General features: G+C 61.3%; 47 protein-coding genes and 2 pseudogenes (1 of these 49 only partly in view). 19 read left to right on the top strand and 30 right to left on the bottom strand.

Annotation, left to right across the window (positions count from 1 at the left end):
• Nucleotides 1-202: 202 nt before the first annotated feature.
• The 3 genes from AC1DCM_RS12465 to AC1DCM_RS12455 form a co-directional block, all read right to left on the bottom strand.
• A complete protein-coding gene (locus tag AC1DCM_RS12465) occupies nt 203-985 on the bottom strand; it encodes a cytochrome b/b6 domain-containing protein (RefSeq protein WP_477518433.1) in 783 nt (260 codons plus the stop codon).
• A gap of 783 nt (nt 986-1,768) precedes the next feature.
• Nucleotides 1,769-2,737, bottom strand: coding sequence for an electron transfer flavoprotein subunit alpha/FixB family protein (locus tag AC1DCM_RS12460; protein WP_477518432.1), 969 nt, complete (start codon nt 2,735-2,737; stop codon nt 1,769-1,771).
• Between the two features lie 11 nt (nt 2,738-2,748).
• A complete protein-coding gene (locus AC1DCM_RS12455) occupies nt 2,749-3,525 on the bottom strand; it encodes an electron transfer flavoprotein subunit beta/FixA family protein (protein ID WP_477518431.1) in 777 nt (258 codons plus the stop codon).
• 271 nt (nt 3,526-3,796) lie between these two features.
• Here AC1DCM_RS12455 and AC1DCM_RS12450 point away from each other — a divergent pair, with 271 nt between their 5' ends.
• Entirely contained in the window at nt 3,797-4,537 is a 741-nt protein-coding gene (locus AC1DCM_RS12450) for an IclR family transcriptional regulator (protein WP_477518430.1), read from the top strand.
• Nucleotides 4,538-4,657: 120 nt separating this feature from the next.
• On the opposite strand, the gene AC1DCM_RS12445 is transcribed toward AC1DCM_RS12450, so the two are convergent.
• The 9 genes from AC1DCM_RS12445 to AC1DCM_RS12405 all read right to left on the bottom strand — a co-directional run bounded on the left by AC1DCM_RS12445 (nt 4,658) and on the right by AC1DCM_RS12405 (nt 16,439).
• Nucleotides 4,658-5,470 carry an enoyl-CoA hydratase-related protein gene (locus AC1DCM_RS12445; RefSeq protein ID WP_477518429.1) on the bottom strand — a complete coding sequence of 271 codons (813 nt, stop codon included), beginning with the start codon at nt 5,468-5,470 and terminating at the stop codon, nt 4,658-4,660.
• Nucleotides 5,471-5,515: 45 nt separating this feature from the next.
• On the bottom strand, nt 5,516-7,660 hold the full coding sequence (locus tag AC1DCM_RS12440) for an acetate--CoA ligase family protein (protein WP_477518428.1): 2,145 nt from the start codon (nt 7,658-7,660) through the stop codon (nt 5,516-5,518).
• A 2-nt stretch (nt 7,661-7,662) separates the two neighbouring features.
• Entirely contained in the window at nt 7,663-8,808 is a 1,146-nt protein-coding gene (locus AC1DCM_RS12435; protein ID WP_477518427.1) for an acyl-CoA dehydrogenase family protein, read from the bottom strand.
• 57 nt (nt 8,809-8,865) lie between these two features.
• On the bottom strand, nt 8,866-9,633 hold the full coding sequence (locus tag AC1DCM_RS12430) for an SDR family NAD(P)-dependent oxidoreductase (RefSeq protein ID WP_477518426.1): 768 nt from the start codon (nt 9,631-9,633) through the stop codon (nt 8,866-8,868).
• A gap of 19 nt (nt 9,634-9,652) precedes the next feature.
• Complete coding sequence (locus tag AC1DCM_RS12425) at nt 9,653-10,795, bottom strand: thiolase family protein (RefSeq protein WP_477518425.1); 1,143 nt, start codon at nt 10,793-10,795, stop codon at nt 9,653-9,655.
• Nucleotides 10,796-10,819: 24 nt separating this feature from the next.
• Nucleotides 10,820-12,280, bottom strand: a complete 1,461-nt coding sequence (locus tag AC1DCM_RS12420; RefSeq protein ID WP_477518424.1) for an NAD-dependent succinate-semialdehyde dehydrogenase — start codon at nt 12,278-12,280, stop codon at nt 10,820-10,822.
• A 3-nt stretch (nt 12,281-12,283) separates the two neighbouring features.
• Nucleotides 12,284-14,065 (bottom strand): thiamine pyrophosphate-binding protein, encoded by a 1,782-nt coding sequence (locus AC1DCM_RS12415; protein ID WP_477518423.1) that lies wholly within the window; start codon nt 14,063-14,065, stop codon nt 12,284-12,286.
• A 45-nt stretch (nt 14,066-14,110) separates the two neighbouring features.
• Nucleotides 14,111-15,499 (bottom strand): MmgE/PrpD family protein, encoded by a 1,389-nt coding sequence (locus AC1DCM_RS12410; protein ID WP_477518422.1) that lies wholly within the window; start codon nt 15,497-15,499, stop codon nt 14,111-14,113.
• Between the two features lie 130 nt (nt 15,500-15,629).
• Nucleotides 15,630-16,439 (bottom strand): carboxymuconolactone decarboxylase family protein, encoded by an 810-nt coding sequence (locus AC1DCM_RS12405; RefSeq protein WP_477518421.1) that lies wholly within the window; start codon nt 16,437-16,439, stop codon nt 15,630-15,632.
• A gap of 285 nt (nt 16,440-16,724) precedes the next feature.
• Here AC1DCM_RS12405 and AC1DCM_RS12400 point away from each other — a divergent pair, with 285 nt between their 5' ends.
• Complete coding sequence (locus AC1DCM_RS12400) at nt 16,725-17,543, top strand: sugar phosphate isomerase/epimerase family protein (protein ID WP_477518420.1); 819 nt, start codon at nt 16,725-16,727, stop codon at nt 17,541-17,543.
• A 455-nt stretch (nt 17,544-17,998) separates the two neighbouring features.
• The gene (locus AC1DCM_RS12395; protein WP_311215012.1) at nt 17,999-18,679 is read left to right on the top strand and encodes a TetR/AcrR family transcriptional regulator; all 681 of its coding nucleotides are present in this window, start codon (nt 17,999-18,001) and stop codon (nt 18,677-18,679) included.
• Between the two features lie 37 nt (nt 18,680-18,716).
• On the opposite strand, the gene AC1DCM_RS12390 is transcribed toward AC1DCM_RS12395, so the two are convergent.
• The 6 genes from AC1DCM_RS12390 to AC1DCM_RS12365 form a co-directional block, all read right to left on the bottom strand.
• A complete protein-coding gene (locus AC1DCM_RS12390) occupies nt 18,717-19,166 on the bottom strand; it encodes a cupin domain-containing protein (RefSeq protein WP_477518419.1) in 450 nt (149 codons plus the stop codon).
• 83 nt (nt 19,167-19,249) lie between these two features.
• Nucleotides 19,250-20,182: an NAD(P)-dependent oxidoreductase gene (locus tag AC1DCM_RS12385; RefSeq protein ID WP_477518418.1), complete on the bottom strand. Its 933-nt coding sequence runs from the start codon at nt 20,180-20,182 to the stop codon at nt 19,250-19,252.
• Nucleotides 20,183-20,311: 129 nt separating this feature from the next.
• Nucleotides 20,312-21,625: an MFS transporter gene (locus AC1DCM_RS12380; RefSeq protein ID WP_477518417.1), complete on the bottom strand. Its 1,314-nt coding sequence runs from the start codon at nt 21,623-21,625 to the stop codon at nt 20,312-20,314.
• A 209-nt stretch (nt 21,626-21,834) separates the two neighbouring features.
• On the bottom strand, nt 21,835-22,209 hold the full coding sequence (locus AC1DCM_RS12375) for a carboxymuconolactone decarboxylase family protein (protein ID WP_477518416.1): 375 nt from the start codon (nt 22,207-22,209) through the stop codon (nt 21,835-21,837).
• Complete coding sequence (locus AC1DCM_RS12370) at nt 22,206-23,681, bottom strand: aldehyde dehydrogenase (protein WP_477518415.1); 1,476 nt, start codon at nt 23,679-23,681, stop codon at nt 22,206-22,208. The genes AC1DCM_RS12375 and AC1DCM_RS12370 overlap by 4 nt, the downstream gene beginning before the upstream one ends.
• A 380-nt stretch (nt 23,682-24,061) precedes the next feature.
• Nucleotides 24,062-24,199, bottom strand: a complete 138-nt coding sequence (locus AC1DCM_RS12365; protein WP_477518414.1) for a hypothetical protein — start codon at nt 24,197-24,199, stop codon at nt 24,062-24,064.
• 1,305 nt (nt 24,200-25,504) lie between these two features.
• Here AC1DCM_RS12365 and AC1DCM_RS12360 point away from each other — a divergent pair.
• From AC1DCM_RS12360 to AC1DCM_RS12340, 5 genes and pseudogenes are all read left to right on the top strand, one after another.
• Nucleotides 25,505-26,251: pseudogene (locus AC1DCM_RS12360) on the top strand (MFS transporter); the annotation flags it as partial.
• Between the two features lie 34 nt (nt 26,252-26,285).
• Nucleotides 26,286-26,726 carry an MFS transporter gene (locus AC1DCM_RS12355; protein ID WP_477518413.1) on the top strand — a complete coding sequence of 147 codons (441 nt, stop codon included), beginning with the start codon at nt 26,286-26,288 and terminating at the stop codon, nt 26,724-26,726.
• 250 nt (nt 26,727-26,976) lie between these two features.
• On the top strand, nt 26,977-27,843 hold the full coding sequence (locus AC1DCM_RS12350; protein ID WP_477518412.1) for an MBL fold metallo-hydrolase: 867 nt from the start codon (nt 26,977-26,979) through the stop codon (nt 27,841-27,843).
• A gap of 14 nt (nt 27,844-27,857) precedes the next feature.
• Nucleotides 27,858-28,166, top strand: a complete 309-nt coding sequence (locus AC1DCM_RS12345) for a hypothetical protein (protein WP_477518411.1) — start codon at nt 27,858-27,860, stop codon at nt 28,164-28,166.
• A 434-nt stretch (nt 28,167-28,600) separates the two neighbouring features.
• Nucleotides 28,601-29,389 carry a hypothetical protein gene (locus AC1DCM_RS12340; RefSeq protein WP_477518410.1) on the top strand — a complete coding sequence of 263 codons (789 nt, stop codon included), beginning with the start codon at nt 28,601-28,603 and terminating at the stop codon, nt 29,387-29,389.
• A gap of 104 nt (nt 29,390-29,493) precedes the next feature.
• On the opposite strand, the gene AC1DCM_RS12335 is transcribed toward AC1DCM_RS12340, so the two are convergent.
• The 3 genes from AC1DCM_RS12335 to AC1DCM_RS12325 form a co-directional block, all read right to left on the bottom strand.
• Nucleotides 29,494-29,718 (bottom strand): helix-turn-helix domain-containing protein, encoded by a 225-nt coding sequence (locus AC1DCM_RS12335; protein ID WP_477518516.1) that lies wholly within the window; start codon nt 29,716-29,718, stop codon nt 29,494-29,496.
• Nucleotides 29,719-30,272: 554 nt separating this feature from the next.
• Nucleotides 30,273-31,022: an SDR family NAD(P)-dependent oxidoreductase gene (locus AC1DCM_RS12330; RefSeq protein ID WP_477518409.1), complete on the bottom strand. Its 750-nt coding sequence runs from the start codon at nt 31,020-31,022 to the stop codon at nt 30,273-30,275.
• A complete protein-coding gene (locus tag AC1DCM_RS12325) occupies nt 31,019-31,945 on the bottom strand; it encodes a fumarylacetoacetate hydrolase family protein (protein ID WP_477518515.1) in 927 nt (308 codons plus the stop codon). Before AC1DCM_RS12325 ends, AC1DCM_RS12330 begins: the two co-directional genes overlap by 4 nt.
• A 184-nt stretch (nt 31,946-32,129) precedes the next feature.
• Here AC1DCM_RS12325 and AC1DCM_RS12320 point away from each other — a divergent pair, with 184 nt between their 5' ends.
• The 5 genes from AC1DCM_RS12320 (at nt 32,130) to AC1DCM_RS12300 (ending at nt 35,839) form a co-directional block, all read left to right on the top strand.
• Nucleotides 32,130-33,461, top strand: coding sequence for an L-fuconate dehydratase (locus AC1DCM_RS12320; RefSeq protein ID WP_476983086.1), 1,332 nt, complete (start codon nt 32,130-32,132; stop codon nt 33,459-33,461).
• Nucleotides 33,462-33,538: 77 nt separating this feature from the next.
• A complete protein-coding gene (locus AC1DCM_RS12315) occupies nt 33,539-33,700 on the top strand; it encodes an alpha-L-fucosidase (RefSeq protein ID WP_476983087.1) in 162 nt (53 codons plus the stop codon).
• Nucleotides 33,697-34,020, top strand: coding sequence for an L-rhamnose mutarotase (locus AC1DCM_RS12310; RefSeq protein ID WP_476983088.1), 324 nt, complete (start codon nt 33,697-33,699; stop codon nt 34,018-34,020). The genes AC1DCM_RS12315 and AC1DCM_RS12310 overlap by 4 nt, the downstream gene beginning before the upstream one ends.
• Nucleotides 34,017-34,970, top strand: coding sequence for an aldo/keto reductase (locus AC1DCM_RS12305; protein WP_476983089.1), 954 nt, complete (start codon nt 34,017-34,019; stop codon nt 34,968-34,970). The genes AC1DCM_RS12310 and AC1DCM_RS12305 overlap by 4 nt, the downstream gene beginning before the upstream one ends.
• Nucleotides 34,931-35,839, top strand: a complete 909-nt coding sequence (locus AC1DCM_RS12300; RefSeq protein ID WP_477518408.1) for an amidohydrolase family protein — start codon at nt 34,931-34,933, stop codon at nt 35,837-35,839. The genes AC1DCM_RS12305 and AC1DCM_RS12300 overlap by 40 nt, the downstream gene beginning before the upstream one ends.
• Here AC1DCM_RS12300 and AC1DCM_RS12295 read toward each other — a convergent pair.
• The 6 genes and pseudogenes from AC1DCM_RS12295 to AC1DCM_RS12270 all read right to left on the bottom strand — a co-directional run bounded on the left by AC1DCM_RS12295 (nt 35,836) and on the right by AC1DCM_RS12270 (nt 45,972).
• Entirely contained in the window at nt 35,836-36,507 is a 672-nt protein-coding gene (locus AC1DCM_RS12295) for a FadR/GntR family transcriptional regulator (protein WP_476983091.1), read from the bottom strand. The genes AC1DCM_RS12300 and AC1DCM_RS12295 overlap by 4 nt on opposite strands.
• A 1,016-nt stretch (nt 36,508-37,523) precedes the next feature.
• Nucleotides 37,524-37,688 (bottom strand): annotated as a pseudogene (locus AC1DCM_RS12290) (phosphoenolpyruvate carboxykinase domain-containing protein); the annotation flags it as partial.
• 81 nt (nt 37,689-37,769) lie between these two features.
• On the bottom strand, nt 37,770-39,959 hold the full coding sequence (locus AC1DCM_RS12285; protein ID WP_477518407.1) for a glycoside hydrolase family 36 protein: 2,190 nt from the start codon (nt 39,957-39,959) through the stop codon (nt 37,770-37,772).
• An 18-nt stretch (nt 39,960-39,977) separates the two neighbouring features.
• Entirely contained in the window at nt 39,978-41,162 is a 1,185-nt protein-coding gene (locus AC1DCM_RS12280) for a serine hydrolase domain-containing protein (protein WP_477518406.1), read from the bottom strand.
• A gap of 137 nt (nt 41,163-41,299) precedes the next feature.
• Entirely contained in the window at nt 41,300-43,939 is a 2,640-nt protein-coding gene (locus AC1DCM_RS12275; RefSeq protein ID WP_477518405.1) for a BNR repeat-containing protein, read from the bottom strand.
• 1,190 nt (nt 43,940-45,129) lie between these two features.
• On the bottom strand, nt 45,130-45,972 hold the full coding sequence (locus tag AC1DCM_RS12270; protein ID WP_476983095.1) for a LacI family DNA-binding transcriptional regulator: 843 nt from the start codon (nt 45,970-45,972) through the stop codon (nt 45,130-45,132).
• Between the two features lie 361 nt (nt 45,973-46,333).
• On the opposite strand from AC1DCM_RS12270, the gene AC1DCM_RS12265 reads away from it, so the two are divergent.
• From AC1DCM_RS12265 to AC1DCM_RS12250, 4 genes are all read left to right on the top strand, one after another.
• Nucleotides 46,334-47,584, top strand: coding sequence for an alpha-L-fucosidase (locus AC1DCM_RS12265; RefSeq protein WP_476983096.1), 1,251 nt, complete (start codon nt 46,334-46,336; stop codon nt 47,582-47,584).
• A 415-nt stretch (nt 47,585-47,999) separates the two neighbouring features.
• On the top strand, nt 48,000-48,971 hold the full coding sequence (locus AC1DCM_RS12260) for a carbohydrate ABC transporter permease (RefSeq protein WP_476983097.1): 972 nt from the start codon (nt 48,000-48,002) through the stop codon (nt 48,969-48,971).
• Nucleotides 48,968-49,837 carry a carbohydrate ABC transporter permease gene (locus AC1DCM_RS12255; RefSeq protein ID WP_477518404.1) on the top strand — a complete coding sequence of 290 codons (870 nt, stop codon included), beginning with the start codon at nt 48,968-48,970 and terminating at the stop codon, nt 49,835-49,837. Before AC1DCM_RS12260 ends, AC1DCM_RS12255 begins: the two co-directional genes overlap by 4 nt.
• 116 nt (nt 49,838-49,953) lie before the next feature.
• Nucleotides 49,954-51,390 carry an ABC transporter substrate-binding protein gene (locus tag AC1DCM_RS12250; protein ID WP_476983099.1) on the top strand — a complete coding sequence of 479 codons (1,437 nt, stop codon included), beginning with the start codon at nt 49,954-49,956 and terminating at the stop codon, nt 51,388-51,390.
• Nucleotides 51,391-51,576: 186 nt separating this feature from the next.
• On the opposite strand, the gene AC1DCM_RS12245 is transcribed toward AC1DCM_RS12250, so the two are convergent.
• The gene (locus AC1DCM_RS12245) at nt 51,577-52,080 is read right to left on the bottom strand and encodes a hypothetical protein (protein ID WP_477518403.1); all 504 of its coding nucleotides are present in this window, start codon (nt 52,078-52,080) and stop codon (nt 51,577-51,579) included.
• Between AC1DCM_RS12245 and AC1DCM_RS12240 the strand changes: the two genes are divergently transcribed.
• Together AC1DCM_RS12240 and AC1DCM_RS12235 are read left to right on the top strand one after the other, a co-directional pair.
• Nucleotides 52,069-54,357, top strand: coding sequence for a glycoside hydrolase family 31 protein (locus tag AC1DCM_RS12240; RefSeq protein WP_477518402.1), 2,289 nt, complete (start codon nt 52,069-52,071; stop codon nt 54,355-54,357). The two genes, AC1DCM_RS12245 and AC1DCM_RS12240, sit on opposite strands and share 12 nt — an antisense overlap.
• Before the next feature lie 40 nt (nt 54,358-54,397).
• Entirely contained in the window at nt 54,398-54,847 is a 450-nt protein-coding gene (locus tag AC1DCM_RS12235; protein WP_477518401.1) for a LacI family DNA-binding transcriptional regulator, read from the top strand.
• A gap of 301 nt (nt 54,848-55,148) precedes the next feature.
• Here AC1DCM_RS12235 and AC1DCM_RS12230 read toward each other — a convergent pair whose 3' ends face one another.
• A complete protein-coding gene (locus AC1DCM_RS12230) occupies nt 55,149-55,388 on the bottom strand; it encodes a hypothetical protein (RefSeq protein ID WP_477518400.1) in 240 nt (79 codons plus the stop codon).
• 205 nt (nt 55,389-55,593) lie between these two features.
• Nucleotides 55,594-57,671: the 3' portion of a N,N-dimethylformamidase beta subunit family domain-containing protein gene (locus AC1DCM_RS12225; RefSeq protein ID WP_477518399.1), read on the bottom strand. The gene runs 283 nt beyond the window's last position; only the last 2,078 of its 2,361 coding nucleotides appear in the window; its start codon lies beyond the right edge, outside the window; its stop codon occupies nt 55,594-55,596.

The raw sequence follows: 57,671 nt of genomic DNA, 5'->3' as shown, positions 1-57,671 counted from the left end.
GATCACCATCAAGTATTCGGCTTCCCTGTTGCTCCAGATAGATGAAATTGACGCTGGCTTTGCAGGCGGCTGGCGAGCGCCCCGCCCATGTCGCCCAAGCCGATGTATCCGATCTTCTCGTCATTTCGATGGTGTGAGTGGAGCCTGTCCCACCATTCAGCGGGGTCTAAATGATGTCTGTCTGCTAGCCGGAGCGGAACCTCTACCCTCGGGACACCACGCCAAACAGCCTTGCTATGGCAGCAATGACGAGCGGCCGCGCGGCAAACCAAGCGCCCGTGATAACTGCCAGAGAACCGATAAAGAGCCAGAATCCGATCCAGCCGGCGCCATCAGTCGCCCCGTACATGTGATTCAGGTTTCGCAGGGCACCCGTGGCGAGAACCAAAGTGATGTGCACAACGGTAAAGCCCACGAAGTAGATCATGGTCGGAAAGTGAAGGGCACGGGCCAGCTCAATTGGATAAGCCTTGCTCAGCTTCTTGGCACTGGCCGGCCATACCCCCGACATGCGCACGCCGGTGATGGCCGCAAGGGGTGCCGCAACGAATACCGTCACAAAATAGCTGAGTTGCTGCAACGAATTGTAGTTAACCCAACCGTTTTCGGTCGGCCAGTTGAGTGATACGTACCTCAGGGCCGCAGTCAGCGCATTGGGAAAGATTTCCCAACTGGTGGGCACAATTCGCATCCACTGCCCGGTCGCAATGAGCAACACCACGAACACAAAGCCATTGACGAGCCAGAGCAGATCCAAGGACTGATGGAGCCAGAGTGCGAGGCTGATTTTTCTTGATTTATTACGCCGCGACGCCCAAACGGCAGGAGGGCGCTTTTGATAACGGACAGTCAGCCCGGTGCGCACAATCAGGACCAGGAAGAACATATTCAAGAAGTGCTGCCAGCCCAGCCAAGCCGGCAGTCCGATCGGGGCCTGCGCCGGCAGGTGATACTCGCCAGGATATTCAGTGACGAAGTCCCGCATGAACTGCAAGTCGAGGAGCCACCGGACAAAAAGCACCGCCAAAGCCGCGACAACAATTATCCCAAGCCCAACGGCGGTGGGCCTTGACCATTGGCCGGGAACTACTGGCTTGTCCCGTGCCGGTTCCGTCGCGGCTGTGCCGCTCGTCTCCGTCGCAGCCGGCTTTTCAGTAACGGCATCTTTGGGGCTGGACTCTGTGGCGGAATCCGCATATCCCGAACCTGATGCAAATTCGGATCTCTTCAGCTGCTGCGCGTGCACGGCGTTCGTTGGATTTCCCGGCTCTTGGAGCGGAACGGAGGCGGCGACAGTCCGCCGGGCTCCAAACCCCTCCGGTGGCCAAGGCTCGCCGTCGCTGCGCCTGGGAAGACCGCGCCGCAAAGAGACACCGGTAAGCGGCGGATCGGAAGCGGGACGTCTGTCAGCAAGGTGGCTGGGTGCGGTTGGCGCCCTTACACGGGTCACCTCTCCGGCGCCCGCGCGTTCAGTACCATCGACATAGCCACGTTCTTTTGCAGCGGGGTCGGCCACCGGGGATGACAAATTCGTGGGAGGCCACTGCTCGCCTCCGGAAACGCGGGGAAGACCACGTCGGAGCGGGGAGCCCTGCCCGATTATCGCAGTGGATTGGGGAGGTGCTGCAAGCCCAGCCGCCTGCGTTGTTTCCGGCTGGGGACTCACTATCCCGGACGTGGAGACAATTTCTCCGGCTGCGGGCCAGGATTCGCCACCCGAAATCCTGGGGAGCCCCCGCCGCAGGGTACGCGTACTAGACGCCATGGGCTAAGCCTTCTTCGCTTCCAAAGCCGAGATCAGCTGCGGCACAACGGTAAACAGATCACCGACGACTCCGTAGTCAGCAATCTCAAAGATCGGGGCCTCGGCGTCCTTATTGATGGCGACGATAGTTTTTGCTGTCTGCATCCCGGCTTTGTGCTGGACAGCCCCGGAAATTCCCACAGCCACATACAGTTGCGGCGATACGGACACGCCGGTCTGCCCGACCTGGTAGGACTGCGGCACGTATCCCGCGTCCACAGCCGCGCGGGAGGCACCCACCGCGGCCCCCAGAACATCCGCCAGCTGCTCAACCAGGGCAAACTCATCGCCGGAAGCGAAGCCCCGGCCGCCTGAGACGACCCTGGCAGCTCCACGCAACTCGGGACGGGATGAGTTTGTGGCCGCAGCCTCGAAGCCCTCTATGCTGGCTGCGCGCCCTCCAGAAGGAACGACGGTCAGTGCTTCTATCTTCTCAGGCCGACCCTCTGCCCGGGTTTCAATGGATCCCTGCCGAACTGTTACGACGGCTGCCCCGAAAGTAGCGGCAGAGTCAACTTGGTACGACCCTCCATAAACGGAATGATTCGCAAGGATGCCTTCGTCATCGCGTGAAACTCCAACTGCGTCCATTGCCAACACCGCTCCCGTCCGTGCAGCATAACGGCCAGCTATGTCCCTGCCATCCACCGAGTTCGCCAGAAGTATCGCCTCGGGTTTCACCAGCTCTGCAGCCGCGACCAAGGCGTCCACCAAAGGCACCGTGAGTCCCTGCCCGGGGACGGCTGTCAGGACTCGCTCGGCCCCCAGCGAGCTGGCGTCGGACGCACTGGCGGGCTTGTCTGACAGAACCAGCGCCACAGGGGTCCCGAGGGAAGATGCGGCGCCCAGGAGTTCGGCCGATGACTTGGCCAGATCTCCTGTCGGGGTCGTATCCAACAGAACCAAGATTGAATCAGCAGCAAATTCGGACATTTTCGGATCTCCTAGGCGAGACGGTTCTGCAAAAGGAAGTCAGCGAGCTTAGTGCCCGCATCGCCGTCGTCCACAATCTTTACGCCGGCGCCCCGCGGAGGCTTCTCATTCGCTGCGATCATGATGGATCGTGGCGTTTTCGTTGGGTCGATGTCTACATCTAGATCAGCCAGAGCGAGTGTCTCGTACGGCTTCTTCTTGGCTTCACGGATGCCTTTGAGTCCCGGGAAACGGGCCTCGGGCATCGACTCGGTGATCGAGATGACTGCGGGGAGTTCGGTCGATATTTTTGCGACGCCGAAGTCTGTTGCACGCTGGCCGGCAATCATGGACTCGTCAATCTTTACGCTGACCAACGCCGTTGCCTGGGGTACGCCCAAAAGCTCCGCGACCATCGCTGGAAGCACTCCCCCAGCACCATCAGTCGACTGGTTTCCGGCAACAACCAAATCAAAGCCGGCTCGTTGGATGGCTGCAGCGAGCACTTCGGCCGTTAGGCCAAGATCGGCTCCAACAAGGGCATCGTCCACAATATGCACAGCCGAGGTTGCTCCCATTGCGAGTGCCTTCCTCAGGGATGCCGACGCGGTCTCCGGCCCCATGGTCATTGCAACCACTTCGGAGCCAGCCCTTCGGTCGGCGTACCGCAGCGCCACCTCCAATGCGCGCTCCGAAATTTCATCCAGTACAGAGTCCGACGAGGAACGGTCGGTGAGGCCCGTTTCCAGAGACAGCTTTCGCTCCCCGTACGTGTCCGGGACTTCCTTGACCAGGACGATGATCTTCATGGGGGTTCCTTCCAACGCCAATGTCAGTATCGACGTAATTAGCTCAGGCCTTGCGCGAATCTCTAGCTAAGACTGTACCATATTAGGTATGGACGTACCACATTACGAATGCTGGCGGAGTAAAGGACTGGGTTGGAATCTGACGCCGCGCCACTCAGCTTCTGTCCTTGAGAACGGCCACGAAGCCGAAGCGGCTGCAGGATTCGGCTATCGGTCCGCGTATGCTTATATACGAGCTAGTAACAACTCAGCAGCTAAGGGAGGCATTAAAATGTCAGCAAGCCTCAACGGAGGAGCCGTAGCGGCCGAACATCGTACCGTCGGCCGCGTTATGACGATTCTGGAACTCGTCATAGCCAACGGTTCGCGCGCCATGAAGTTGGGCGATCTTTCAACGGCCCTCGACGCCCCCAAGTCATCGCTGCATGCCCTGACGAAGGGGCTTGTAGCAACCGGCTACCTCCGCGAAGCCGACGGTGGCTACGTTGTCGGGCCGGCCATAACGAGTCTGATCACTGCTGAGACCGTGACTGCGCAGTTTGCCTACCGACACATTCTTTCCGAACTGTCGGAGCGCTGGAGTGAGACGGCGATGCTCTCCACACTCGTTGGGGACTCCGTTGTCTACATCGACTCAGTGGAGCCGGAGATGTTCATCCGTGCTATTACCCCTCTTCATCGACGACTCGTGCTCTGGCCGCGTAGTTCGGGCAAAATTTTCTTGGCCTTCATGGATGAGAAACGCTTTGAGGGTTACCTGCGCCGTCATCATCCAGAGCCTTCCAATGCCGACTTTGTCCGGGCGGAGGTGGCCGCCACCAGGCAAACGCAGATCGGCATAAACATCGGACAATCAGGGCAGGACCACATTGGTCTTGCCGTTCCGGTCGCTGTTGGAAATTCCCCTATCACCACCGCCATTGCGATGGCCGGCCCACGGTCCCGTATTGAAGGCAAGATGGATGAGATGGCGGCTGACATGTTAAGGGCGGCCAAGTCCATCTCCGGCTGAAAGGCCGGCGGCATTTTATGGAGACCAGCCGAAAACGCTGCCCGAACCCGCAATTGCGGATTCGGGCAGCGTTTTCTTTGATGACAACCCGACCACGTCTGTCAGACGTCGCCCTACTTTTCAGCGACCCTGGTACTCGGGAGGGCGCTTCTCCAGGAAGGCTCGCATTCCTTCTTTCTGGTCTTGCGAGTCGAACAGAATCTGGAAGGCCTTCCGTTCCAGGAGCAGGGCCGTGTCCAAGGGCACGTCTGCACCAGCACGGACGACTTCCTTGATTGCTGCGACGGCCAAGGGGGGCATTTTGGCGATCAGCTTGGCCATCTCTGTGGCCTGGGCCAGCGCCTCGCCCTCGGGCGCGACCTCAGAAACCAGACCCATGCTGAGAGCCTCGCTCGCCACGACATGTTTGCCCGTGAGCAGCAACCGCATCGCCTGGTAGCGGCCCACAGCGCGCAGCAGTCGTTGGGTACCTCCCGCCCCGGGGATCACTCCCAACAGAATTTCCGGCTGGCCGAATCGGGCGCTTTCCGAGGCGATGATGATGTCGCAGCAAAGTGCCAATTCGCAGCCACCGCCCAGGGCATAACCCTCCACGGCAGCGATCAGGGGCTTCGGGCAAGCTCGCAACGCTGTAAACATCCGGTCGGTAACACGAAGGGTATGCTCAACTGGCGTCAGATTCTCCATTTCCGCCACGTCTGTACCGGCAACGAAGGCGCCACCCGCGCCCGTTATAACGATGGAACGAACTGCGCTGTCGCCGCCCAAGGCTTCCACGGCACGAGCCACGTCTTCCTTGACTTCGATATTGAGGGCATTGCGGCGCTCTGGCCTGCTGATGGTCAACAGGGCAACGCCGGGCGCTGCCCACTCGACGATGAGACTGCTGGTGCTCAGGTCAGACAGGACGTCTTCAGCCTGGATATTAGTCAATTGTTCACATCCTTTGATCGGGAATGGTCAGGGTGGCCGAGCCCTTTATCGGTCATGGGAACAGATGACCAGGCCGTCAACGGCGACCACGCCCTCGCCTGTCGGCAGGACAAGCAAGGGATTAATCTCGGCTTCGGAGATCAGGGCCTCGGAGTCGTGGGCAAGTTGTGAAATCGCAACTACCGCGTCGGCAAGTGCATCGGTGTCGCCTGTAGGAAGCCCACGGTAGCCGCGCACCACTGCCAGGCCTTTGACTTCGTTGATCATTGATCGCGCTTCCTCGAGACCAACCGGGGCAATCCGAACGGCAATGTCCTTGTAGACTTCCGCGAGAATGCCGCCTGCGCCGAGCACTACCACTGGGCCAACTTCAGGATCCCGCCGGAAACCGAGGATGACTTCCGCCAGTCCCGACTCCATTTTCTGAACCAGCACTCCGTCAATCTTGGCAGCGGGGTGGCGTTTGGCTACGTTGTCCCGGATGCGCGAAATGGCGTTCGCCAGTTCCTCACCACTGCGGATTCCGAGCACGACGCCGCCCGCATCTGTCTTATGCGGGACGTCCGCGGACAGTATTTTCGCAACCACCGGATACTCAATATCCAGAGAAGAAATGGCGGCACCGTCTTCCCCGTCCACGACGACCGAGGATGCCGTCGGGATGGCCAGCGAGGCGAAAATCGCTGCGGAGTCACGTTCATTCGGGCGACGGCCATTTAGTCCCGAAATTGTGTCCGCGATGGCAGCCAAAGCAGCGGTGTTGGCTGCTGGGGGCTCTGAGGGCTGCCTCCATTGGCTCCAGGCCCTGATCGCGTCGGCGCACGATTCCGGCGTCCGGAATCCAGCGACGCCGGCTTCACTCAATTGTTCCAGGGCCGCCGTGGCATGCGGGGCAAAAAAGGCGGCCAACGGCTTCCCTGGGCTCGCAGCGCGCACCAACGGACCCGCGGAAATTTCAGGCTGAAACTGTGCGGAGCTTCCTGCAATAGCCAGGACCAGGTCGCAATGGTCAGAAGCTACCAATTCATCAAGCACCGCACCGTAGACATCTGCGCGTGTGCCCGCATGTGTCAGATCGGTTAAGGGGCCACGTGGAATGTCGATTCCTTTCGCTGCCAGTGCGTCCACAACTTCATTGCTGGGAGAAACGACGTCAATGTTCATCGAGCCAAGACGGTCTACGACGGTTGCCGCGCCTCCACCCGTAGTAGACATGACTGCCACGCGATGCTGCGCTGCCGGATGCTTGCCGGCTACCAGCGCAGGAAGCTCAAACAGGGTCTCGAGGTTATCGACACGCAGAATTCCGTGGGCGCGAAAAAATGCGTCCCCCACTTCTGCTGACCCCGCCATCGCCCCCGTATGAGAAGCCGCAAGCCGCCGTCCGACGTCGGAACGCCCGAGTTTGTAGGCAATGACTTGCTTACCCGCCTCAACTGCACGTCGAGCTGCTGAAGCGAGACGAGGGGCATCACGAATGGTCTCCAAGAAGAGCAAGATCGTCCCGGTTTCCGGGTCATCCACGAGCCAGTCGGTGAGTTCGCCTACGGTGAGGTCGCTCTCGTTGCCGATGGAGACGACCTTCGAAAAGCCCACACCGCGGCCAAGACCGCGTGAAAGCAGTCCACCTGTCATGCTCCCTGATTGCGAGATAATGGCAAGCGGGCCAGGTGTGATTTCCAGCTGCTCAATGGCTGCATTGACTGAAAGCGCGCTGGAGGGCTTGGTGCTCAGAACGCCGCTGCAGTTAGGGCCGAGGATACGAACTCCTCCTTCTCGAGCACGGGCAACCAGTTCCTCCTGCCTGCGCAGGCCTTCGGGACCGGCCTCAGCAAATCCATCGGCATAGATTGTGGCTACGGGCACCTGACGTTCGATGCATTGTTCGATTGATTCAGCTACGGCTGCGGCCGGAACCATGATGAAGGCATGGTCGATGGTGTCCGGCACGTCAAGGAGGCGTGGATATGCCTTGTCGCCGAAGATCTCATCACGCTTCGGGTTGATCGGCACAATCTTACCTTCATAGCCGTGCCGCCTCAGAGATCTCTGCGGCCGTGAGGTGTGCTTTTTTTCGTCGCTGGAAGCACCTACCAGCGCTATGACCCGCGGCGAGAAGAGACCGTCAAAGACACGGCGGTCTTGCTCGCTCAGTCCTGCCCCTTCCAGGCTGCCTGTTAGTCGCGGCATCTCTATCGCCTCTGGGAGAATCGTCGACCGAATACAGATTCGGCGATGCGGTTCAGCAGCATCTCAATTGTGCCGCCGGCGATCATCCATCCACGCGTACGGCGCAGGCAGTATTCGACGAGCATCTCGTCGCTGTAGCCCATACCTCCAAGGACCTGCAGCGATTCGTTGGCGACCTCGAACCCAGTACGGTTGCACATGACCTTTGCGATCGCTGTTTCTTCGGCAGAAGGGAACCCTGTGTCTGCGTTGATCGCAGCGCGGTACAGCAGGAGCTGGGCCGCATCCAGCTTGATCTTCATATCCGAGAATTTCCATTGCAGGCCCTGGAACTCACACAGCGGGCGGCCGAACTGTTTACGCACGAGAGCGTGCTCCCTGGCCAGTTCGTAGGAGTAACGGCCGAGGGCAAGAGCTCGAGCGCTGTTGCCGATTCTCTCGACGTTGAAGCCACTGATCTGCTGCTTAAAGCCGCCTTCGCCCAACAGTACATTCTCAGCAGGAACGTAGACGTTGTCGAAGTACAGGGGGTTCCAGTCTTCTCCGCCCATGAAGCTTGCTGCCGCTCCGAAGCTCAGGCCCTCGGTGTCACGCTCGATGAGAACAGATCCGATGCCATCTGCCCCGGGGCCAAACCTGACATACACCAGGAACAAGGAGGAGTGGAGCCCGTGAGTGGTGAAGATCTTCGTGCCGTTGATCCGGAAGCCGTCACCATCGGGAGTAGCCGTAGTCGTCAGTTCGGTCACCGCGGAACCGGCGTCGGGCTCCGTCATGGCAACGCAGATCAGTCCCGTACCGTCGAGCAGCGGGGCAAGGAAGCGCTTCTTCTGGTCCGGGGTTGCGAAGTTCGCGAGGACGCGCAGCGCACCAAAGTTGCCGGCCTGGACAACGTCGGCGCTGCGGGGGCAAACAGCCGCGATTTGCTCGATGGCGATGACTGCGTCCATGAGCGAACCCCCGCCGCCCCCGTCCTCCTCATCGACGGTAATGCCAATGAGGCCGTTGTCAGCCATCTTCTTGGCAACGTCCCATGGGTAATCACTGCTGTGGGCGCGCTCGACAGCGCCAGACGCGAGTTCGCGTTGCGCGAAGGCACGGACCGAATCGCGGAAGTCCTTCTGCTCGGTTGTGAGTTCAAAGTCCATTGCGTTTCCTTTTTCAGGGCTTGAAGTGGTGGATAGATCGATGTGGGTGAATGAATGTCACCTGGGTGGCATCCTGATGGCGCCGTCCAGGCGGATGGTCTCGCCGTTGATGTATTCGTTCTCCAGCACGGAGACTGCCATATGGGCAAAATCTTCGGGATTTCCCAACCGTGACGGGTGGGGAACAGCTGCGGCGAGGCCCTCGCGAATATCGCTGCGGAGTCGCGCCAGCATCGGGGTGTCGAAGGTACCGGGTGCGATGGTGTTGACGCGGATGCCGCGGCTTGCCAAGTCGCGTGCCGCCACCAGGGTGAGTCCGTGGACAGCTGCTTTGGATGAGGTATAGGCCGCCTGTCCTATCTGTCCGTCGAAAGCCGCAATTGATGCAGTAAGCACGATCGCACCGCGGTCGCCGTTGGCTACGTCGTTAGCGGCCATTCGTGCAGCGCTGAGCCGCAGCACGTTGTAGGTGCCGAACAGGTTGATCTTGACGACATTCTGGAAGCTGTCGAAGTCGCCCGGATTGCCATCACGGTCCACAATGCGAAGGCGATCCCCTCCCCGGCCGGCGCAGTGGACGACTCCTCGAAGCGGGCCATTCTGCTCGGCCACATCCAATGCTGCCGAAACCTCGTTTTCCTCCAGCATGTCGGTCCCAACAAACGTGGCTCTGTCGCCCAGCTTCGCGGCGGCCTCCTCGCCTGGAGACCCCGGCAAGTCCAGCAGTACGACACTGGCCCCTTTACTGATGAGGCGTTCCGCTGTAGCGAAACCAAGACCGGACGCCCCACCGGTTATCAGCGTTGATGTTCCCTCAAGTTGCAAAGGATCGGTCCTTTCAGATTCAGCTCGCGAGTTCCACGAGCGTGGCGTTGGCAGTGCCGCCAGCCTCGCAGATGGCTTGGAGTCCGTAACGGATGCCGTTATCGCGCATATGGTTGATGAGACGGGTCATGAGAATGGCGCCTGACGCCCCGAGGGGGTGGCCTACAGCAATCGCCCCGCCAAGAGGGTTGAGCCTGTCAGGGTTCGCACCGGTCTCGGCCAACCAAGCCAGGGGCACAGTTGCAAATGCCTCATTGACTTCGTAGGCACCGATTTCGTCCAAACGGACACCGCTGCGGGCCAGAAGCTTCGCCGTCGCAGGAATGGGGGCTGACAGGACGAGCGTGGGATCATCGCCTGCTACGACTCCGCTGTGCAGCCGAACGATTGGTGTCAGCCCTAGTTGCGCTGCACGTTCCGGCGTCGTGACGATAACTCCGGCCGCTCCATCGGAAATCTGTGATGCGTTGCCAGCCGTTACTACACCGTTTTCGCCGAAGGCCGGGTTGAGTCCTGCCAGTGCGTCCAGGGAGGAAGTGCGGCGGATTCCTTCGTCATATCGAAGGTCCGGTGCCGCCGGCACGGGGACCAACTGACTGTCGAATGCACCTGAGTCGGTAGCGGCAGCGGCTTTCACATGGGACGCCAGCGCGAATTCATCGAGCTGTTCCCGGCTGAGCTTCCAGCGCTCAGCCATCATTTCAGCGCCAGCTCCCTGCTCGAATCCCGCATGGTTGTAGCGGGCGTTCATAGCTGGTCCATACGGCTCACCAACAGCACGAGTGGCTCCGAGGGGAACGCGCGTCATACTTTCAACTCCGCCGGCGATCGCCAGGTCGTATCGGCCCGACATAACGCCCATCGCCGCGAACTCGATAGCCTGATGGCTGGAGCCGCAAGCCCTATTGATGGTCACTCCCGGGATGGATTCCGGCCACCCGGCTGCCAGCAGGGCAAAACGACCAACATTTCCCGACTGGTCACCCAGTTGGGTCACGCAGCCCCACAGAACGTCATCGACCACTTCTGGATCCAGTCCTGTACGTTCAAGCAAGCTGTTCAGAACATGGGCTGACATGTCCACTGGGTGAACATCCGCCAGCAGACCCTTCCGCCGTCCGATCGGTGTGCGGACTGCCTCAACAATTACGGCTTCGCGCATTTCGTCCTCCTATTACGGCTCGGGTCAGAGCCCGCCCATGCAGATGTATTTGACTTCCAGATAGTCTTCAAGGCCGTAGTGGGAGCCTTCCCGACCGAAGCCGGATTCTTTGATGCCTCCAAAGGGGACCGCCTCATTGGCCATCAGTCCTACATTGATTCCGACCATGCCGGTCTCAATGCCTTCAGCCATTCGCCAGATCCTGCCGATGTCGCGTGTGTAAACGTAGGACGCGAGGCCCAACTCGGTGTCATTGGCCGCCGTGAGTACTTCGTTCTCGTCCGTGAAGCGGAAAATGGACGCGAGCGGCCCGAATGTCTCCTCACGTGAGACGTCGGCGTCCTGGGTGACATCTACCATGACAGTTGGTTCAAAAAACGACCGGCCAAGGGAGTGCCGCTTTCCGCCAGCGATGACTCGTGCGCCCTTCGCCACCGCGTCTGCAATGTGGGCTTCGACTTTCTCCACAGCATCCGTGCCGATCAGCGGTCCCATCGTGACGCCCGGGTCCGTCCCGTCCCCCACAACCAAAGACTTGACCCTGGCCGCCAATCGCGACGAGAACTCTTCGTAAACGGCGTCATGAACGTAGAAACGGTTTGTTCCGACGCAGGCCTGACCGGAGTTGCGGAACTTGGAAGCCAGGGCGCCTTCGACAGCCTGTTCCAGATCGGCGTCTTCGAAAACAATGAACGGGGCGTTGCCGCCAAGCTCGAGGGCGAGCTTTTTGATCGTGCTTGAACTCTGGCCCATAAGAATGCGCCCGACGCCGGTCGACCCTGTGAAAGACAGCTTGCGCACAACCGGGTTTGTGGTTAGTTCCAACCCCATATCCTTTGAGTGGCCGGTAATGACATTCAGTACACCTTCGGGGATCCCCGCCCGGTGTGCCAGCTCTGCCAAAGCCAGCGCCGAATACGGTGTTTCGCTGGCCGGACGCACGATCATCGTGCATCCGGCGGCTAGGGCCGCAGCTGCCTTGCGGGTCACGATCGTGTTTGGGAAGTTCCACGGTGTAATGGCAGCGCAAACCCCAATCGGCTGCTTGATCACCACAACGCGGCGGTCCTGCGCCGGAGCGGGAATGGTCTCGCCGTAAGCCCTTCGGGCTTCTTCAGCAAACCACTCGATGAACTGCGCCCCATTGACCACCTCAGAGAGTGCTTCCTTGTAGGGTTTGCCCTGCTCTGCAGTAAGGATGAGCGCCAGATCCTCGCGATTCTCCATCACCAGATCGAACCAACGACGCAGGAGACGGCCTCTTTCCTTTGCCAGCAACCCCCGCCACGCAGGCAAGGCCTTCTCAGCAGCCTCGACGGCGCGGCGCGTTTCCGATGCTCTGAAGAACGGGACGGAACCAATTTCCGCTCCGGTGGCCGGGTTGAGGACAGGGATACCTTCCCCCGAATCGGACGTGATCCATTCGCCTCCTACCAAGCACAGTTGGCGGAGGAGGTTGGGATCATTGAGGCGCAGTTCAGACACGATTTACTCTCCTGTAGTAGAGGTATCTACGGGGCCCGGCTTCCAGGTCTCGTTGAAGTTCGCGGGGTACGGGTACCAGATCGCCCGCCACTGGGGCGTCGACAGTTCCGTATCAACGTTGATGAGCGTGGGACGACCCGAGGCTAGGGCCTTTTCCAGCGCAGGCTTGTAATCCTCCGCTTTGTCCACCCTGATGGCTTCAGCGCCCATGGCCTGGGCCATCGCAGCATAGTCGGGTCCCCAGAGTTCTTCCTCGCCCACCTTGCGGTAGTCACACATGGACTCCCTGCCGTAGACCTTGAGCATCGTTTCGCGCTCGATCTGGAACGACCTGTTGTCCATGACTACCCAGACAATGGGGAGGTTGAGTTCAACCGCAGTAGGAACCACTGTGGCACGCATCAGGAATGCGCCGTCGCCAAGCAGCGCGATTGCCGGGCCGTTGTCGCTTGCAATACTGGCACCTAGCACCGATGCCGCGCTCCAACCCATGCGGTGCATGAATCCGGAGTGGACAACGTTCCTCGAAGAGGCCGGCAAGAACGACGGGCCGAAGCTCAGCATGTTGCCGGTGTCGAAGTGGATGGAGGCATCGGGGCAGTTTTCGGCAACTACCGCAGCCGTGTCCCAAGTGACCCTGGCATAGTGCAGCGGCGAGATGTCCGAGGTGCGCATGTACTCGGTTTCCGCCAACCACTCTGTGCGCTTGGAATCGAGCAGCGAAGTCCATTCTTCCTGTTCGCTGACCCCTGCGTCACGAGCAGCCACAGTCAATGCCTCAAGTGCGAGCCGGGCGTCGGACGTAATGGCGACCTCGGTCGGGTAAGCGCGGCCAAGCTCGCTGGTGTCGATGTCCACGTGGATGAGCTTGGTGTTCGTTGGGATATCGAACAAAGTCCAGCCGCCGGTGTCGATGTCGGTGAAGTGCGTTCCGATCCCCAACACAACGTCGCTGTGACGTGCACCGTAGTTGCCCTGACCCGTGCCGGCTCGACCGATGCAGCCAAGGGAGAGCCGGTGGTCTTCAGGAAATGCCGCCTTGCCAGTTGGCGTCATCGCGACTGGTATGCCCGTGGTCTCAGCGAACTCGAACAGCGCGTCGTACGCTCCTGAGTTCGCGATGCCGCTTCCGACGACAATTGACGGCCGTTCTGCAGACTTCAGCAACTCGATCGCCTTGGCCACGCCTGCGGGGTCGGCCGAGGGACGGTGGCAGACCATGTACGGCCGCGGATCGGGAAGGTCATCGTCGATGAGAGTGTTCTGGATGTCGAAGGGGATGGCCATAACCACTGGTCCCGGACGCCCGGAATGAGCCGTCTGGTATGCCTTCAGGAACATGTCGATGACGGTGTCAGGGCGGGTAGCCATCAGCGACTTCTTGCTGATCGGCCTCATCACTCCAGCCCAGTCCTCGGGGCTGTCCCGATAGAACTCCTCGATGCCGCCGCGGTCGAACCAGTGGGTGGCACCCACACCGGCAAGGATCAGCATGCCGATCGACTCATAGTACGCGGTGGCGATCGGAGGTACCGTGTTCATGTTGCCGGGGCCAACACTGGTGGTCACGATGGGCAGGGGGGGCTTGCGCTTACGGCGCCAGTATCCGTCTGCCAATTCGATGGCATGGTCTTCGCTGCGCACAGCGACGCTGCGGATGTTGGTCTCGTGCACCAGGGCGTCAAGCAACGCCCAGTTGCCGTGCCCATTCAGACCGAAGACCACTTCAGTTTCCATTTGTTCCAACAGGCGAGCGATTGCCTGTGCGACGGTAATTTGTCCCATGAACTTTCTTCCTCAATCAGTTATGAACCGGCCCAAGTGGGCAGGTCACTGGACGTTGCCTACAAGTCGGCTCTCGAAGAGCCCTACGCGTGTCGGCAATTCTTTTGCCGACTGCAGCGAATCGATTCGCTGCAGCGCATCAAAGAGCTCCTGGGCCTCATGGTCCGAGTGCGTCTTTTCAGTGCATTCCCTGAACTTTCCCCAAAGCTGTTCTCTGGTCAGGGGTTCGTCCGCCTGACCGGGCACACTAAGAATTGGACCGCTCTCGATCACTTCGCCGCTCCGGAGCGTCATTTTCACAGACTCAGAGGGAGAGAACACCGGGTCCCGTTCATCGACCTCGTCGACCGGAATTAGTTTGACCTTGGGATAGAAGGCCTGAAGGTCCGGGCGTAGAACAACCTCGTCGGCGAGTTCGGGGACGCCCATCTTTCCCAGGATTACAGCAGCTGCGATCCCGTACTGGCCACTGAACTCCGCTTCCCAGCGGTTCTGGGGTTGCTCATAAACGAGCACAGTCACCTGAGAACGGCCCATCCGGACTTCAACAGACTCAACCTCTTCCGGATCGATCGTTCGGCCTTCCAGCATCCGGACGGTCCCATTGAACGATCGGTGCAGGAAGTAGCAGGTTGGGTGGAGCTTGAACTGCAGCTTGTGCTTGGGCAGGTACCATTCCTTGCCAAGCTTCGATTCGGAAGTCAGATCCGGCAGGCGGTCGGTTGAGAACGCCATCAGGAATCCTTGCCGGTTTTCCATTGCGTCGGTCCCCGCGCTCATTCCCGCTGCGGCCAGCCGGGAAGCCTCAAGCCCAAACCGGGCAGCCATTCCGGCATGATACCCCTTCATCATCGAACCGAAGTTCGAGAAGATCCCCCCTGCATAGCTCCCGGCTATGGCTACAGCTGCAGCAGCCTTCTCGGCCGGCAGCTTGCGCAGCACAGCGCCAGCCGCAGCAACGGCCATCACCCCGAATACAGAGGTCGGGTGCCAACCCTTGGCATGGTACTGGCGGTCACGACGCCAGAGTTCGCACCAGACTTCGTAGCCGGCGATATACGCGGTGACCATTTCCTGGCCGGTGGACCCCAGAACTTCGGCCTCGGCCAGGATGGCGGGGACGAGAACCGCACTCGGGTGGCCGGACATTGACTGGTCATCGTAATCCAGCGAGTGCGCGATGGCACCGGCAAGCAACGCGGCGGCGGGGGCAGAGACGAGCCGGTCCGACAAACATGCCCGGGCCTCCCCGACGCCAGAGGGTTCCACGAGGGTCTGACGAACAATCTCCGTCACTGGCTGATCGATGCCAACCATTACGACTGCCACCGTGTCGGTGAAGGCATCGCGAACCATGGGCAGAACCTCCGGGGGGAGGTCGTCGAATTTCACATTCGCCAGGAACTGGCCAATGTCGGCGGTCAGTGAGCTCACGGTTCTCCTTTGATCACGTTTTGGCTCAGCGCCTCGGTCGAACCTATCGGTTCGCCAACTAGACGCGTTCCGTATTCTGTACGGCTATTCGCATTTACCAACGTAAATGTACTTACGGAAAGGGATATCGTCAAGCTCTGCATGCGCGGGAGCGGCTCCATGGCCCACTGCAGTGGGCTTGGTAAGCCGGCGCTTGCAGCTGTCTTGAGGCGCCGAAGAGAGCGTTTGCTCCGAGGATGTAGCCCTCCAGCCCAAGAAGTGCCGCAAGTTGGAAAACGTGCAGAATCTCGGCCCCCGAGGCGCCGAGGCTGATCGCGTTGCGAATATGCAGCCGTAGGCCTGCTTCGAACGCGTGATTGACGGTGCAATCCGTTGCAATGCAGATCAACTCCCGCTCCTTACTACTGAGCTGGCCGGATCCCGAAGACGCCACCGACAAATCTGTCAACGCCAGGACGTATTCGGGTAGGAACGTAGCCAATCGATCACGGTCGGAATTCCAAAAGCCCCTGGCGGCGATGAAGCGACTCTTGACCTCTTCGAATTCCGGATGCGCGTCCGGAATCTGAATGCTCGCCCCGGCCCGGGTCAGCTCTTCCTCGAGGACCGGAACGGATGTATACAGGGCATGGTTCGCCAAGCCCACAATGATGATTAGGGTGTCCAGCACGTCTTCCTCGGTCGCCCCGGCGAGCCTGGCGCGCTTGACCTGACGCCCAATCGCTTCAGCATTCAGGGCCGAGGCTGAGGCGTGCATGGCCAGTAGTATCAGCTCTTGCATTCTGGGCGTCAGGGCCCCAGCCTCCACCGGCACCCTCCAAAACCTTGCGGCGGCATCGTAGACTTCGGGCGAAATTCCCTTAATCTGCTCTGCCACCGACGCACTGGAAAAGGCGTGGCTCAATGACGACATATCTTCTTCGGCGGACGTGGGCGTCATGATTGATGACTGCTCCTTACTGGAGACTGCCCGTCCGGCGGCCCTGCGCCACTGGAGACAACGGCGCCTCCGGACATTCAGGATAACAGATATTCATTCCTAAATACGAACGTTATCGAGGATTCCCACGGCCACCCGAAGACCTCTTACTGCGAGGCGTCACGTCTTGGCTCGTTTTCTTGTTTCGAGATAGCGTATACTCGTGCGTAAATACGAACGCGTAGTGGTGCGGCTTGGGTTCTGGTTTGCATAGACCCTTGGGCGCCCATAATTGGAGAGTTCACCATGAAGACCAATAATGACCGGATTATCTCCCTTGCTCCTCTGACAGTATTGCCATGCTCGCCAGTTCAACAGATCGACGTCGCCGCAGCTTCAGGATTCAACGCAGTCAGTCTGCGCCTTCTGCCGGTGATGGAGTCAGACATCGATGTTATGGCCGACAAAGCCCTGCAAGCGGCCATTGAGCAACATCTGTCGACAACCGGCCTTCGCGTTCTCGACGTCGAAGTCGCCCGGGCTACGTCTGCACTTGATGTTCCGGCCCTCATACCCGCACTCGAGTTCGCCGGTTCGATCGGCGCTCAGCGATTTGCGATCACGGCAGAAGCTGAAGGGTACTATGACGCTGCAACTGAGGCCGGCGTAGTGCGTCGCATAGCGGAACTATGTGAGGCTGGGGAGCGCTTCGGAGTTGGCGTCATGCTCGAGTTCATGGCGTACCGCAGCATACGATCCCTCGAACACGCCGCGAACATAGTTGCCACAGTCGGCCACCCCGGACTGGGTATCACTATCGACGCCCTTCATCTGTTCCGCTCGGGTGGAACAGCCAAGGATATTCTGGGGATCCCTCGGCAGGCTCTCGCCTGCGTCCAATTATGTGACGCACCAGCCGCAGCTCCGAGCGATCTCGCCGGGGAGGCCCGCAGCGGACGGTTGTACCCTGGAGATGGCGACCTTCCGCTGGGCGAGCTCTTGCGAGCGCTCCCGTCCGACCTTCCTATCAGCATCGAAGTGCCAGCTATTGAGAACGCCTCCATGAGCGTCCTGGAACGCGCCACAAGGGCCGCCGCATCACTCCAGCCTCTCGTGTCTGCGTGAACACTACGGTCCAACATGCCATGGCGCTCCCGGCAGAAGTCCCCCGAATCCAACTCCGATCGACGGTTGCGGTTTGGATCTTCTCTGTGTAGGCGCGAGCCAGAGTCCCCCGCCAGCGCCCATCCGAGTGGAGCGGTGACGACACCTCCCGGGCCTGACGTCAGCGCCAACGCCCAAAGCGGGCAAGCAGCCGCCGACAAAGTCGTGCGTCCTTTACATGAGGCTCGGCGATTATGACCCCTTCGTCAGCGAGCTAGCCCAAGCACGACGCTGGCCGATTCGCTTCTTCGGTCATGGCGATCTGGGGAACATTCCCACTTACGAAGAGGCGCTAACCTTCCTCGAGGCCGTGAAGGGAGCTGGACAGCGGTAGGGGCACTCTTGAGCCACCTATCTCGGCGTGCCAGTGCTCAGACTCAACGGATTGCATACATCCACTTTGTTAGGGTGGACCTATGCCGAAACAAACCATGCGCAAGGATGCAGCGCTTAACCGGGAGCGACTTTTAGCCGCGGGACGAGAGCTCTTTGCCGAACGTGGACTCGATGCCACACTGAACGACGTCGCCCACCGGGCCGGCGTCGGGGTTGGGACCGCATATAGACGGTTTGCCAATAAAGAGGAATTGATTGAGGCGCTTTGGCTTCAACAAGTTCAAGAGCTCGAATCAATACTCCACGAAGCTCTGGCAGTGCCCGACCCGTGGGATGGCCTGGTGTTTTATCTTGAACGTTCACTCGCCGTGCAGACCAGAGATCAAGGCATGGCACAGATACTGGCGGGACGCCGCAAATCGGGACCAGAAAGGCATGACTGGCAGGGCGACCGACTGGCGCCATTGGTCAATCAAGTCGTAGAAAGAGCACATCACGGCGGTGTCCTTCGCAGCGATGTGACTGGAACCGACTTGATCTTTGCCCAGATAGGCCTGACGGCCATTTCCGGAACAGTGCGTGAGGGGACCACCGTAGCCGGGCGCCCCGATGCAGTCGAGCTTTACCGGCGGTATCTTTGGATACTACTTGACGGCCTTCGTACGTCTTCGACCGCTAACTCGACGCTGCCAGTAGCCGCTCTCAAGACCGAAGAAACACATGCGCTGCTTGGCCCCCGCACGGCCCCCACAGTTGGCTAAGTTTCGGAAGAGTGTCTCTATCAATGCGGTAATAACATCAGCCGAGTGACGAAGTGCCGCCGTCACCTTGGCTGGGCCGTGTGAAGGAAGTGCCGCGGCCAGCCTCTTGAGCGCGCAAATACTCTTCCTCGGACAGTTCGTCCTCCCAGACCACCCCAGCGAACGTCACTGCGGTGTGCATCATTGAATGTGATGAAGTTGCTCCGTGCCAGTGCCTCGTATTGGGCGGCGTCCAGACGATATCGCCGGCAGAGATTCTAATAGTCTGGTCATCATCCCCCACGAGTCCTTCACCGTGTTCAACTATCAGTAGTTGCCCACCCGGATGTGTGTGCCAGTAGGTCCGACCGCAAGGGGTGAAGAAGACTTTTCCCAGGGAGAACCCGTCGTCTTGCTGCAGCAATAAGTCCCGCCACAACTCACCGGTATATGGGCCAATTGAACGGGCGGTTGGTCCGCCATCTCCCCTACGAACGACAGTTAGCATGGTTGTTCCCTTTCACTTGATTGGCCACGGGGCCGATGAATGTGTGACGGGAGGAGCCAAGAAGCTCTTCCCTTGTGTGGTTATTAGCCGCGCGAGCCCTCAACTCCGGAGATTGATATGTGCTCCGTGCTGCGAATTTTCACACCGCATAGATCCTCAAGAATTGTGCACACTACTGGGTGATAGTTCGCTGCTCGTCCGGCTGCCCTGGCAGCCTGGTAACTCTGGTCCGCCAAGGCGCCAAATTTCAGAGGGACCTTCAGATCATCGGCCAACTCGAGAGCAAGGGCCAGGTCTTTCCTCATGAAGTCCACGGAGAACAGGTCTTGCTCGCCAAAGTCGCCCTTGAGCACGTGCTCCTTATAGTGCTTACGCATGCCATGGTTGAAGCCCACCCCCTCGATGACGGAGTCAACGAGCTTCTCCGGGTCAACACCGAACTTCACACCCAGTACGAGTGCCTCGGCATTGGCATTGATACATATGGCAAGAATCAGATTATTCACAATCTTTGCAACCTCACCGGAGCCGACGTCGCCCATATGCCGTATTTCACCTAAGGCTGCAAGAACAGGCCTGCACTTCTCCACAACGTCGTCTCTGCCGCCGACCACCAGCGCAAGGCGACCAGCACGGACGACGTGGGGACCGCCGTTCATGGGGGCACCGATAACCTCAACGTTGCGGGTGCCGAGTACGTCTGCAATCTTCCGTGTAGTCACTGGAGAGATGGTCCCCATATTCACGAAAACCGTGCCTGGACGGGCAGTCTCAATAACCCCGCCTTCGCCAATGGCGACAGCTTCCACCTGAGCCGAATACGGCAGGAACGCTAGAATCACGTCGCTTTGTCCGGCCAAGTCCTTGACCGATGAAGCCTGGATCGCTTGAGGGTGCGCCGCCATTTGTTCGATTCTGGGGTCATAAAGAACCAGGTCAAAGCCTTGTTCTTCGAGTCGACTCGCTGCGTTACCGCCCATTGCGCCAAGCCCAATTATCCCTACTTTGATATTCACGCTACCTCCAAGGTCGGACCCCACCAATGGAAGGGCATTCATCCCAGCTCGCCGTTGCGGGGCTCCGATAAGGGTCATATCGGACTTTATGACTCGCCGCCCATCCAAGTTGTTCATATATAAGAACACCTATATTTGATCACGAACAGAGGTTGTCGCATCGGCGACATTAGGATCGACTGACCCTTTCTTACTGGCCAGCGCCCGCCTCGACACACTCCGGCTCCACAAATGAACGCATACTCCCGTGGCGGCAGCCACAAAAGCTGCACCCAGGATGGCCGACGTTGTGGAGACATGGTCGGAAACCAGGCCGAGGACAAGCCCTGAAACGGGCCGCACGCCGGAGAAGGCCATCACCCATATGGCCATGATTCGTCCGAGGAATTGAGCCGGTGCTCGCTGCTGTACTACGACACCAAACGCCGTGATGCCCATCACCATACTGGCGCCGCCCAGAATAAGCATGGCTGTGGCAAATCCAAGCGACGGAACCAACCCCACCAGGGCCAATGACACCCCGAGGATGACCATGGATAAGAGCCCAACGGATTGCGGCCTCAGGAACGTGGTGAAAACTCGGTAAGTGAGGATACCTACGAGACCACCTAGACCGAATGCGCCTGTCACCCAACCTGCACCGACGGTCCCAATGCCCAGCAGGCTCCCAATGTTCGGTGCCAGCGTGACAGACGCCTCAGCCGCCGCGCTGATAGCTGCAGCAGCGCAGATAGCAGCCAGCAGGGGTTTGTCATTCCACACGTGCTTCGTTACGTCCCGCAGTCGTCGTGGACCGCCCGTGGTGATACTTGGTGTTCCAAGTCGTCGGATAAGGAGGAAAACGCTTGCTGAAACAGCACATATCCCAGCCAAAATTGCCAGCGTCAAGATCGGTCCGACCGCGGAACCGAGCCAAGCCCCAACCAAGGGACCGAGCGTTCGACCCAACGCAGAGGGAAGGAAGTTGAGGGACATGGCCGTTGCGTGTTCGTTCGGACGCGACAACCTCGGGGGTACTGCTTGCAGGGCGGCCGACGCCAACGCGATCCCAACGCCGCAGATTACTGAGGACGCCAGCAACGGCATCTCAACGGGAATGAGGTTCGCCAGTGCCGGGATTTCGAGCCAAATGGCGAGGCTGATGCTGCCGGTTCCCGCACAGAGACCACCTAATACAATGGGAATCCGCGGACCACGTTTGTCCGCCATGCTTCCGCTCAATATGGCGAGGAAGACTTGAGGCAGTAGTTGCGCAGCCAACACAAGCCCGACCCATGCAGCTGAGCCGGTGCGCTCAAACGTGAGGACAACAAAAAGCATGGTCTGCGCCCAGAACGCCGTGACCAGAATCGTCTTGCCGATGAGGGCCGAGCCAAACTCCAGGCTGAGGATCAGTTGAAGAGCATTTCGCGGGCCCTCCTGGTGCGGTTTCAAGGGGGACATTGACTTACGCCGCACGATGGGATGACCTTCTCTGATTTGTCGTGGAATATAGGGCCATGAAGCGGTTCAACGTGGAGCCAAAAACACTTGCAGGAGCAATGCAAAGTTCTCCGATGCCAGCGGTGGCAGAACACAAGTCCTGCCACCGCTTCAGCTCAATTTCTGACAGCTACCCCAGCTGGCTCGACGGAGTGGCTGGGTACCTGCTATCAGGAACTTTCCGCAAGAACCTCGCGGGCGACTTTGAATGCCGCGAGGCCGGCGGGCATCCCCGCATAAACGGCAACCTGCAACAGACACTCTCGGATCTCGGTTCGAGTAAGCCCGTTGGCAAGTCCGGCGCGGATGTGGCCCGCGAGTGCATCAGGCCGCGACATAACTGCCAGCATTCCAATGTTCAGAATGCTTCTGCTGCGCCTGTCGAGCTCCGGGCGGCCCCAGATTTCACCCCAGCAGTATTCCGTCACAAGATCCTGCATCGGACCCGAAAACTCGTCCGCCTCGGCCAAGATCTTGTCAATAACGTCATCGCCATTGATTTCACGCCGGATCCGCAGGCCCTCTTCGTAGCGATCGCCGCTCACTTACCGGTCTCCTTGAGTTCGTGTGCGAAGCCGCTAGGGAGTCCATAGGATTTTGGCTCAACGTAGGCTTCAAGACCCTCGTGGCCGGCCTCCCGCCCTATTCCGCTGTCCTTGAAGCCGCCGACAGGTGCATGGAACCCCGCGGAGTTACCGTTGATTTCAACAGTCCCGGTGCGGATCCGGGAGGCCAGAGCCAACCCGCGGTCAAGATCTCTGGTGAACACGGAACCGTTCAAACCATAGGGAGAGTGGTTGGCCAAATCCACTGCCATGTCCTCGTCGTCGTATCGCAGAACAGCGAGTACAGGCCCAAAGACCTCTTCCAGGGCGATCTTCATGTCCGGCTTGACGTCGGTGAAGACTGTGGGTTCGACAAACCAGCCACGATCCTGGACGGAGGCGCCACCACCAATGACGGCCGTGGCACCTTCGCTCTTGCCTGCCTCGATGTATCCCTGGACGACATCCCGCTGCCGTGCCGTCGCCATGGGACCGATTTGGGTGGCGGGGTCGCGGGGGTCGCCGACCGGCATGGAAGCGACAAGCGCCTGCAATCGGTCGATGAATTCGTCGTGTCGCCGGTTTGAGACAAGAATCCGTGTCTTCAGGCTGCAGATCTGTCCGCTGTTGCGCAAGGATCCCAGCCGCAGGGCCTCTACAGTTGCGTCCATATCAGCATCATCGAGGATGACTGCTGCCGACTTTCCCCCGAGTTCCAGTGTGAACCTGGTGAGGTTCTGGCCGCAGATCGAGCCCAGCCGCCTCCCCACCGCGGTCGATCCTGTGAAAGTTAGTTTGTCGATACCGCGATGGCTGACGAGATACTCGCTGACCTGCCGGCTCGCCGGCACGACGTTGAGCACACCACGCGGCAACCCTGCCTGCTCGAAGAGCTTGGCCAGTGCCAGCGTTGACAGCGGCGTCTCGGACGCAGGCTTGAGTACCATCGTGTTGCCTGTCAGAAGCGCGGGCGCGATCTTTTGGATGGCGACGGTCAACGGCACATTCCACGGGACGATCGCGGCGACAACCCCGAGTGGTTCCCTGGTTACTAGTGCATTGCCTGAGGCTGAGGTTCTGATGTCACGGAATGGGAAAGTCTCGATGAGTTCGATGTAAGCGTCAAGCAGAGAGAGCGGTGCACCCAATTGAATGGCCCTTGACTGGGTGATTGGGCTGCCCATCTCATCCGTGATGAGTGCCGCAAAGTCCTCCCGGCGGTCAGCGATGCTGCTTCTGACACGGCGGAGGATCTGGGCGCGCTCTTGGGGCGCCATGCTGGGCCAAGGCCCTCTATCGAATGCATTCCGTGCTGCCTCGACAGCCCGGTCGATATCGGCAACGGAAGCCTCCGGCACAGAACCGATAATCTCCTCAGTGGCAGGCGAGATCACATCGATACGAGCAGAGCCCGAAGACTCAATCCACTGTCCGTCGATAAAGAGGGATTCATGGGAGCGTGAAAATGTCATTGTTCCTCTAATTTCGTTAGGAATCGTCGGCCGTTGGGGCCGGCTCTCGGATAAGTGATCTACTAAGGTTTCGCCTTAGTAGAGCGGGGTCTGCTGGGCAGGGGTACGCACATTGACGGTTTATGAGACCGAATCTAGCGTTCGGTTTCGCTGCGAGAAGAGCCTCCACGCCTGTGTAGTCCGGCTGATCCTTTTGGCTGGAGATCGTATATGGAAGGCCCATTACGGTGGTGTAGCTGTTGCCATACAGCCGCTCCTCTCATCCCTCGCCTGCTCTGTCCGGGTTCACGCTAAGGGACGCAAACTTGTCCGCGTCGTACCTGTCAGTGAACCAACCCGGAGACGCGTGCATCACGACATCAGCGCTCTTCACGCCAGCCTCAAATTTCCTGGTCGAGCTTCTGGACCAGGTCGGCGCTGCCGGCGAATGTGGCCTTAACCATGATGTCCGGGTACGCCTTCTGGAAGTCAGCGACGATCCTGTCCGAACCTCCCACAGAGAAGTAGAAGTTGACCACACCTTCCTTTTGGCCGTCTCAACGATGCGGGAGCGAAGCTTCGTTCCGTGCAAGCGTGGATAGAACACTGTGGCCTCTCCTTTAAGATCGACTTAGAAATGTGCGGGCCGCCAGGAATCCTGACTCAGAAGAATCGTAATAACGTACACACGTACCGTAACCGGAACGCGAGTGTACGGTCAAGGGTGTGAGGTGGCCCATCGAAAGCATCGGCCGCCAGGAGTGGCCCAACTCGCTGCAAACGACACCTTCGGCTGGGCCTTGTCGTGGGCAGGAGGCCGATTCTCTTCTCGTCGGGCCTTTCCTTATGCCCGGCGAGCACCTGAGAAAAACGCAATATCCGGAGTGGCTGGCTAGTCACGTGGCTGCGGCGGTGAGGGCGTGCCCTACAGACCGATAAGGCGGCGTCCTGTTTGGAGCCCATTAGCCCCTCGGGCCAAAGGGGCGCGATCTGCCGCATTCAGGAACGATTGACTCACCATCCCTTTCGTAATAGCGTACAGGCATTCATAAATATGAGCGATCGGTTCTGCACGCCGGCAATGACGGCTCCCTTCCCGACGACGGCGAACAGTCTGTATGTCGTCAGCCGCCGGAGCTATAAAAGCGATCTGCGTGAGATCCGCACCTAAAAGGGAGTGAGCACCATGAGTGTTGGATACATCGGCCTAGGTCGTATGGGCCGCACGATTCATTGTGGAGCGTGGAATCGATGTCGATTCGCTCGTCGCTGAGCGCTGGAGCCCGGAAAAGGCGTCCGACGCGTTGGAACTTTTCGATAAACAGGCCTCGGGTAAGGGCGTCTTTGTGCCGTCCGGCCGTTGAGCCTGTCATGACGACCATCGTGGGTCTTACCGGCACGAAACCGCGCGGTTTAAGCAAACAACAGGAAGAACTAATGACAGCAACAGCATCCGGAATAGGGGAACACATAAAGGCTTCGAAGGGCCAACCGGATCGCGAGCCGCAGATGAGGCAGTCCGGGCCCGGCTGGCTGCCGGTTGAAGGCGAACGAGTCGAGCTTCGCCGATCGGGCCGGATCGTGCGACAAGGAACGATCGAGACTGTGATGTACGACCGGTCGAGCTTTTGGCTGGCAGCTGACGGAGTGGACACTCGTATCTTCGTTCATCTGAATGACAACGAAGTTCATCTGGATGGCGACAGAATCCAAATTTGGTCTTCAGGCAGTGGGCCTCAGCGCCCGAAGGCGTCGGTCCGGAGTACGTGTCAAAGCAACCTGCCATGACGACTAAGCCCGCTAAGGCGGCGGCGCATTGATACGCTGCCCAGTCGTTCAAACCGATGCGGGTGCCGTTAGGGGTATGCACGGTGGATTCGCTCTCGGTGCTCCGCGGGGTGCATACGGAACGCGTAGCGGAGCGCATCGGCGCGAAGCGGCTCCTCCTAGCCGGCATGGCGTTATTCGTGCTGGCGTCGATCGCCTGCGGCATCGCGCCGGGCATGGGCATGGGCATACTGATCATCGCCCGGTTCGTGCAGGGCGCGGCTGCGGCAGCGATGATGCCAGCCTCCATGGCCTTACTGAACCATGCCTACCCGGTCCCGAAAGACCGGACCCGCGCGGTAGCGATCTGGGCGATGGGCGGGGCGATCGCCTCCACCTCTGGCCCGGTTCTCGGCGGCCTGCTCACGATGGTCAGTTGGCGGCTGATCTTCTTCGTCAACGTCCCTGTCGGGCTGCTGGGCCTCTACCTGATTTTCCGGTCGATCTCCACAGCAAGGCATTCGGCACCGGTTGACTGGGTGGGGCAGATCACCGGAATCCTAGCGATGGCTGGGCTCACCTTCGGAATGATTGACGCCGGCGAGGCCGGGTTCGCCGCACCCCAGGTGATCGTCGCCCTGTCGGTTGCGGTGGCTGCTGCCGTCGCCTTCAGGCTGTTCCAGCGCCGGGCTCGGCATCGCATGGTGCCCGCGGACCTGTTCCGCAACCGCAACGCGGGCATCAGCGTCCTGATCGTTTTCGCGTTCATGGTCGACGGGCTCCCCTTCGTGATGAGCGTGGCCCTGCAACAGCACCGTGGCCTCTCCGCAATTGGACACCTGGTTGGTGTTTCTGCCGATGATGCTCACCGGGCTCTTCCTCACCCCCTTCACGCCCCGCATTGCCGAATGTATCGGCCAGAAAGCCCTTATCGTCATCGGCCTGGTCTCGATGGCGACCGGGCTAGTACTGCTCGCAGTGCTGCCTAACGCACAGCTGTGGCTGATCGCGGTCCTGATGGTCCTGACAGGGGTGGCAGGCCCTTTCGTTATGCCCCCGACCACTTCGATCCTGCTGACCAGTGTCCCGGCCCACCGCGGCGGCATCGCCTCAGGCGTGTTCAACACCAGCCGCCAGATCGGCGGAGCACTCGCCATCGCCGCCTTCGGACTCCTGTTGAACAGCACGTCCTCCCCCACTGGTGAGACTGCGAGTCTGCTTATCGCAGCCGGCGTGGCCGTGCTCACCGCAGGAGCCGCCACACTGCTGCGGATCCAGAGGCCCACGGGCAGGACATGACCATCCGGCTGCCGCTCCACTACGTTCCCGCCCATCCTGAGACCGAGCCGTTCACTGCGGTCGAGGTCGCGGACCAGACAATGATTGGTCAGTGGCTAGACGAGTCGTGGTCGATATAGACCAGCACCGGGCGAGAATGGACGCCTGAGGCCGGACCATTAAAGCCCATGCCAGTCAGCCCTCCACCCAGGTGCCCATCTCGGCAGGAAGAGTGCCCCGCTAGACCCCATGATTGACCGTAGGAGGTAGGATGAACGATCCCAAAACGTCGATACGGCGCAGCCCCCGTGGGCAGGCCATGGCTCCGACAACCATGCCGATTCGGGCTGAGGCCTTCGATGGCCCGCAGGGAACCGTCCTTTACTGGCTCGGCATGGCGGGATTTCTGATCAATGCACGGGGGACGCTGATTATGGTCGATCCGCTGCTTCAGGACTTTGACATGCCTGTGCTCATCGACTTCCCGCTCCAGGCGGCAGACGTCCCCCGGCTCGATGGGATCCTGGTCACGCATGCGGACAATGACCACTTCAGCGTGCCCACATGCACGGCCTTGAATTCAGTCACCCGGCGTTTCCACTCGACCCGCTACGTCGCCGGTCTGATGCAGGAACTGGGCATGCCCGCCGACGGTCACGGCATTGGCGATGCCTTCTCCGTCGCTGGGGTCCGGGTCACGGTCACGCCGGCCGACCATGCTTGGCAGAATGCCGCGCCTCAACCGGGGCAGCGCACTTTCCTCGATGAGGACTCGTGCGGTTTCTGGATCGAAACCGTCGACGGCGTGATCTGGGCACCAGGGGATTCACGGCTGATCCGCGACCACCATCTGACTATGCCGGCCCCGGACGCCTTGCTGTTCGATTTCTCGGACAGCGAGTGGCACTTCACCTTCGACGGTGCCGTCGAGATGGCCAATGCCTACCCCGACGCGGACTTGCTCCTGCACCACTGGGGCAGCGTGGATTCTCCCGAGTTCGCCCCGTTCAACGCCGACCCGGACACGCTCCGGGACGTCGTGGTCAACCCCGAGCGCATCCATGTACTCGCACCGGGCGAGCCTTTCCGGCTGGGCGGCGCGTCCGCACAGGCGCGAAGCAATCAGCGGTTGACGTAGCCGAGGTGGCGGCCGTGACGGTTGCCGCTGCCATTGCTGTGATCCTTCCCGAGCACGGCGCGATGGCCACCGAGGCCTGCACCCGTGGGCCAGCGGAATCTGTAGGCCCCACTCCCCAAGGTGCGACTCTCAAGGGTCGCGGCCCGATGCCGGTCAGAAAAAGTTCGTGTTCCATTGAAGTCTCCTGGCTCAGCCCGCTGGCCTTCATCGCCCTCGTGGTTCGCGCTCACTGCTCGACGACGCTCACGCCGAGCCCGAGCAGCAGCTCGACCGGGCTCGGGCAGGCGCAGCTGCCGCGCGATGAATGTCGCGCGCATGTTTGACACAAGTCGGTCGCCGCTCGAGCTTCACGCATACTCGGTTAAGGACATAGACCCGGGGGTCTATGTGAGGGGTATGTTTTTCGCTCATAAACGAGGAGAAAAGATCCCTGCTAAATCAGCACAAACAGCCCCCTCACACTGCGATCACCACATGTTCACTAACTGTCGAGTTCCGACAGCACGCGCCGGCCAAAGTCGCCGTCGAGGGTGAAGGAAAGAGCTGGTGGTGCATCCGCGTAGGTTCCCGGAACTGGAGGCTCGTCCCTGGTTCGCCGCCGCTCGGATTTCGGTGGTGGTCACAGGAGGCTCAGGGGCAGACGGCTCCGATGCCGATGCCTGCGGTTTTCCACGTAGACCAAGACGCAGCAATCGTGAAAGCTGCGCCCTATTGGCACCGCTCCAGAATTGTCGGCCAGCATCAGTAGAGTTGACCCATGATCCCGGAAGACCGCTTGATGACCGTCAGCTCCGTGCTTCAAGGCGGGTTCACTACAGACAGTGTCTCTGCCTTGGCCTCGTTTTCTGTCCCCGAGGTTCCTAGTTGGATCACAGACATTACTGCAACCACACCCGGCTTCGGCTTGTCGCTGGAGAAGCTTGGCTTAGACGCAACGAAGTTGGTGGATTCCACTGCCATATCGTCGATTGCTAGTGCCGCACTCCTTGGCGACAACTACATGAGTGCGATGGAAAAACTTGGCCTGGACTCGATGAAGTCCTTGGACAAGCCGTTCGCGGGGCTGGACTCAGTCCTAGGCTCAGGACTGGATATGGGCAGCCTGTTCAAGTCCGACATGGTATTCGAGAATTCACTAGCTGCTCTAGGGGCATCTGTGGCCTCCTCGATCGACACGAACTTCATGCAGGATCTTATAGATCAAGCTGACATGTTCAAGGCAGAGATCGAAGCCCTTGACATCGATGACCGAGCAGACGAACTATTCAATGCGCACCCAGGGCTCACGGAATCCATTGAACATCTTCCAATGCTTCTGAGCCTCTCTCAGGAGAACCGCAACCTGGTCATCTGGTTCGTTCGCATAGCAGTGACTCTCTATGTCACCTGCCTCATCCTGAACGTGAGTATGGAGAATGCGGACCTGGCGGCAATCGTGGGCGCGGTGGGTTTGAGCGGGCCGACGGCGGGGATGACAGCTGGCAAAGGTGCCAAGTATCTCCTGGACAAGATTCCGACTGAAGGACAGCAGCCCGACCAGGATTAATGCGCGTTCTAAGCCGACGCTTCCTCGTCACAACGGTCATTGGCCAGCATGCACTTTCGCAAGGAGAAATGCGGCCACGGCGAGCAGTCCGTACTGCGCGCTGTCTACTCGACAGTCCCAGACTCCGCGTCATCAAGGAGGTCGCCGGCGGCAATCCGTTCAGCTGTCCGCCGGTACGCTTCGGCGATGTAATCTTCCAGATCCTGAAGGCCAATGCGCCACAGGCCGCGGCCGCCGACCTGAATTGCGCGCAGCTCTCCACTGCTGATCAGGCCCCGGATGAGGCTCGACTTCACGTTGAGCTCTTCGGCTGCCTGCTCGACTGTCAGGAAGCGCCGCTTTGTGGGTTCGTCTGTCGCCGGTTCATCCTATGTATGGGCTGGCCGATACTGACTAGTCCTTCTGCCGGTGGCCGCGAACCCGGATGACCCCGACGACCCCGCCCAGAGCGAGCGGGAATGCTTGGTTCGCCGCCGCTCGGATTTCGGTGGTGGTCACAGGAGGCTCACGGGCAGAGCGCTCCGATGCCGTTACCTGCGGTTTTGCACATAGACCAAGACGCTTCTACCGGCAGCCGTTCGCCGATGCTGCACTGAAGGCATGCTCAGCTACGAAGACATTATCCTGCTCGGAGAGGAACGGGTCCTCGTCATCCAGAAGCACGAGCAGGGCCGCTGCTGGTGCGGCCTGAGACGAGCGGCCTCGATCGCTAGGTGGCCAGATCAACCGAGATTCTGGCCAACAAAACTGAGACGGGACAGAAGTAGAACCACCGCTACAGCGCCTCTCCCCCAGCTCAGGCCGACGAAACGTGCATTATCGCGTCCCGATCTCCGTCCATGAACGCGCGTGTGGACGGTGTTGCGTTTCATCGGCCGGAAGCCTAGGTGGCTGATCGGAGGCGAAGCCCCTGCATCCCGCCGTCCACAGCTAGGGAAGTGCCGGTCGTGGAACCCGACAGGGGGCTGGCAAGGTACGCTACGGCGCCCGCAACCTCGGCGGCGTTCACCATGCGACCTTGCGGCTGGCGGGCGTTAAGCGCGACACGTTCAGCTTCGGGGTCCGCTGCCGAGTCCAGGAGGCGGCCCACCCACGGCGTATCCACGGTGCCGGGGTTCACGCAGTTCACGCGAATGCCCTCGCGGACGTGGTCGGCCGCCATCGCCAGCGTGAGCGACGACACCGCGCCTTTCGACGCGGAATACAGTGCGCGCTGCGGGAGCCCGGCTGTCGCCGCGATGGAGCATGTGTTCACGATCGCCGCGGCGGGCGAGTTCCGCAAGTGCGGGAGGCTGGCGCGGCTCACACGCACGATTCCCAGCACGTTGACGTTGAAAACCCGGTGCCATTCGGCGTCGTCGTTGGCCGTGACATCCCCTTGCGCGCCGATGCCGGCATTGTTGATAACTACATCCAGTCTCCCGAAGTGCCGGACGGCCGCGTCGACGGCGGCACGTACTGAGGCGTCGCTGGCGACGTTGCATTCGGTGCCGAAGTGCGGGGTTCCGGACGGGTTGAGGTCCAGCACGGCAACCTTCGCCCCGCCCGCGGCAAGGCGGTCAGCAATGGCGGCGCCGATGCCGGACGCACCCCCGGTTACGATGGCGGCCAGGCCCTCGAACTCGTCGGTCATCGGAGATCCCTTCCAGCACGGGCCGTGATGGATGCGACGGGCTCGGAGCCCTGGGCAGCCGCCCGGTAGAATTCCTGGCGTTGCCGCCCAAGTCCTTCAATCTCGAGTTCGACGACGTCGCCTGGCCGGATGTAGGGGAAGCGGCCGGACAGCGCCACACCCTCAGGGGTACCCGTGAGGATGACGTCGCCTGGTTCCAGCAGCATGTATTGGCTGACATGGTGCACCAAAGTGGATGCATCGAAGATGAGGTCGGCGGTGTTCGAGTCCTGGCGAGGCTCGCCATTGACCCACGAGCGCAGCCGCAGCGCCCCGGCGTCGAGCTCGTCCGCCGGAACCAGCCAAGGTCCCAGCGGAGTGGACGACGGCAGTGACTTGCCCTTGGTCCACTGGCCGGCTGCGCCCGGCAGCTGGTAGTCCCGCTCGGAGAGGTCGTTCGCTACGAGGTAGCCTGCGATGCACTCCATGGCATCCTCCGCCGAGGAAAGATATGACGCTTCCTTGCCGACCACGATTCCGAGCTCCACCTCCCAGTCGTACTTCTCCGACGACGGCGGGATGGGGGCGGCATCGAACGGGCCGGCCACAGTGTTGGACGGCTTGAGGAACACGACAGGGATTTCTGGCGGGGCTGACCCGGACTCGGCTGCGTGCGCGGCATAGTTCATGCCAATGCAGACCACCGACCCGGGGCGAGTGATCGGCGCTCCCATACGGAGGCCTTTCGCGGAAATGGCGGGAAGTTCGCCGGATTCCAGGGCTTCGCGGGTGCGGGCGATGCCGCCGCTGGCGAGGAAGCCGCCGTCGATATCCGCGGTCAGCGCCGCCAGGCTGAAGTACTGATCGACGCCGTGGGCGTCCTGTGCGATGACTGCCGGCTGTTCGTATCCGGCCGGTCCTATGCGGGCAAACTTCACGGGAATTTCTCCTCTAACATCCGAACTTTAGCTGTATTTCTCCGATCAATACTACGCAAAAGTGCGCCATTGACAAGCCATACATCCGATGTTTAGGGTTGGGTTCAGACTTCAATACGCATGGCCCCCAATACCGACCCTCCGACGAAGGATGAGGCAGAGGCAGGGCCGAAGCAAAGCAAGGAGCAGCATGAGCATTATCACTGCAGTGGATACCTTCGATGTCCGCTTTCCCACATCCCAGGGGCTGGACGGCTCGGACGCCATGAACCCGGATCCCGACTACTCGGCGGCGTACCTCATCATCCGCACGGATGCACAGGACGGCCACGAAGGCCACGGCTTCGTCTTCACGATCGGCCGCGGCAATGAAGTGGAGGCCGCGGCCATCGAAGCACTGCGCCATCACATCCTGGGCCGGGAAGCGGAGGAACTCCTCGGCGACATGGGGGCCACGTGGAAGCTGCTGGTCCACGATTCCCAGCTGCGCTGGCTTGGACCGGAGAAGGGCGTGATGCACATGGCGATCGGCGCCGTGGTCAACGCACTGTGGGACCTTAAAGCCAAGCGTGCGGGACTTCCGCTGTGGGATCTGCTGTCCCGCATGAGCCCGGAAGAGCTCGTGTCCCTCGTCGACTTCCGGTACATTACGGACGCACTGACTCCGGAGGAAGCGTTGGATATCCTGCGCCGCGCGGCACCGGAGAGGGAAGAGCGCCGTGCCGGGCTTCTCATCGAGGGCTACCCGGCATACACGACAACGCCGGGCTGGCTCGGATACAGTGACGAGAAACTCGCTCGGCTGGCCAAGGAAGCCGTGGCCGAAGGATTCACGCAGATCAAGCTGAAAGTGGGCGCCTCCCTGGAGGATGACATCCGGCGCGTCCGGATCGCCCGGGAGACGGTGGGCCCGGATATCAGGATCGCCGTGGACGCCAACCAGCGCTGGGATGTTGCCGAAGCGATCGAATGGGTGGGGCACCTGGCGCACTATGACATCGCCTGGATCGAGGAGCCCACCAGCCCTGACGACATCCTGGGTCACGCCGCTATCGCGAAGGCGCTGGCACCTATTGCCGTAGCCACCGGGGAGCACGTCCAGAACCGCGTGGTCTTCAAGCAGCTGCTCCAGGCCGGGGCGGTTGACGTTGTGCAGATCGATGCCGCGAGGGTGGCCGGTGTCAACGAGAACATTGCCATCCTGCTCCTCGCTGCGAAGTTCGGGGTGCGCGTCTGCCCGCATGCAGGCGGCGTGGGGCTGTGCGAAGCCGTGCAGCACCTGTCAATGTTCGACTTCGTGGCGGTCTCCGGAACCAAGGACGGCAGAATAATCGAGTTCGTCGACCACCTCCACGAGCACTTCGTCACTCCCGTTGACGTCCACGACGGCCGCTACTGGCCCCCATCCGCCCCTGGCGCCGGCAACGAAATGCTCAGCCAGGCCCTGACCCACTACAGCTTTCCCGGCGGTGCAGCCTGGGCCGCGGCCCCATCAGCGCTCGTCAGCCTCACCTCATCGTAAACATTGCCACGTGCGGCAGCAGCGGCCGCCGGCCGCGGCAGTGTCAGCTACCTACACAGCTCGACTAGGAGTCACCCATGATCCCGCACGCACCCTGGTTTACCGAGGCCCGGCTCGGCATGTTCATCCATTTGTGCCTCTACGCCCTGCGGGCACGGCATGAATGGGTCATGAACCAGCGTCCGGACGTCGCAGTGCCCGTCGTCGAAACTTTTCCTGAAGCCCGGGGTGTAGCGTGACCGAAACCATCGCCCTGCACACCCGCCTCAAGCCCGGCGCGGCCGAGGAATACGAGGTGGCGCACGCGAACATCCCCGCTGAGCTAGTGTCCGCCCTGCGGGATGCGGGAGTTCTGAACTGGCGGATCTGGCGTAGCGGCGAGGACCTGTTCCACCTACTGGACGTTCGGGATTATCAGGCCATGCGGCACGCGCTGGCCGAGAACCCGGTCAACGTTATCTGGCAGGAACGGATGTCCGCCCTGCTGGCGGTGGAGGATGATTACTCGGGTGACGACCGGGGCATCTCCAAGGTGTGGGAACTGTGGGAACGGCCATGAGCGAACTCTCTTTCGATCGGCTCGGTTTCGGGGCCGCGGGCATTGGAAACCTCTACCGTGCGGTGGACGACGCCGCCGCCCAGGCAACCGTCGAGGCTGCCTGGGCCGGCGGCATCCGCTACTTTGACACTGCACCGCACTACGGCCTCGGACTCTCGGAGCGCAGGCTTGGCCTCGCCCTTCGCGGCAAGCCACGGGACGAATTCCTGGTGTCCACGAAGGTCGGCCGGCTCCTCGTTCCTGCAACGAACCCGGAGGGCGCGCGTGATGACGAAGGCTTCGATGTCCCGGCAGACTTCCGGCGCGTCTGGGACCCCTCCGAGGCAGGCATCCGGCGAAGCCTGGAGGACTCACTTGATCGTCTCGGCCTGGACCGCGTGGACATCCTCTATCTTCACGATCCCGACGCTTACGACTTGGAAGCCGGGATCTCCCAGGCGCTGCCCGCGATGGAGAAGCTGCGCGCCGAAGGCCTGGTCGAGGCCATCGGTGTCGGCTCCAACTCCAGCGATGCCCTCCTGGAATGTGTGCAGCGATCCGAGCCTGACCTGGTGATGCTGGCCGGACGCTACACCCTGCTTGAACAACCGGCCCGGGAGCATCTCCTGCCGTCCTGCATCGAGCGCGGGGTGGGCGTCGTGAACGTGGGCGTCTACAACTCCGGGCTCCTCGCCCGCCCCACGATCAGCGATGACGCGCACTACAACTACGCCCCCGCGCCGCAGGAGATCCTGGACCATGCACGCCAGCTCGCGGCATGTTGCGCCGAATACGGTGTGGAACTCCCAACAGCTGCACTCCAGTTCAGCCTCCTGCACCCGGCGGTCCGCACTGTCGTGGTCGGCGCCTCAAACCCGGCCCAGATAAGGCAGAACATCGCCCGGATGAACCAGACCGTTCCGGAGGAAATGTGGGAGGAGCTGCGACGCCGGTCGCTGGTGCCGGCGTGACCTTCCGCGTGGACGCCCATCTGCATCTTTGGAACCTCGAATCCGGCGGATACGGCTGGCTCGGGCCGCAGCACGGGCCGCTCCACCGCAGTTTTTCCGCGGAGGAGGCCAGGCAAGAGCTGGCCTCCTCCGGGGTGGGCCGGGCCATCCTGGTCCAGGCCGACGACACACTGGCGGACACCCGGGCAATGCTCGATGCCGCCCGCAACAACGACTGGATCGCAGGGGTGGTCGGCTGGATCCGCCTGGACACACCCGAAGAAGCGGCACGGCAGCTGCATGACTGGCTCGACGAGCCCGGTTTCTGCGGAATCCGGCACCTGGTGCACGGCGACCCCCGCGACGACTTCCTGGCCCTTCCCGCCGTCCGCGAGTCGCTAGAAGGGGTCGCGGCGGCAGGGATCCCTTTCGACGTCCCCGACGCCTGGCCCCGGCACTTGTCGGCAGCCGCGGACCTGGCCGAGGCCATTCCGGAACTGACCGTGATCATCGACCACCTCGGCAAACCACCGCTCGGTACGCGTGATGAGGCCAGGTGGCGGGCCCAGCTGGCACGATGCGCCGCGCTGCCCAACACGGTGGCCAAGGTCTCCGGGCTGCGGCTGCCCGGTGTCCCGTACACGGCCGCAGCCCTGCGTCCGGCCTGGGATGCTGCGGTGGAGATCTTCGGTCCAGCACGTTTGATGTATGGAGGGGACTGGCCGGTGAGCATCCTTGGCGGCAACTACGCCGATACGCTGGCCGTGCTCCAGGAACTGATCGGAACTCTTGATCGAGCTGACGCCCTGAACATCTGGTCCGGCACCGCCCGTCGTATCTACGGCCATGCCATCTGGGATGAAGGCGAAACGGCTCAGTCAGGTACTTAGAGCGCCTGCCGCAGCCAGGTCTCGACGCCGCTGATGTGTACGGTGACCAGGGCGCGGACCAGCTCAGCGTCTCCACGTTCCAGGGCGTCCGCGATCGCTTTGTGCTCGGCCAGCGTATGCGCCACGGCCTTCTCCTGGGTGAGTCCGCGCCAGATCCGGGCACGGACCGTGCGGCTGGACAATGCCTCGAGGAGACTGGCAAGGTAGGCGTTGCCCGCGGCCTGGGTGATAATGCCATGGAATTCCAGGTCGTGGGCCACGAGATCCTCAACGTCCGTGTTTTCGTCGATCCCGTCCATAGTGGCCCGCAGGCTGGTCAGCTCATCCGGCTTGATTTTCCCGGCGGCTAGAAAGGCGGAAGCTGGCTCAAGGATACGCCGCACCTCGAAAAGCTCCAGAACGGACCTGTCCTGGTGGAGCTCCACCACGAAACCCACGGCTTCATTGAGCAGCTTCGCGTCCAGACTCGTGACGTAGGTTCCGTCTCCGCGCCGTACATCCAGCACCCGGATCATCTCCAAGGCCTTGACAGCCTCCCGCATGGAACTGCGGGACAGTCCGAGGCGCTCACTTAGTTCCTTCTCCGGCGGAAGCCGATCTCCGGCTTTGAGTTCGCCACGGATCAACATGTCTTTGATCTTGTCGATCGCCTCGTCTGTCACAGCCATGAGACAATCCTAAGCCAATCATCCGATGTCTGGTGCTTTAGAGGATTAGAGCCGACGCCACCGCACCCCAAGTGTCTCGGCGTCGCCGCGAAGAGATTCAGTGGGACGCATTCGGCTGCAGTGAGGGCACCCTCTGCCTTCCTGGGTGGACCGGGACACGGCCCGGAATCGACCGGTCTCGGGCTGCGTGCCGGGTCACAGACCGTTCAAGCGCCCGCGGGAACATCCGACGCTTCTATAGCCGGCCGTTTTGGCGACTTCCCGCGGACACAGCTCTGGGCTTCCGCCCGGGCCCGACCACCGGGAGTCCCGCAATCGGGAAGACGCTCGGCAAACCGACGGCGGAGGCACCGGAACCGTCTCAAGCGGAACGGTGACGGTCTCCCCCACCCACTCTGATGTCGGTCATCATCGGCGTTGCCATCTGACAGGACGTTGGTTTCGCATTCCTCGTGATCGTCGGAGCAATGGACGACGTGCCGGTGACGGTCTACGAGGCCGCGTCGATTGAGGGTGCTCCCTAGTTCGCCAGTTCTTCTCCATCACCGTTCACCTTGGGCACTGGGAGTCGTCTACGTAGCGCTCTGCCTCCCGACCTGCACACTCATCCAGCATCGCTTCTACCTCGGGGTCCCAGGTGAACTGCAGGAGGCCGCGGCGCTGGAGGGTCTTGGCCTACTTCAGACTTTCGTTCGCATCGTTTTGCCGTTGTCGAAGGGGCCAATCGCTGCAGTCGGGATGGTGAACGGCTTCTTCATTTGGGGAGAGACACTACGATTGTGCTGTTGCAGTCCCCGAGTCGCACGATCCCCGTTGGCTTGCTCGATTTCCAAGGCCAGTTCAGCAACAACATGGGAGCCATCTTCGCCGGGCGTACGCTCGCGACGGTTCCTCTCGCATCCGAACGCTCGTTTCGCCGTCGCAGCCTCGCAGTGCCCGGTGCCTACCTCTGGCCCGGATTCGGCGAGAACTCGTGTACTCGAGTGGGATCATGATCGCGTGGCAGGCTCGGTAGCCGCAGTGGACGGGCCGCAGAATGGCAGCATCGCGGACGGGGCCCGGCGCAGCTCCCACACTGTGCCTTCGGCGGCCGCGGTCTGCTCTGAGGAGATAGTCGCGCCCAAGCGGAGGCCGACTCGATCGAGGAGCTCTTCGACACCTTCGACGATCGCGTACCGGCGACTCTGTACCGGCAGTTGGAGCAGCTTAGGTCTCGGCTGGCTTAACGGTCTTGTTGCCGAACCCGACAAGCAGCGCGACGATCATTGTCGGCTGGGCCTTGACAAGCTCTCTCCTTTCCCGGTCCTGGCGGGTGTCAACCGCACCACGACGCCTTCAAAGTCTCGAAGGCCGTCGATCCGTAGTTCACCCTCCTCCACGAGGAGCGAGGTCGAACCGCATGACAGTGATTCCTCGATGCTCCAGGACCCGTTGAGCGGTATCTGCACGCTGCCGGGTCCCTTGGAGAAGGTGTGCAGCACGACCAGCAGCCCTCTGCCGTCGTCGGCGTAGCGGGTGACCGATTGCCACCCCGTTGGATGCCGCATGGAGGGCCCGCGCACGCCTCCCCGGCGCGACCGGCCGGATCGTATGATGGGTGACGCCCTCTGGTACAGCGCGATCGCACGACGCACGATGTCCCACTGCCGGTCGTCGAGACCGACGATGTCTCCGGAGAGGCACATTCGACCGATGAAAGTGGCGGCGAGGCTGTAGACCAGGCGCTGGTCCGTGTCGGAGGGGTGGAGCACCGACCAGATCTGCATTTGACGGGCGAGCATGACGCGAAGCAGATTCCCGGCGATGAGCGGGATCTCCGGCAGCTCGTGCGCGTCCGAGAACGAGCTCATCGCCGTCCTGCTGATCATGGAAGGTTCGAGGCGGTGGCCACCGCTCGCGCAGTTTTCGATCACCAAGTGCGGCAAGCGAGTACGGATTCCATCGAGGAAACGGTATCCGGCGAGTACCTGCCGGCGCAGACCCTCACCGAGCCCGTCCGCGTGTTCGGTACCAAGCCCGAGGTGCTCGTTGTAGTCGACCTTCAGATAGCCGAAACCGTCCTGTTCGAGTCGGTCGACGACCCGGGCAGTGAGGTAGTCCACGGCGAACGGGTCCGTCAGATCCCAAAAACGGCGGTTGCCGGCTGTGAACGGCGCGCCATCGCGCTGCAGAAGGTGGTCGGTCAGCGTGAAGGCGGTGGAGTCCTCCCCGACGGTCTCAAACTCGAACCACAGACCTGGGGTCATCCCACGCTCGCGGATGCGGTCGGCGACTTCCTTCAATCCGTGCGGAAACAGATCGGGACTCGGTATCCAGTCGCCGTGCCCGAGCGCCCACGACACATCCGATGCGGTGTCGCGATACCACCCTGCATCGATCACGAGGTACTCCACGCCCTCGCCGGCCAGGCGGTCGGCGAGGGCGATGAGACGCTCGCGGTCGGGGTTGCCCCATGAAGTGCACCATTCGTTGAAAACGATAGGCAATGAGCTCTCGCTCTTAGGCTGGGCATCGGCGGCCTCGTTTTGGGCTGCTACCAGGCGATCGGCGACGTCGTCTACAGTGCCTTGCGTGCAGCTCAGGATGGCAGTTGGGGCAGCCAGGCGCTCGCCCGGCATGGCAGTGTGTGACCAATGACCGAATTCGCGGTCAGCGAGGCCCCCCGATATCGCCACGTCGTCGCCGAGCCGGGCGATCTCCATCTGCCAGCTCCCAGCCCAGACTAGCTGCGCCCCCCACGTTACCTGCGCCACCGTGTCTTCGACCGCGAGGAAGGGAAACCAGCCGCGGGCCGGCATCGTGCCAACCTGGCCAAACCGTTCGCTCAGTCGGGCGATCCCTAACCAGGATCTCTCGAGCTGCAGGTCCTCGATCGTGTCGCTAACCGGTTGAGCCTCTGCGCTCCAAGAGCTGCGCAGCCTGTGCACGACGAGTCGCCCCGGGCTGTCGGCAGGATCGAACGGCGAGATACCCGAGAGGTTGAAGGAGGTGAGGGCGTCGACGGTGACCGGTTCTGGTGAATCGTTGACAAATTCCACCTCCACCCTGAGGTGGCTCTCCCCCGCCCGGTGGATCAGCGTGTGCTCAAGGCTGAGACCGTCGGCGGACCGCACCGCGGTGATAATGCGGGTGACGAGTCCGACACGCTCAACCAAGTGGTCCGCAAGGCGAAAGCGGGAGGTGGAAGGCGACCACCGCATGGTGCGTCCTTGCCCCCACCCGCCCGTAGCAGCATCTCCTCGCAGACTCACGTGCACCAGCGGGTCTACTGTGCGCGCGGGCGGGTTGCCAGCGCCGGGTTGAGTTGAGATGTAGGGCTCGTCGCCGATCCCACCGCGTGCCAATACTGGCTGTACCGAAGTAGGACGAAGCATGAGTCCAACTTGGTCTGAGTCATCCACCCAATAATGGGCCGTCATGTCACCCAGGTCGTATGCCGCTAGCTCACGCATTGTTGTCTCCCAATTTTCCTACGCACCCGCCAGATCGGCGAGGGCCTCAGCCCAGACCCGTCGCGGGTCGGGTCGCGAGGGGTCGGACATGCTCGTGCAGGTGTACGCAACGGCCATGCCCGACGCAGGATGAGCAAACGCGAAGTTTCCACCAGCCCCCGGGTGCCCAAAGGTTCCACCGGTCGCGAACCGCCCGGTCTCGAACTGCGACCCCAACCAAAAACCGAGCCCGAACTCGGCAAGCTGTTGGTTGGGCACGCCGGCCAGCTGAGGAACGGGGCCGAGGCCCACGGTGCGCGGCCGGGTCACGAGGTCTAGCGTCCCGGGCGAGAGCAGGCGAATGGAGTCGACCTTACCGATGGTGGCGGCGTAGATCTTTGCCACCGACCGTGCGCTCGCAATGCCCCCTGCCCCGCCAAACTCCATCTGATGTCCTTCGGCGCTGTTGAGAAACTCGACCATGTCGGGGATCGACTGCACCTCTTCGAGCAGCTCACGGACGACTGGATCCGACATGTCCACTCCGTGCGATGACCACAGCTCGGCTGGTTCGACGGGGGGTGCAGAGTTCCACGCGCTGCGGTTTGTGACGTCGCCCTCGCGGTGCGTGGGCAAGCCTCCGATCCAGAAGTCGACTCCCAGTGGCTTGGCGACGAGTTCAGCGAAGAGTTCGCTCACACTCGTGCCCGTCACCCGGCGCACCGCCTCGCCGTTGAGATAGCCAAAGGTGAAGGGGTGATACCACGATGCGGTCCCTGGCAACCACAGTGGTTCGGCGGCAGCCAGCACCTCCGTGCACAGCTCCCAGTTCGGCAAGTGCCGACTTTCGATTCCAGCGCCCGATGGAAAGAAGGGAAGACCGGCTGCATGGCTGAGAAGGTGGGCAAAGGTTGTGTGCTCTTTGCCCTTGACGCCGAACTCTGGCCAGACAGACGACACAGCTGCCTCGGGGTCGAGCTGGCCCCGTTGGATGAGCATCGCAACGATGATCGCAATCATGCCTTTGGTCGTCGACCACAGCACGAACAGGGAATCGCCGTCGATAGGTAGCTGTGTTTCGGGGTCGGCCCCCGTCCACAGATCGACGACGACGTTGCCGTTCTGATACACGCACAGTTGGGCTGCGCCGGGATCGTCTGATTGCCCACGCTCGAAGGCATCGGCGACTAGCTCGAAGCCTGGAGCAACGTAACCGTGAATCATGGAATGAGCTCCTCTGCTCGCAGACGTGTCCACAGTTCTGTGGTCACAGTAATTCTCCTAGGTATGGGTGCGGTCAAAGAGCCGAGCGAAGAACGGCCTCGCCGCCAAGCAGAGGCCGTTCTCCGAGGGATTTACCGCTAGTGGAGCAGGATTACCTGCAGGGTGCTTCCTCCCGTCGGGTAGGTGCCCCCGGCCCGTGGCTGGTCATCGTTGCCCGGCAACGTCTCCCAGCGCAGAATATACTGCCCTCCCGCTGTGGCGCCGGCGAGGTCGTTCGCGATGAGGACCTGTAGCCCCGGGAAGGTCCCGGTCACCGTTGTCACCGAAGCGGGCAGCGGCTGCGTGGGTACCTGGGCAATCCGATTCAGCGACGAGTCGATGATGATGGACTGCCTGCCGCTGCTGCCGTTGCAGAAGAAGTCAACGCTGATGTCGCCGTTGGACAGGACACGAGAACCCTGCATGGCGACCTGGAAGTTGAGACTCCCTCCGCCCCCGAAGCTCCAACGTCCGGTCCAGTTCGTGATCTGGTTGATCTGCCACGTGCCGGAGGCCGTCGGACGCGCGGCGTACACCTGCGACCGGCCCTGAGCATCGTACTTGTGGTAGGTGATGAGGACCTTGCCCGAGGCGTCGAAACCGATCTTCGCGTTGCCGTTCAGCAGTCCACCCTGATCGGGGACCGGGTCGATCACGTCACCTTGGCCGTACTTGAGCGGCGTCGTCAACGGCGTTCCGCTGTTTGTCACCCAGTTCACGAGGTCCTGGCTTTTCGCGTACGTCAGCATGCTGTTCGTCGCCGCGTCAGGCGTGTCACGCCAGACCCAGATCATATGGAACCAGCCGTCGGGCCCCTTCGTCGGACCTTGGAAGTACGAACTCCACGTTCCCGAAGGGTTGCTCGCGGACCCGTTTCCGTCGAAAATCGGCTGGGAGACGAGGGGCGACCACGAGCTCGTCGACTCGTTGTACACATTGAAGTACGTCACGCCATCGCCGGACCCACCCTCGCGGTAGTTGAAGACAAGGCTTCCGTCCGAGCGGTTCACGAACTCGGGATAGGTAACCGAGCCCTCTGCGGCGGCGCTCACCATGTTGTTGACCTTTACCAACGTGCTGATGTCGCCCGGGGTGGTGGTGCGGAAGTAGACCAACGGAACGTTGTGCATGTTGCCCGAGACATGGAGGTTCCCACTGCGGTCAAGCCCCATGGAAACGTAGTTGTGGCTGTCCCATCCGAGAGTCGACGGAAGGGTCTTGTAGACCCATGCGCCACCAATTGTGTGCTTGGCGACGGTCATGCCGCGGTTCACGTCGTAGTACGCGACGTACTGGTCGTTTCCACTGGTGAGAAGTCCCTGCCCCACTTGCATGCCGGCCCATGTCGACCCGACCGTGCTTGTCGAAACGACAGTCAGGTTGGGATCCGGGTAGGTGTAGCTATCTCCGCCTGGTGCGCAGTTGAGGGGACCGGGAGGCGAAGCAGCGGGGCTCGTCGTCGAAAGGCTGAAGGTCTGCCCCCGTAGGTTTCCACTGTTGGAATACAACCCCGCACGGCCCCCCGTGACATTCGGGTCGACAACAGCAGCGGTGTAGGTCTGGTCCGCAAGCTTGGCTCCCGATGCCACATTGACTACTTGGGACCGAAATGAGTTACCTGTGCGTGTCAGCGTGAGATCAAGTTGCGTGCCGTACGCGGCAACGATTGTGCCGCTGGCGAGCACGCTGGCCGTCGAGCTGTTGGACATCTTCAGCAACTGCCAGCGCCCGTTCGTGCCCGTTCCAGAACCGGTCGTGACCCGGAGCACGTAGTAGTTCAGGCTGGTGGCACTCGTTCCCTGAAGGTTTCCCACGACGCCCACCCACTCTGATCCTCCCGGGGTTCCGGTCGTGACGATATTGGTCCGCGCAGAGACGGTGTAGTCATCGCCGAGGGCGAGGGGGTTGTAGGTGGCGACGGCGTTGCTGGTCGAGCTGCTTGCCAATGCGGCACCGCTCGCGATACTCCAGGTACCGCGATCTGATGTCCACGAACTCCCGAGGGCTCCGTCGGCGCGTTCAAAGTCGTCCGCCGCGGGGATGGTCGTCGACAGACCCCAAGTCTGTGCTCTCAGGTTTCCGCTGTTGGAATACAGTCCAGCACGGCCTCCGGTGACATTCGGATCAGCCGAGGTGTACGTCTGATCAGCGAGGGTGGCTCCCGACCCGGCGTTGAGTACTTGCGACCGCAAGGAGTTGCCCGTGCGAGTCAGGGTCAAGTCGAGTTGCGTGCCGTACGCGGCGACGATGGTGCCGCTGGCAAGCAGTCCGGTGCTAGTGCTGTTGGTCATTTTCAGCAACTGCCAGCGCCCGTCTGTGCCAGTTCCAGAACCGGTCGTCACCCTCAGCAGGTAGTAGTTCAGGTTCGAGGCAGTGGTGCCTTGAACGTTGCCGGCAACACCTGCCCACTCCGATCCCGTTGGGGTTCCCGTTGTCACGATGTTGATCCGCGCGGAGACGGCGTAGTCGACGGCGATGGGCAGGGGGTTGTAGGTGGTTACGGCGTTGCTCGTCGCGCTGGTTGCCAGGGCGGCACCGCTTGCGATGCTCCAGGTGCCGCGGTCCGACGTCCACGAGCTCCCGAGGGCTCCGTCGGCGCGTTCGAAGTCGTCCGTCCCCGGGTTAGTCGCTGCTGCTGCACTGAATGGACTCGCTAGCGCGAGTGCAGTCATGATCAACACCGGAACGAGGAGTCTTGCGACAGCTCTTTTCGGTCTTGAGGCGGGTGAGTACATCATTGTCTCTTCCTTTCGTTGGGTTCCGACCAAACCGCGCTTCCAATCGACTAGGGAAATGAAGCCTCGCTTGGTTGGTCATTGGGAAGCGCGAGTATGCGCTGCAGGTAGCTGTTGCGGAACGTCGAACATGGTCGGAAAAGTGCTGGGGCCGCAAAAATCGGTTCGCGCCCGACCAGGTTGATCCGGACGTTTTCCAAATCGCTGACCGCCGCGAGGGGTCATGATGACGACCGAAGCTCGACAACAGGATCGTCTTCGCTGGCCGAATGTACCGTTGCATGTCCTATCGACGAGGAGCTGGAGTTGCCCCGGAATCACCATTGCGAAACGTTACGCTCGCATCATTCGCAGGTCAACCCTTTGTTTGCCACGGAAATGACCCTGATGAGTGACACGTGCGCCTGGAAGGCGAATCGTTTCAGCATCGGGCCCGTCTCAGCGAGTCGATTGGTCCCGCTGGATCGACGAGCGGGTCGCTCTATTTGAAGGGCCCGAAGTACCGGCACGGACCCGGGCGGCAGCGCCAGGGCATCGTCAGTCCTGCCAGGCGGTGCCGATCTTCCCGGAGACAGCGGAGTCGGCAAGTCGACATGCCTCTGCGGCGTCGCTGGGTGGGTGGGAAGCCATGGGTGACGATGTCGGCAGGGTGCAGTCCCCACCTGTCGAGTCATTCCAGCGATCTGTCATGTTCACTGTTGAGGTCACCCACGATCGACTTCCGCACCATCGAATTATGGCGCAGACGACGTCACTCCCCCGAGCGACATAGCAAGCTGGGCAGACCCGCCATAAGACAAAACGTTATGACATGCCTTACGAGGCGTGAAGATAGTTCCTCCTTTGCGGAGCTAAGCCTTTGCGCCCTACGGACACGCGGATTCGCACCAAGTGATGGATCAGGCGGGATCCCCACACAGTTGATTTGCGCTGCGTGGCGTTCTATTCTGAGTGAAACGTTTCGCCTTACTGTTAGCTCAAGGAGTCTCATGTCTGCCGCTGGTCTGCCTGTTGTCATTGATCCTGCGACTGCGCCTTCTCGCACCCTTCGCCCCGGTATGAGGATTCCCGCAATCGGAATGGGCACCTTCGGATCCGACCATTACGGTCCCGCCGACATCGCGGCGGCGGTGATGCAAAGCCCGGCTGAGGCTCCTGTGCCAACCGCCGTTCATATGGATTGGCCCAGGGGTTCAGTCGCTCAGCCGCCGAACCGACGCACCGATCTCCAGGTGCCCCGGAAGCTCCAGAACGACGCGGCTCCTCGGCCCGTCCGGATTGTCCAGCCGGGCATTCATTATTCGAGCGGCCTCGGTTGCGATCTGTTCGACGGGCTGCACGTAGACCGTCAGTTTCGGGCGCGTTACCTGAGCGAGCTCCACAGAGTCGAAACCGACGAGGGAGACATCGCGCCCGAGGCGGAGCCCCGAGTCGTTCAGGGCGGCCACGGCGCCTACGGTCAGGTCGTAGTTCCCTGCGAACACCGCAGTCGGGCGCGTGTCTGCCGCGAGCAATCGCATCATCGCCGCATATCCGGAGTCCACGTTGAGAGGGGCGCGTTGGATGTGGTCTTCGGCGATTGTGATGCCGGCAGCGCGAGCGGCCGCGAGGAAGCCGTCAAGCCGGCCCTGCAGGCTCCACATTCCTTCTTCGCCCACCAGGGCGCCGAGGGTTCGGTGGCCGTGGTCAATCAGGTGCTGGGTTGCAACCTTGCCCGCCTGCACGTTGTCAAGGGTGACGGAGTCCGCGTCAAGGCCGCTTGGGCACCAGTCCACGGTGACGACAGGGATGCCAATCGAGACCGCGGTCTCGAGCGCCGAGGAGTCCGCCAGGGCGGGAACGCCGATGATGCCGTCGACCCTTCTGCTGAGAAGCAGCTCGACTGCATTGACGCTGGACGGAGTTCCGTCCTGCTCGTTGGAGGTCAGGAGCACTCCGATGCCCTGACTGCGCAGGTACTTTTCGATTCCGACGACGATCTCGAGGTGGAAGGGAACCTGGAAAGAGGGCAGCAACACGCCGACGGTTCGAGTCACACCGCGCCTCAAGCTGCTGGCGAACGCGTTCGGTCGATAGTTCAGTTCCGCGGCCGCCGACTCAATCACTTCTCGGTTCGAGGAAAGAACGTTTCGCCCGTTGTAGTACTTCGAAATCGTCGCCAACGACAAACCGGTCAATCGCTGGATGTCCTTGTAAGTTGCGGGAGATCTGCTGCTTGTCGACAATTTCGATCCTTCGTATCGCGAGTTATGGGCACCGTTCGCGCTCATAACGATGCTATCCCGAGTCTACCCATGATCCGCGAACCTTTAGTCGTTTCGCTCTGTCGCACAATCATGATCACTTACCAGGCAGGCGCGAAGCAGCGTCTCGCCAAACCACGCCAAGGAGAGAGTAATGACCGATAGTCCCACCCTGCCCGAATGGGCCAGACAGTCCACCCTGGGCATTTTCATCCACTGGGGGCCGTACTCGGTTCCTGCATGGGCCGAGCCGACTGGCGCATGGGGCGCTGTACCCGAAGAGAAATGGTTCTCCCACAACGCGTACGCCGAGTGGTACGCGAACACATCCCGGATCGCGGGATCGCCGGCGGCGCTACACCATGCCGCTGAGTACGGAGACAACACGTACGACGCCTTCCTTGATCGATGGAACCCCGACCAGTTCGATCCGTCCGAATGGGCCCGGCTGTTTCATCGGGCCGGTGCGGACTATGTCATCCCCGTCACGAAGCATCACGACGGGGTGACCCTGTGGGACGCGCCCGGTGCCGGCAGGCTGTCCACGGTCGCTCGGGGACCCAAGCTCGATCTCCTCGCTCCGCTCGCTGAGGCTGTGCGCAATGAGGGAATGCGCTTCGGGGTCTACTACTCGGGCGGGCTTGACTGGGCCTTCACGGATTTCCCTCCTATCGAATCGATGTCCGATGTTACCGAGTACCGCCCCAACGACGCGGAGTACGCCGAGTACGCGACCGCACACGTCCGTGACCTGATTGACCGTTACAAGCCCGCAGTGATCTGGAACGACATCGAATGGCCGGACGCGGGTAAGGCTGACGGCTCTCTCGTGCAACTGCTGGAGTACTACAAGAGTGTGGTGCCCGACGGCATCGTCAATGACCGATGGGGCGCACCAGTGTGGGACTACCGAACCAGCGAGTACTCGCACGATACACAGAACGAGCGGGGGGTCGGCTGGGAGCACAACCGCGGGCTCGGGTTTTCGTTCGGTTACAACCGCACAGAGGATGAATCCTTGACGCTCTCTGCGCGCGAGCTTGCTCGCGTGTACGCCGACATAGTTTCGCGCGGCGGCCGTCTCCTGCTGAACATCGGGCCCGAGGCCAGTGGGCGGATTCCCGACATCCAGCGCCGGACCCTCGAAGGGTTCGGCGAATGGAGTCAGAATCTGAAGCCCTACACGCTCGACAGGTCACCGATTGAGCCCGGCACTGTAACCATCACCGGCAGCGACTGGTGGGTTGCGTGGCGCCACCGCGACTCCATCGTCGTGGTGGCGGACAACCCCCTCTCCATTGTCCGCACGGATGAGGGCCTCAACGCGGTCATCGTCGGGCTGCCAGCGGCTGAGGATGCAGCATTGAACCCGAAAGCAAAGCGTTTCTCACCCGCGGACCGGTGAGGGAGAACGACATCTAGCAAGAATCGAGACACTCAACTCCGGCGGTTTTTACGCCGACGGAGCGAAACGATTCATCCTACAGAATCACCGATGTCACACAGCAATCACAAGGGAGTGAAAATGCACCAGAACCAGGTTCAGCGGGGGGCACGCACGCCCGTTGCCTCAATCAGTGCCTTCATAGGCGTGACTGCGCTCCCCCTCGCCGGCTGCACCATCTCACCCGCACCTTCGGCGTCGGATGGGAAGCCCGAGGGATGGGGCCATCATACTTGTCACACGAAACGATTCGCTATAGAATTTGTAACAGCCCGAGCACCACAAAGGAGTGAAGTGTGAATCACAGTTCCCTGCCGAGCGATTTCACGGCGGAGATGACTCGGCCGCCGCATATCTCGAAGAAGAGAGGCGCTTCATGGCGTTGACGAAGGAAAGACCCCTAGCAGCCGAACGTGCCTCCGTCGCAGGTCGGCCCCCAAGCCCGCGGCGGACCACGCGTCCTCAATTCCGCATCACCGTGTGGCTGGCGCTGCTCCCGCTGATCGCCGTATTGGGAGCATTCGCTTACTTCCCGGCCCTCTCCTCCATCTTCTGGTCATTCTTCAACTGGGCGCCCGCTGGCGTCTCCACCTTCCTCGGCGGCGCCAACTATGCACGCATGATGAACGACGACACCTGGTGGCGCTCGTTCGGCAACCTCGGCATCATCTTCGTGTTCAACCTCGCGTCGTGGATCCTACCGCTGCTTGCCGCAGAGCTGCTCGTCACCCTCAAGAGCGACCGATGGCAGTACGTGATCCGCACGCTGCTCATCATCCCGATGGCCTTCCCGGGCGTCGTGACCGCGCTCATCTGGGGCTTCTTCTACGACCCGAACGCCGGGCTGTTCAACCAGTTCCTTCGTGCGATCGGTCTGAAGGCGTTCGAACAGAACTGGACGGGCTCGCCCAGCACGGCGCTCGTCGCGCTCCTCCTCGTCGGCTTCCCGTTCATCGCCGGGCTGCCGTTCCTCATCTTCTACCAGAGCCTGCAGAACATCCCGAAAGAGGTGCTCGAGGCCGCCCAGCTCGACGGCGTCGGCCGCTGGGCACGACTCTGGCGGATCGACCTGCCGCTCATGGTGAGCCAGATCCGTATCCTATTCTTCCTGGTCGTCGTGGCTACGCTGCAGTACGGCTTCGTCGCCTTCGTGCTCACCTCGGGAGGGCCGGACAACGCGACCATGGTCCCGGTGCTCTACATCATCAACCAGGCGTTCAGCGCCGGGGACTGGGGCTACGCGGCCACTCTCTCCACCACGCTGTTCGCGATCACCCTCGCCCTCAGCCTGTTCTCGCTCTTCATCGGGCGACGCAGCGCGGGCGCAAACGACGGAGGTGAAATGTGAGCACCGTTACCACACGGCTCGCTYAGCAGCAGCCAGGGAAGATCCGCAACCGGTCCCACCTGCAGGTAGGCATCAAGGCCGTACTGATCCTGCTGGTCGTGGTCAGCCTCGCGCCCTACGTCTTTATGGTCATCACGTCGGGCAAGACGAACCAGCAGTTCGCGGACAGCTTCTGGGCGCCGGTCTTCCCGTTCCACTTCGAGAACTACGCCGTGGCGTGGAACCAGATCGCGCCGTACCTTGGCAACACCTTCTACGTGGCCATCGCCTCGATCATCCTGATCGCGGCCATCGGCTCCGTGGCCGGGTTCGTGCTCTCGCGATTCCGATTCCGCGGACGCGGTGTGGTGTACGCGCTCGTGCTCGCGCTCATGGCGGTGCCCGGCATCGTCAACCTGATCCCGCTGTTCATCATGATGAAGGACTTCGGCATCCTGAACACCTACGTGGTGCTCGTCGTGCCCTACGTCGCGGGCGGTGTCATCCTCGGCACGGTCATCATGCGCAACTTCATCGAGTCGATCCCGCAGTCGATCTACGACGCTGCCCGCATCGACGGGGCGTCGAACTTCCGCCTGTACCGCTCGATCACCCTCCCGCTGTCGCTGCCCGTGCTCGGCTCGATCACGCTGATCACGCTCAGCACGGTGTGGAACGACTTCTTCTGGCCACTTCTCGTGATCACCGACGACAGCCTGCGCACTATGTCGGTGGGGTTGCAGTTCTTCCAGGGCCAGAACGCCATCGAATACGGACCACTGATGGCCGGATATTTCCTCGCCAGCCTGCCGCTCGTCATCCTGTTCACCTTCCTGTCCAAATACTTCCTCGCGGGGGTACAGGGCGGCCTCCCCGGCGCGCACTAGGGCGCCGACCCCGAATTTCCGAGACGAACTCTGTCTCCTTCCGAAAGCACTGAATCGCACCACAACGCCCCACCCGCTCACCCGCTCCACCCCCAACCCAATCAAGGAAGATTGCAATGTCACAGCCCAAACGCCTCGTGCGACCCAAGGCGCTCGTCGCCGCGGTCGGCACAATCGCAGCAGCAGCGCTCGTACTGACCGGATGCTCGGCCGGATCCAGCTCCGACGACAAGGTCACCATCACCCTCGCCGGCCCGAACCAGTTCACCGACCAGACCAACACCTTCGGTCCGGCCTGGGACAAGCTGATCACGCAGTTCGAGAAGGACAACCCGAACATCACCATCAAGACCAACGTGCTGCCACTCTCGTCGTTCGGCACCACGCTGAGCACGCAGCTCACCGCGGGCACCGCGCCCGAGCTGATCTTCAACCAGCCGGCGCCCAAGCCGGACCAGGTGATGAACCTCGATAAGTACCTCGCCGAGAAGAACCCGTTCGACCCGAACTCGAAGACCTGGCTCGACGGGTTCGACAAGAACTACTTCGGTGACGCTCAGCGCGATGGAACCGGCCACCACACCTGGGTGCCGTTCAACCTCGTTACCGTCGGCATCTTCTACAACAACGACATCCTGAAGAAGGAGGGCATCTCCCCCTCGCAGCTGTCTACCTTCGACGGATTCACTAAGGCGTGCACCACGCTGAAGGAGGCGGGCATCGACCCGCTGGCCACCGACAAGGGCACGCTGGCCTCCATGTGGGCGACCACCGCGATCCAGTCGACCATGCTCGACCCGCTGGCGGACAAGATCAACGTCTTCGGAGGCGACGGCAACGCGGGTACCGCGAATCCTCTGGCCACGAAGAGCCTCGCGAAGGGAATCCTAGACGGCTCGCTCGACGTGAGCACCGACCCGGCCGTTGCCGACTCGGTCAAGATCATCAAGAAGTGGTACGACGCCTGCGCGACGCCGAACTGGTCGGGCATCCCCGCGGCCGGCGCCTTCACCGGCAGCACGGCCTTCCCCGGTGGCAAGGCCGCCATGGCGTGGGGCACCAACTTCTCGGCCGCCGGGCTCTCCACGGTGAAGTTCGACTGGAGCACCGTGCCATTCCCGACCATCTCGACTAAGGACTCGAAGTACGCTTCTGGCGCGCCGGCATCGTTTGGAACGGGAGCAGGTGGCACCTCGTACATGATTCCCGCGTACATCAAGGGTGCGAAGCTGGATGCGGCGATCAAGTTCCTCCAGTACATGTCGAGCCCGAAGGTTGAGAACTGGCTCGCGGAGACTGGAAGCATCCCGGCTATCACCAGCGCCAAGGCTCCGACGACAATCGAGGCACTCACCTCCAAAGACTGGTCCGCACCGGCAAAGCTGAGTAACGGCGCGCTGCTGACGCCAGCCGCCCAAACGGGGCAGAACTTGCTTACTGGCTACCTGATCGGTTCTAAGACGCTCGATGAGTACCTGGCCGCGCAGCAGGCGTCGAACGTCACCTGGGCACACGAGCAGGTCACCAACAACAAATGGACAGACGTGGGCTAGCCCCGATCTGCCCTGCAGGCTCTGGAAGGCGGGCGACGATCGCGTACCACCGCGAAAGTCGCCCGTCCTCCGGGTCTTGGGACAGCTCTACTCTCTCCACCCGGATTGCGAGGATATCTGGTGGTGAGTATCCGCGATGTCGCGCAGCATGTGGGGACCGCCGTGCACACAGATTGGCCCAGAGGTTCAGTCGCTCAGCCGCCGAACCGACGCACCGATCTGCAGGTGCCCCGGAAGCTCCAGAACTACGCGACTCCTGGACCCGTCCGGATTGTCCAGCCGGGCATTCATTATGCGAGCGGCCTCGGTTGCGATCTGTTCGACGGGCTGCACGTAGACCGTCAGTTTCCCGGCGCGTTGGATATGGTCTTCGGCGATTGTGATGCCTGCAGCGCGAGCCGCTGCGAGGAAGCCGTCGAGCCGGCCCTGCAGGCTCCACATTCCTTCCTGCAGGCTCCCGGCAGCCGCACCATCCCCGTTGGTTTGCTGGACTTCAAGGGGCAGTTTGCGAGTAACACCGGCGCGCTCTTCGCCGGGCTGACGCTCGCGACGATCCCGCTGATCATCGTCTACCTCGTGTTCAATCGCACCATCAGCAAGGGCGTTGCTCTCGGCGGAGTATTCCGATAGCAGCGAGAGCTCGCTCGCGATTCCAAATTCGCCGATCCAGGAACAATTATGCAGCTTCATTTCATTGACATCGACACAGGTCCTCAGCAGCTCCGGGTAGTCCCGTGGAGCGAGACGATCCTCAAGGTCTCGCTTTCGGGCCCGTTCTCCACAGGGACGCCACTGAGCGGCGCAGTCGTCGGAGAGTCGCCGGGCGCCCAGTCCCGAGTCAGCAGCACTGAGGGTCGCAGCATTCTTGAAACACGTGATCTTGCAGCCGAGCTCGCTGCGGACAACGACAGCATCGTGTTCACCCGCAACGGGAAGCTGGTGACAACACTCCAGAACATCAATCCAGCGCTTGCGCCGAGAGCGGTGTACAAGCCACTCCGGCCCGAAGACGTGAACGTAGAAGTGACCTCGGGGGCAGACGGGATGAGGAGCACGCTGGACGCGGTAGACAGAGAGTTCGACCGCACTGCGTACACCGGCGTACTTGAGTTTCGCACCGATCCAGATGAGCACCTATTCGGACTTGGACAGCACGAGGAGGGGCATTTCGACCTCCGAGGACAGCATCAATACCTCTACCAGCACAACCTGAAGATCTCCATACCGATCCTCCTCTCGAGCAGGGGGTACGCGGTCTTCGTCGATGGCGCCAGCGCTATGGAGTTCTCGGACGGGTCCGGCGCCTTCACCATCTCCTGCTCCTGCGTGGACCGGCTCGAGTTCTACCTCATCTTCGGCGATACCTTCGACGAACTCATTGACGGCGTACACTTCTTGACCGGCCGACCTCCGATGCTCCCGAAAGAGTTGCTGGGCTACGTTCAATCGAAGGAACGCTACGTCGACCAGACGGAGGTCCTGGACACCATCCGAGAGTTCGGCGACCGCAGCATTCCTCTGGACGTGATCGTCCTCGATTGGCGGACCTGGCCCGAAGGGCTTTGGGGGCAGAAGAGCTTGGACKGTGATCGCTTCCCGGATCCTCGCCTCATGATTGAAGAGGCCCATGACGCGGGAGTGAAGACGATGTTGTCCATCTGGCCGAAGATGGCCGGGAACGGGCCCGATCAGGAAGAGTTCCGCCAGGCTGGTCTTCTGCTCGGCGACGGGATGACCTACAACGCGTTCTCAGAGGAGGCACAGAACCTCTACTGGGATCAGCTCGAGCGCGGAGCCGGCCGGTTCGGCTTCGACTACTGGTGGGCCGATTGTTCAGAGCCCTTCGAGGCGGATTGGTACGGTGCTACTGTCGGCACCACGGCGGAGCGCGCGGCGATCAACGTCGGCTTCGCCGAACAGTTTCTCGATGCCGGACACATCTCGGAGTACTCGCTGAGCCACATCGAGGGCCTACATCGAAATCACTCGGTGCGATCAGGCAAACGTTTCGGGCTGCTCACACGTTCCTCATTCCCTGGCCAGCAGCGCTACGGTGCCATCAGCTGGTCTGGCGACGTCTCAGGTACCTGGGAGAGTATAAGGACCCAGATCGCGGCCGCCCTCAACCTCATCGCCACCGGCCAGCCGTACTGGACTTTCGATATTGGCGGATTCTTCGCTGTCTCGAAGCCAGAATTCTGGTTCTGGAAGGGGGCGGCCACTGGCCATTCGGTGGATCCCGGGTACACCGAGCTCTACGTTCGGTGGATGCAGCTAGGAGCGCTCATGCCCGTGATGCGCTCGCACGGCACCGATCTTGCACGCGAACCCTGGAACTTCGGAGAGGCTGGAGACCGCGCTTACGACAGCATAGTGGCTGCCATCGAGCTACGCAAATCCCTCGAGTACTACTTGTACGCCGCGATGGCAGAGTCGGCACGTTCCGGACGAATGTACGTTCGGATGCTGCCCTTCGACTTTCCCAACGACGAGGCCTCCTACCAAGTAGCCGACCAGTTCATGCTTGGCCCCGATCTCCTATGCGCTCCTGTGATCAACGCCGCTGCAAATGGTGGGAAGCAACGCTCGGTGTGGCTGCCAAGCGGCTCGGGATGGTACGAGTTCGGGACTGGCATCAAGCACATCGGCGGCTCGTGGATAGATATTGCCACGGACCTGGATACGGTCCCTATGTTTGTGCGCGAAGGAGCCGTGGTTCCGATCGTAGAGAACGAGGGGATCGTTCTGCAGGTGTACCCCGGAGCAGACGCAGGGACAGAGATCTACGAAGACGACGGAGAGACGAACGACTACCTCGACGATGGGTACCGCCGTCGCTCGGTTGTGTGGGAAGAACGAACGAGGCACATCACCGTGCAACCTGCGGTTGGTCATTGGAGAGGGCCCAGTCTGCCCATTCGTGCGGAGGCTCTCGATGGGGGCGAAGTGGTTCTCGAAATCCGGTAGCGCCACAGCCAAATGTTGAAGACAGCGTAAGGATGTAGAAATGGCGAAACGTGCATCGATTTTCGATGTGGCGGCGGCCGCAGCCGTCTCCGTCTCGACAGTCTCGAATGTAATGAACAAACCCAGCACAGTCGCCGGGCCCACTCGGGAGCGGGTCCTGCTCGTGATTAGCGAGCTCGGCTACGAACGCGACGAGAACGCAGCCTTGCTTAGGCTGGGCAAGAAGGTGATCAGGCGCCAGCCCACCTCGGGGCTGCCGGCTCCTGACCCTGTTTCCAAGCTAACACCATCGAAGGGGACTGACGTGGGACCAGCGGATGGAGGGACTTCGGCGCTCTTGAGTCAAGACTGGCGGAAACTTCCGTTGTCAGGAGCCGTCCATGTCGCTAGTTACGGGCAAGAAGTCGGTGGCGGGATCGTGGAAGCGAGCCTGCCCGATGGTGCCGGTGCATGGGTGAGGTTCGACGACGGGCCAGCCGCCTCCTGTTGATGCAAGAGGACGGCTACTCCTTGTGCAGCAAGAATCAAGCCAAATGAAAGATTTGGGGTGGTCACCACCTCAAATGTGGCGCTTCCGAATGCTGGCCACGCGTCCACACGTTTGGGTGTTCTGTACACAGTCAGAGGCCCAAATGGCTTCTGACCTGCCGAAACCCTGTGTCTGAGGTGGACTCGAACCGCATCCCGGCCCCTGCAAACACCGGGAACCCGCGAAGACACAGGAAATCCGGCCCAGTCTGGCGGCGGCACAGACCTCGCACGGAACAACCGGTCGCCTACATCTGCACTTTCTAGGAGAGCTTGGTTCTGCTGTCTAGGTCTCGTTCCATGGTGATGCCATAAGGAATTTCGCTGCTTAGGTTCACGGTGTACAGGCCAGGTTCATGGCGGGTCACGAGTACCCCTTCCCAGCCGTCCCTTCTTGAGTGGGTGTGGGCCAATCTGACGGCGATGCTGATGCCGTCGTCGATTTCTGTGGTGGTAAGCCCCGTGATGTGGAAATAGCGGTCGGCTTCTATTGTGGTGATCATTGAACTCCCTGGTGTCCATTTGGTAGTCGCCTCTGACGTTGATGCCGGAGGTCCGCGTCACTGTGGGATGGTTGGCAAGCTCAGTCGGGAAAGAAAGATGGACGGTGTCATGCCCACCTGAGGGCGGCCCACTCGAAGGATGGACCGCCCTCTGGCTTCGCTATATTGGCCTGTCGGGGCAGCTGGTTTCTTTCTGATTAGCGATTCAGCTGCCGACTACTTGAACTGTTTCTGTTTCATTGAGAGTTACCTCAAGTGGCTGGGCTTGACGGAACCGCCTCAGGACGTTTCCTGTCATCTTGGCGACGTTGTTGTCGTAGTTGTTATGGGAGAGAGACGCCGTGTAGGCGATCGAACCGACTGAGAAGAAACCTCCGCCCCCTTCCAACGGGCAGTAGACGATGTCCGATCGGACGCCTGGTTGCTCGGTAGCGCCGATGCCGGGAATGGACTCGTACACTTCCTCTGCAGCCAGGAGGTAAGCGTCCGACAGCGGGCCTGACGTTGCAAGGACCAGTGTTCCGGGGGGCGAGCCGAGGCCGGGCTGGTAGCAGTCGACTTCGGCGCCGGCGGCGCCGCCCCCCATGATTCCGAACTCGCCGATGCGCTCGTCTGCACCGATTCCCTCGAAGATGAATGCGGCTTCCGGAGCGTGGCTGTCTTCAAGTCGTTCGTAGTAGGTGCAGCGGTCAAAGCCCTGCGCGGCGAATCCCACTCCGGCGAGTTTCTGTGGCGGTAGGCCTTTGTTCCTCCAAATGCCTGCTAGCTCGCCGGAGGTGGCGTGGCGTTTGTCTCCGTACGGGGACTGGTGGGGGCGCGTGCCGCCGTCGGAGCGTCGGAGTTCCATCAGGTGTGGCTGTTCTGGGTCGAATGAGACGGTGGCGTAAAACCCGTTGCCGCCCAAGTACATCAGTCTCCCGCCCTTGGAGGTGAATTTCTCCAGGGCGGTGAGTTCGTTGCGTGTGACGTACTCTGGGTGGCTGCCGGTGATGACTACCCGGTAGTCGCTGAGGAGACTGTATCCTTCGCGGTCAAGGTCTTCATCGGTGATGGCGTCGTAGTCGCAGTTCTCGGTTTCGAGCCAGTGAACGATGCACAGGTCTGCGGGCAGTCCCCAGACGCCTTCGGCCTGGAACCACGCCCGGTGTTTGGGCTGGAGGGTCAGGATGGGCTTGCGGACGCTTCCGAAGACAACTCCGGAGCCGTCGTTGTGGATTTCATAGCAGGAGCGGCCGAATTCGGGATGGTCCTGGAGGGTGAGGTCTTCGCGGTCCAGGATGGGTGTCCGGCTCACAATGATCTCTGCGCCGTCGGCTTCGAAGGCAATGCGGTCGTTGGCGTACGCGAGGTATGTTGCTGTGGAGAATAGCACGGCGACGTCGTTCTTGTTTTCGCCTGCCCGGACGAAGAAGGGAAGGTATTGTTCTGCGCCCTCGGCGGTGAGTTTGGCGGCGTATACGCCGCTGGGCAGGTCAGAGGGAACGTCGAGTGTGAACGCTGTCGGCCAGCCCGCGTCGGTGATGTCGTCGTCGTGGAAGTGGATTGCGTCGTGCTCATCGGGGACAAGCCGGAAGTCGTCCACGAGACCAGTGAAGGAGTGTCCTGCGACGGCCCGGGTTGGTGCGTTGTGACACGTTCCGTGGAGCCGGTTTGGTGATTCGTCGATGACGTCCCACAGGAGCAGTCCATCGTCACGGTGACTGCGCCCAAAGTGCCAGTCAGCAAGGGTCTCGGTTCTGGTGGGCGTGCCTCGTTCAATGGAGACGTCGCCGATCTTGCCATTGAAGCCGTTTGCTGCGAGCCATCGCTCGCCGTCCCGACGCGCTCCGGCGCCGATTCGGAATGGGGCTTCGGGTGCGCTGGCTGCAGGGGCGGCGTCTGCGACCTTGTCTTGGGATTCCAGAGGCAGTGCGTGGTCGGTGTACCGGTTCATGATGTTGGACAACGGTGCCTGGGTCAGATGGATCTGCCCAGCTGCGATGTCCACCTCGACCCGCAGGCTGTACCAATGGTGTCCTTCCAAGGGGTTCTCAAGAGCCAGTGACTTCACGGTACCCTGTTCGCTCCAGAGGAAGGTGGGCCGGCCGGCGTCCAGGACAAGTGCGTAGCCGCTCGAGGACTCTTCATCCCAGTTGCCCAGGATGACCTGCCTGTCGCTGCCTCCTCCGAATGAGTTCTGAGTAACGTGGTAGGCGCCATAGTTGCCGGAGCGGGAGCTCAGGGGCAAGGTGGGGTACACCTTGGCCTTGATGACCAATCCGTTCGGGTCTGTCAACAGCGAGG

It is taken from the genome of Paenarthrobacter sp. 10N417 (assembly GCF_056394745.1).
Note: the sequence above shows the minus strand (reverse complement) of the source record. Positions and strands in the feature narration are given on the sequence as shown.

Coding starts and splice junctions, on each gene's coding strand:
- AC1DCM_RS12465 (WP_477518433.1), bottom strand. CDS start 985: ATGCGGGACTTCGTCACTGAATATCCTGGCGAGTATCACCTGCCGGCG.
- AC1DCM_RS12460 (WP_477518432.1), bottom strand. CDS start 2,737: ATGTCCGAATTTGCTGCTGATTCAATCTTGGTTCTGTTGGATACGACC.
- AC1DCM_RS12455 (WP_477518431.1), bottom strand. CDS start 3,525: ATGAAGATCATCGTCCTGGTCAAGGAAGTCCCGGACACGTACGGGGAG.
- AC1DCM_RS12450 (WP_477518430.1), top strand. CDS start 3,797: ATGTCAGCAAGCCTCAACGGAGGAGCCGTAGCGGCCGAACATCGTACC.
- AC1DCM_RS12440 (WP_477518428.1), bottom strand. CDS start 7,660: ATGCCGCGACTAACAGGCAGCCTGGAAGGGGCAGGACTGAGCGAGCAA.
- AC1DCM_RS12435 (WP_477518427.1), bottom strand. CDS start 8,808: ATGGACTTTGAACTCACAACCGAGCAGAAGGACTTCCGCGATTCGGTC.
- AC1DCM_RS12425 (WP_477518425.1), bottom strand. CDS start 10,795: ATGCGCGAAGCCGTAATTGTTGAGGCAGTCCGCACACCGATCGGACGG.
- AC1DCM_RS12415 (WP_477518423.1), bottom strand. CDS start 14,065: ATGGGACAAATTACCGTCGCACAGGCAATCGCTCGCCTGTTGGAACAA.
- AC1DCM_RS12405 (WP_477518421.1), bottom strand. CDS start 16,439: ATGACGCCCACGTCCGCCGAAGAAGATATGTCGTCATTGAGCCACGCC.
- AC1DCM_RS12400 (WP_477518420.1), top strand. CDS start 16,725: ATGAAGACCAATAATGACCGGATTATCTCCCTTGCTCCTCTGACAGTA.
- AC1DCM_RS12395 (WP_311215012.1), top strand. CDS start 17,999: ATGCCGAAACAAACCATGCGCAAGGATGCAGCGCTTAACCGGGAGCGA.
- AC1DCM_RS12390 (WP_477518419.1), bottom strand. CDS start 19,166: ATGCTAACTGTCGTTCGTAGGGGAGATGGCGGACCAACCGCCCGTTCA.
- AC1DCM_RS12380 (WP_477518417.1), bottom strand. CDS start 21,625: ATGTCCCCCTTGAAACCGCACCAGGAGGGCCCGCGAAATGCTCTTCAA.
- AC1DCM_RS12370 (WP_477518415.1), bottom strand. CDS start 23,681: ATGACATTTTCACGCTCCCATGAATCCCTCTTTATCGACGGACAGTGG.
- AC1DCM_RS12355 (WP_477518413.1), top strand. CDS start 26,286: ATGATGCTCACCGGGCTCTTCCTCACCCCCTTCACGCCCCGCATTGCC.
- AC1DCM_RS12350 (WP_477518412.1), top strand. CDS start 26,977: ATGAACGATCCCAAAACGTCGATACGGCGCAGCCCCCGTGGGCAGGCC.
- AC1DCM_RS12340 (WP_477518410.1), top strand. CDS start 28,601: ATGATCCCGGAAGACCGCTTGATGACCGTCAGCTCCGTGCTTCAAGGC.
- AC1DCM_RS12330 (WP_477518409.1), bottom strand. CDS start 31,022: ATGACCGACGAGTTCGAGGGCCTGGCCGCCATCGTAACCGGGGGTGCG.
- AC1DCM_RS12320 (WP_476983086.1), top strand. CDS start 32,130: ATGAGCATTATCACTGCAGTGGATACCTTCGATGTCCGCTTTCCCACA.
- AC1DCM_RS12315 (WP_476983087.1), top strand. CDS start 33,539: ATGATCCCGCACGCACCCTGGTTTACCGAGGCCCGGCTCGGCATGTTC.
- AC1DCM_RS12305 (WP_476983089.1), top strand. CDS start 34,017: ATGAGCGAACTCTCTTTCGATCGGCTCGGTTTCGGGGCCGCGGGCATT.
- AC1DCM_RS12295 (WP_476983091.1), bottom strand. CDS start 36,507: ATGGCTGTGACAGACGAGGCGATCGACAAGATCAAAGACATGTTGATC.
- AC1DCM_RS12285 (WP_477518407.1), bottom strand. CDS start 39,959: ATGCGTGAGCTAGCGGCATACGACCTGGGTGACATGACGGCCCATTAT.
- AC1DCM_RS12280 (WP_477518406.1), bottom strand. CDS start 41,162: ATGATTCACGGTTACGTTGCTCCAGGCTTCGAGCTAGTCGCCGATGCC.
- AC1DCM_RS12275 (WP_477518405.1), bottom strand. CDS start 43,939: ATGATGTACTCACCCGCCTCAAGACCGAAAAGAGCTGTCGCAAGACTC.
- AC1DCM_RS12265 (WP_476983096.1), top strand. CDS start 46,334: ATGACCGATAGTCCCACCCTGCCCGAATGGGCCAGACAGTCCACCCTG.
- AC1DCM_RS12260 (WP_476983097.1), top strand. CDS start 48,000: ATGGCGTTGACGAAGGAAAGACCCCTAGCAGCCGAACGTGCCTCCGTC.
- AC1DCM_RS12250 (WP_476983099.1), top strand. CDS start 49,954: ATGTCACAGCCCAAACGCCTCGTGCGACCCAAGGCGCTCGTCGCCGCG.
- AC1DCM_RS12245 (WP_477518403.1), bottom strand. CDS start 52,080: ATGAAGCTGCATAATTGTTCCTGGATCGGCGAATTTGGAATCGCGAGC.
- AC1DCM_RS12235 (WP_477518401.1), top strand. CDS start 54,398: ATGGCGAAACGTGCATCGATTTTCGATGTGGCGGCGGCCGCAGCCGTC.
- AC1DCM_RS12230 (WP_477518400.1), bottom strand. CDS start 55,388: ATGATCACCACAATAGAAGCCGACCGCTATTTCCACATCACGGGGCTT.